A 56,177-nucleotide genomic window follows, 5' to 3' on the forward strand; every position below is an offset into this window, starting at 1 on the left:
CTGCCCTTCTTGGTGCCGATGATATGGCCGGCGAGCTCCAGCATTTCCTTGTCGAACTTGATGTCCGGGATGTCCTTAAAGACGGTCTCGGCGGAGCGAACCTCGTAGTCGAAATTCAGCATGGTGGCGATGACGTGGTCGTCCTGCGCGCGGATCAGCAATGTCCGGTTACGGCGAAACAGCACCGCCTGGGCGAGCGCGGCGACCTTGTTGTCGCGCATGCTGCGCATGATCAGGCCGAGGGCTTCGGCATCGTGATCTTCAATGGGGGCAAGATAGTAGGGCCGGTCGAAATAGAGCTTGTCGATCTCCGCCAGGGGAATGAAGCTCTGGACACCCATCACCTTGTCGCTGTCGGGCATGACGCTGGCGATCTCGTTGCCTTCGATGACGATATAGTCGCCATTGTCCATCCGGTAGCCCTTCACCTGATCCTCGCGATCGACGGGCTTTCCGGTTTCGCTATCGACGAACTGCCGCTCGACGCGGTGGCCGGTCTTGCGGTTGATGATGTTGAAGGACAGGCGGTCGGAGGATGAGATGGCGGTGTAGAGACCGACGCCGCAGACAAGGTCGCCAATCTTCAGATGGCCTTTCCAGCTTGCCCGCGCCGCCATGTCACTCTCCTACGCTACAGTTATCCTATCAGAGTCTGCTACCGCTTCTGTCAGTTTCAAGGGGCTGGAACTGCCAACCGCCATCAGGAGCCGGATAAGCGAGCAAAGCATCGCCATCGCCGATCTTCTGCCGCGATGCGGCGCTCCTGGCGCGATCGGCGGCTTCCTCCGCCGTCGCATAGGTTTCGGATATCGTATCGCCGAGCTTGTAGGCCCAGCCTTCATCATGCGGCACGATCTGATAGGTAATGTCGACCATCTTTTTCTCCTCTCTTCAGTCGTAGTCGCGTGGAGCGCCCTTGCGGCGCTCGTCCAAAGCTATGATCTTTTCGACGGAAGCGATCTCGTCGCTGGTCACCGGCCGGACAGGATCGGAGGCGATCGCCTCAAGCACCGCGTCGGACAGCCCTCCGTTGCGGATGACCCATTCGAGCGTCTCCCTTGTCTCGCGTTCGGCCTTCAATTGCGCATAGAGCGCAATGATCAGCCGGTCACGCGGATCGAACTTCTGGTTCTTTTCCGAGACCTTACGAACATTCGGCATAGGAACGCCCTTTCAGAATTGCTCCCGATCAAGCTTTGAAACGTGATGTAAGAGAAATTGTTCCGTCCAGAAATTGCGGAACGATCGGCGGCTTCAACTGTTCTTCCCCTGCAACCTGCGCTTTGCAGAGCGCCAGCCACGTGCGGCTCGCAGAGCGGAGCAATCGAGGAAGGCCGGCGACAGAACCGGGCCGCCCTTGGTGGACCTCCTGTCACCTGAGAAGCCCGCGTCCACCCGGCGCGGGCTTTTTTCGCCAGCCATGCCTCAGACGCTCATTCCTGCTTCGCGCATCAGGAAATCCAGCAGCCGGTTTTCCTCAGCGCGAAGACCGCGCAGCGGTGCCGCCGCCTCGGCCATATCCTCCGGAATTTCGCGATCGCGATCGGCCAGAGCGATGACGCGCGGATGGATATAGCTGGAGCGCGAGATCGCCGGCGTGTTGTGCAGCACCTCGGCTGAAGCCTCCGCCATCTCCTTCACGGTCGGGCGCCGCCCTTCGAGGATCGCGCTTCGCGCCACGCCGAAACCGGCAAGCGATCCGGCCCATGTCCGGAACGTCTTGGCAGAGATGGCAATGCCGGAGATCTCGGCGAGATAGCCGTTCAAGCGCCCGGACTCGACGGGCTTCAGCGATCCCGTCTCATCTTTCCAGACGAAGAGCTGGCGGCCGGGAAGATCGGCGATCTCTTCCAGTATCTTCTGCAGGCGCGGATGCTTGAGGCTGCGCTGCACCCGCTTGCCGCCCTTGGCGCGGAACTTCAGCTCGATCTTCCCGTCGTTGAGCTTGATATGGCGCTTGAGCAGCGTGGTGGCACCGTAGCTTCCATTTTCCTTGACATAGGCCTGATTGCCGACGCGCAGATGCGCCTCGTCGAGCAGCGTCGTCAGCGCCGCCAGGATGCCCCTGATATCGTCGACGCCGGTGTCGAGATCCCTCAGCGCCTGCCGGCGGATTTTCGGCAATGCCTGGCCGAACTCGATCAGCTGATGGAACTTCTCGACGCTGCGAAAGGCGTTCCAATCCTTGTGATAACGGTACTGCTTCCGCCCGCGGGCATCGTAGCCGGTGGCCTGCAGGTGACCGTTTTCCTGCAGGCAGATCCACACATCGTCATAGGCGGGCGGCAGGCCGAGCGCAGCAATGCGGTCCTTCAGTTCCGGGTCGGCAACCAGCTTGCCGTCAGGCAGCCGGTAGCAGAAGCCCTTGCCCTTCCGGCTGCGGCGAATGCCGGGCTCGGTATCGCTCACATAGATCAGGCCGAGATCGGCAATCGCGTCCGCATTCATCGCGCTATCGGTGGCCCATCATTTCGGCTTGCGGCCGAAGTTGAACCAGCGGCGGCGCTCGGCCGTGTCTGCCTCTTTCGGCGGCTCCGTCGCGCCCTTCGGCGCAAAGACGGCGACGCTTTCGCGGTAGAGCGTGATCGGGCTATCGACATCGATGATCTCGAAGGCATCGTCGGCGCCGGTCTCGACCAGCCGTTGCCAGTGATCAATGCCGTTCACCTCAGGCAGGCTGATCTCGCAATCGCCACCGGCATTGAACAGCATGAAGAGGCCGTCCATCTTCTCGCTGTCGGGCGTATGGACGCTGCGGGAGATATAGACGCCGAGGACGCGAAGCTCGCCGTCGTTCCAGGCGCCGTCGTCCATGAAGGTGCCGTCGTGCTTGTACCAGGCGATCTCGATACGGCCATCCTCGCTGGTCTCGCCGGTGAGGAAACGCTCCTGACGCAGTTCGGGATACGCTTTGCGGAGTGCGATCATCTTCTGGCAGAAGGCCAGGAACGGGTCGTCAAGGCCACTCCAATCGATCCAGCCGATCTCGTTGTCCTGGCAATAGGCATTATTGTTGCCATGCTGGCTGTTGCCGATCTCGTCACCGGCGACGATCATCGGCACGCCCTGTGACAGCATCAGCGTCGCCATCATATTGCGGCGGCGGCGGGCGCGGTTGTCGTTGATGCCCTGATCATCCGTCGCACCTTCGGCACCCATATTGTCCGAATGATTGTCGGAATGGCCGTCGTTATTGTCCTCGCCATTCGCGTCGTTGTGCTTGTCGTTGAAGGACACGGTGTCCATCAGCGTGAAGCCGTCATGGGCGGAGAGCAAGTTGACCGAGGAGGTGGCGCCGCGGTCGGAATGATTGAACTGGACGGCAGAGCCGGTGATGCGCTGCGACAGGCTGGAGACGAGGCCGCCATCGCCCTTCCAGAAGCGACGGACATCGTCACGGAACTTGTCGTTCCATTCGCGGAAGGGATGCGGGAAGCCGCCGACCTGATAGCCGCCCTCGCCGACATCCCACGGCTCGGCTATCAGCTTGACGCCGGCGAGGATCGGATCCTGGCGGATGGCGCTGAAGAAGATGCCCTGGCGGTCGAATTCCAGATCCTGGCGGCCGAGCGTGCTCGCCAGATCGAAGCGGAAGCCGTCGATATGCATGACGCCCACCCAATAACGCAGGCTGTCGAGCACCATGCGCATGACCATCGGATTGGCGATGTTCAGCGTGTTGCCGGTGCCTGTCGTGTCGAAGGTGTGGCGCGCGTCGTCGGGTGAGAGAATGTAGTAGCTCGCATTATCGAGGCCGCGGAAGGAGAGCGTCGGGCCGCGCTCGCTGCCTTCGGCGGTGTGGTTGTAGACGACGTCCATGATCACTTCGATCCCGGCCGCATGGAACTTGCGCACCATCGTCTTGATCTCGGTGATCTTGTCGCTGGAGAGATAGCGCGACTGCGGGGCAAAGAAGCCGAGCGTCTGGTAGCCCCAGTAATTCGTCAGGTTCTTCTCTTCGAGATAGCGATCGTTCGGGAAGAACTGGATCGGCAGCAATTCAATGGCGGAAACGCCGAGCTTCGTCAGATGCTCGATGATCGGCTCGCTCGCCATGCCGAGGAACGTGCCGCGCAGATGATCCGGCACCTTCGGATGGGTCATGGTCATGCCGCGCACATGCGCCTCGTAGACGATCGTCTCCGTCCACGGGCGGCGGATCGCCTGATCGCCGTCCCAATCGAAATCCGGATCCTGCACAACGCCCTTGACCATGAAGGGGGCGCTGTCGCGCTCGTCGAAGGAAAGATCGTCCTTGCCGATCGTGTAGCCGTAGAGCGCATCGTCCCACTTGAGATCGCCGACCACCTGTTTTGCGTAGGGATCGAGCAGCAGCTTGTTGGGATTGAAGCGATGGCCGTTCTTGGGATCATAGGGGCCGTGGGCGCGGTAGCCATAGACGGTGCCCGGCCCGACGCCGGCGATATAGCCCGACCAGATATCGCCTTCGCGTTTCGGCAACGGCAGGCGTGCTTCTTCTTTCTTGCCGTCGGCGGAGAAGAGGCAGAGCTCCATCTGCTCGGCATGGGCGGAATAGACTGCAAAATGCGTCCCGGAGCCTGTATATTCTGCGCCAAGTTCAGGCTTGAGGAAATCGAGTTCCGAGAATGAATAGCTCATCTTTGTGTCGCCCATCCTTTATATCGCTTCACTAAATGGTTTCGCTGCCATGACAGCAGGCGAGCCGGACAGGCGGTTCAATCTGCAGGCACAACAAAACACTGCGTCCGGCAATAACGCCCGGCACAGCGATGAAAGTGGCTTGGCTTGAACATGATCGTCCGTCTCGAAGGTACAGGAACGGCGATCGCCTTCCCCCAATCCTCGAAACGTGAAGGGAACCCGAAGGTTCCCTTGTGCAGTGCAAAATATCGGCGAGAGGAAGCGCCGATTAAGGCATCAGCTGGCCGCCATTGACCTCGATGATCTGGCCGGTGATGTAGCCCGACAGCGTCGGCGAGGCCAGGAAGAGATACGCGCCGACGCAATCTTCCGAGGTGCCGACAAAGCCCATCGGGATCGACTTGCGCTGCAGCTCCATCTGCTCGTCATTGGTATAGCGCTCGTGGAAGGGCGTGGCGATGACGCCGGGTGCGACCGCGTTGACGCGGATGCGATCGGGTACGAATTCCTTGGCGTGGCCGCGGGTGATCGTCGAGACGAAGCCCTTGGATGCCGCGTAAAGGATCGCGCCGTTGCCGCCGCCGTTGCGGGCGGCGATCGAGGTGGTGTTGATGATGAAGCCGCCCTGCTTCTTCAGCCAGGGATGGGCGGCGCGCACTGCTGCCAGCACCGAGCGGGCGTTGAGGTTCATCACCTTGTCGTAATGCTCGTCGGTATATTCCGACGTCGGCTTGCGGCCGAGCATGCCGCCGGCATTGTTGATCAGGCCGTCGAGATGGCCGAAGGTCTTGGCCGTCTCCTCGACAACGCGCTCCGTCTCGCCTTCCCTGGAAACGTCGCCATGTACCAGATGGACCGTAGCACCTGTCGCACGGATTTCTTCGGCGAGCTTTTCGGCCGGCTCGCGGCTGGCATTGTAGTGGATGCCGACTTTCATGCCCTGTGCGGCGAAAGCACGGGCGAGAGCGGCGCCGATGCCGGTCGATGCGCCGGTGATGAGCACGGCCTTGCCGGCCAGATCCGGCAGCTTGATGGACGCGAGTGATTGAGCAAGATCAGCCATGGCTGCAAAGCCTCCCTAAAACAATTGCATGGTAATGATATGAGGGAGTCTTAGCAGGCCGTGTCCGCCAACTGCAATGCCGGACACGGGAATTTGTATCGGATCAGACGCGCTCAAGTGCCACTGAAATCCCCTGCCCGACGCCAATGCACATGGTCGAGAGCGAATAGCGGCCACCGGTTTCGGCAAGTTCGAGTGCCGCCGTGCCGGTGATGCGGGCGCCCGACATGCCGAGCGGATGGCCGAGCGCGATGGCGCCGCCATTGCGGTTCACGCGGCCATCGTCATCGCCAATCCCGAGCTCGCGCAGCACCGCCAGCCCCTGCGAGGCGAAGGCCTCGTTGAGCTCGATGACGTCGAACTGCTCCTGCTTCATGCCAAGACGGTCCATCAGCCTGCGCGATGCCGGAACCGGACCGATACCCATGATACGCGGCGGAACACCGCCAGCCGCACCGCCGAGAATGCGGGCGATCGGCCTGAGACCGTATTTCTTCGCCGCCGCTTCCGAGGCGATGATCAGCGCCGCAGCGCCGTCGTTCACGCCCGATGCGTTGCCGGCGGTGACAGTCCCGCCCTCCTTCTTGAAGGGCGTTCCGAGCTTGGCAAGCGCCTCCATCGAGGTCGCGCGCGGATGCTCGTCCCTGTCGACGACGATGGAATCGCCCTTACGCTGCGGGATGGTGACGGCGGTGATCTCCTTGCCGAGCCGGCCGCTTGCCTGGGAGGCCGCAGCTTTTGCCTGCGAGCGAACGGCAAAGGCGTCCTGATCCTCACGGCTCACCTTGTAATCTTCGGCGACATTCTCGCCGGTCTCCGGCATGGAATCGACGCCGTACTGCTTCTTCATCACCGGATTGACGAAGCGCCAGCCGATCGTCGTGTCGTAGATTTCGGCATTGCGCGAAAAGGCCGTATCGGCCTTCGGCATGACGAAAGGCGCCCGCGACATGCTCTCGACACCGCCCGCGATCATCAGCTCCGCGTCGCCCGCGCGGATCGCCCGCGCCGCCGTGATGACGGCATCCATGCCAGAACCGCAGAGGCGGTTGATCGTGGTACCTGATACGCCGAGCGGCAGACCGGCCAGCAGCAGCGACATGCGCGCAACGTTGCGGTTGTCCTCGCCCGCCTGGTTGGCGCAGCCGAAGATGACGTCGTCGACGGCATCCCAGTCAACGGAAGCATTGCGCTCCATCAGCGCCTTCAGGGGCACGGCGCCGAGATCGTCGGCGCGGACGGAGGAGAGCGAGCCGCCGAAGCGGCCGATCGGCGTGCGGATGTAATCGCAGATGAAAGCTTCAGCCATCGGTGAACTCCTTACAGCTCGGGCACGGCGAGATCGGCAACCGGGCCTTCGATATGCAGTTTTGCGCCGGTCATTGCCTGCAGTTCCTCGACCGACATGGCGGCAAGCTTCTCGCGCAGCACGAAGCGGCCCTTGACGATGTCGATCACGGCATGGCTCGTATAGACGCGGGTGATGCAGCCGACACCGGTCAGCGGAAAGGTGCATTTCTCGACCAGCTTCGGCTCGCCGTTCTTGGTCACATGCTCGGTGATGACGCAGACCTGCTTGGCGCCATGGACGAGATCCATCGCTCCGCCGACTGCCGGGACGCCCTTGGAGCCGACCCGCCAGTTGGCGAGATCGCCGTTTTCCGAAACCTGATAGGCGCCGAGGATGGCGATATCCAGATGGCCGCCGCGCACCATGGCGAAGCTGTCGGCATGGTGGAAGAAGGCTGCACCCGGCTTCAGCGTCACCGCCCGTTTGCCGGCATTGATCAGATCCCAATCCTCTTCACCGGCGGGCGGCGCCTCGCCGAAATTCAGGATGCCGTTTTCCGTATGAAAGATCGCCTCGCGCCCTTCGGGCTGGTAGCGGGCCACCATTTCGGGGAAGCCGATGCCGAGGTTCACATAGGCGCCGTCGGTAATGTCCTGGGCGGCGCGCCAGGCGATCTGGGCGTTGGAAAGCTTGATGTCTTCGCGGGTATCGAGTGTCATACGTAGGCCACTCCGGCTCGAATGAGCTCTTCTTCCTGTTGCGGATTGGCGATCTCGACGACGCCATCGACGAAGATCCCTGGCGTCACTACCTGTTCCGGATCGATGCCGCCCGCGGGCACCAACTTCGAGACCTGGGCGATCGTCTTCGCCGCCGCCATGCACATCAGCGGGTTAAAGTTGCGGCCAGCCTTATTGTAGGTGAGGTTGCCATGGGTATCGCCGAACTGCGCCTTGACGATCGCGAAATCGGCCTTCAACCAGCGCTCCTGCACGTAATGCCTGCCATCGAACTCGGCGATCGGCTTGCCTTCGGCGAGCTCGGTTCCGTAGGTCGTCGGTGTATAGAAGGCCGGAATCCCGGCACCACCGGCGCGGATGCGCTCGGCAAGTGTACCCTGCGGCACCAGCTCAAGCTCGATCTCGCCCGCCAGATACTTGTCGGTGAAAGCCCGCGGATCGGACGAGCGCGGGAAGGAGCAGATCATCTTCCTGACCATCCCGGCATCGATCATCGCCGCAATACCGATCCGGCCGTTGCCGGCATTGTTGTTGATGACGGTAAGGTTCTTCGGCCCCTTGTCGATCAGCGCATGAATAAGCTCGATCGGAGCACCCGATCCGCCGAACCCGCCAATCATCACGACGGCGCCATCACCAATATCGGATACGGCGTCGGCCGCGCTCCGGATCGTCTTGTCCATGCCGGATATCTCCTCGCCTGGTATCGCGGGGATCTCCCGCCTCAGGCGGAATGGATAAGTCCGCAACGGCGGGGCAGGCAAGCAAATTGTGCGTTATTTGACATTTGTTCGCATATCGCACATCGTATTCTTTGAGAACAAACGAGGTATGGCATGCGCGAAACGGACTTCGTCAGCGGGTTTGCGAGGGGGCTGAAGGTCATCGAGGCCTTTGGCGAGATGCATCAGCGTCTCTCGATCACCGATGCCGCCAAGCTGACCGAGCTCGACCGCGCGACGGTGCGGCGGTCGCTTTTGACGCTCTCAGAGCTTGGCTATGCCGATTACGACGGCAAGTTCTTCACGCTGACGCCGAAGGTGTTGCGGCTGGGGCACGCCTATCTCTCGGCGACGCCGCTGCCCGCCATCCTGCAGCCGCATCTCGATCTGCTGTCGGAAAAGGCAGGGCAGAGCGCCTCGGCCTCGGTGCTCGACGGCACTGAGATCCTCTATATCGCCCGGGCCTCGCAGAGGCGGGTGATGTCGATCAACCTGACGCCGGGGAGCCGCCTGCCCGCCTATTGCGCTTCGATGGGCCGGGTTCTGCTGGCTGCACTCCCCGAAGCCGAGGCGCGCGCCATTCTTGCCCGCAGCGATCTCAAGGCGAATACGCCGCGCACGCTCACCGACCCCGAGAAACTGATCGCCGAATTCCAGCGCGTCCGCGCCCAGGGCTATGCGGTCATCGATCAGGAACTCGAACTCGGCCTCTGCTCCATCGCCGTCCCCGTCGAGAACGACCGCGGCCAGCTGATCTGCGCGCTGAATATCGGCGCCCCGGCGGCGCATGCTTCGGCTGACGAAATGGTGACGCGCTATCTGCTGCTGATGAAGGAAACGCAGGCCGCCCTTCGGCTCGTCCTGCGCTGATCACATCCCGAGCTTCGCTCGCTCCGCCAAGCGCCATGCGCGCGGTGTCTGGCCCGTCTGCTTCACGAAGAAGCGGGAGAAATAGGCGGGATCGGCGAAGCCGAGGCGGTAGCTGATTTCCTGGGCGCTGCCGAAGGTGAAGACCAGTTCGCGCTTTGCTTCGTCGGCAAGCCGCTGGGCGATCATCTCGTGCGTACCGAGGCCGGTCGCCGCCTTGACGATGCGGTTGAGATGGGTCGGCGAGATGCCGAGTTCGGTGGCATAGAAGGCGGCGGGCTTGTGGCTGCGCAGATGCTGCTGGATCAGGCCGTTCAACCGCTCCATGCGCCGGCCGTTTTCGTCTGCCCCCTCACCCGCAGCGCGTCCGGAAAGCCGCATCGTCAGCTGCAGTGCGATCGTCACATAGGCTTCGAGCAAATCCGTGCGGCCGCTGTTGCGGGTGGCGAATTCGGCGCCGAGGCGCGACAGCGTCTGTCCGGCATAGGCGGCATCGGGATTATTCCTGTCGAGCACGGTCAGATGCGGATGGGCGAGCCATTCGCCGAGCGGGCTGCGGCCGCCCGGCAGCGCCTTCAGGTGCGAGGCGAGCACGGTGATGACGAAGCCGTCGATGTCCCTCGAGAAGCGGAAGCCGTGTGTGAGGCCGGGCGGCACGGTGATGACGGTGTCGGCCGCGATCTGATGATGCTCGGCGCCGAAGATCGCATCCCCCGATCCGGCACTGATGTACAAAATCTGGAAAAAGCTCTCATGGCGATGCAGCTTGATCTCCCAGTGATGCAGGCTGCTGCGTGAGGGAATTGTTTCGCAATGCAGCCAGAAATCCGGCTTTCGCCCGGAATTTTCACCATAGAGCTCATAGGTCGGGACGAACTTCGTCATCGCTGCCGCCTCCTTCGATGTTCGATTAGTGCAATTTCTGGCCTGAAATGTCCATTGCCCCGGACCGCCCCTCTTCACAGAATTGCAGGAAGAGGACGCCAGGAGGAAACATGCGCACCAAAGTCGCCATCATCGGCTCAGGCCCGTCGGGCCTGCTGCTCGGCCAGTTGCTGACGGAAGCCGGGATCGACAACGTCATCCTCGATCGCGTCGGCAAGGATTACATTCTCGGGCGCGTGCGCGCCGGTGTGCTGGAAGAAGGCACGGTCGGCCTGATGGATCAGGCGAAGTCAGGCGCGCGCATGCATGCCGAGGGGCTGCCGCATGACGGCTTTTCGCTCGCCTTCGACGGCCGCGATCACCGCATCGATCTGCACGGCCTCACCGGCGGCAAGCGGGTCATGGTCTATGGACAGACCGAGCTGACGCGCGATCTGATGGAGCATCGCGAAGCAAGTGGTGCGGCGACGATCTATGACGCGGCCAATGTCACTCCGCATGATTTCGATGGTGAAACGCCCTACCTGACATACCAGACAGACGGCATCACCCATCGCATCGATTGCGATTTCATCGCCGGCTGCGACGGCTTTCATGGCGCCAGCCGCAAGGCGGTGCCCGCATCGGCGATCCGCACCTTCGAGAAGGTCTATCCCTTCGGCTGGCTCGGCATTCTCGCCGACGTCGCGCCTGTCAGCCACGAGCTGATCTATGCCAATCATCCGCGCGGCTTCGCACTCTGTTCGATGCGCTCGGAAAGCCGCAGCCGCTATTACATCCAGTGTCCACTCGACGAGAAGATCGAAGACTGGAGCGACGAGCGCTTCTGGGACGAACTGCGCAGCCGCCTGCCCACACACCACGCCGAGGCGCTGCAGACCGCGCCGTCCTTCGAGAAGTCGATCGCGCCGCTGCGCTCCTTCGTTGCCGAGCCGATGCGGTTCGGGCGCCTGTTCCTGGTCGGTGATGCTGCCCATATCGTGCCGCCGACGGGCGCCAAGGGGCTGAACCTTGCGGCGAGCGATGTGCATTACCTCTTCTCCGGCCTCGCGGAATATTATGGCGAACGCTCCAGCGCCGGGATCGATGCCTATTCCGGCCGGGCTCTATCGCGGGTCTGGAAGGCAGTCCGCTTCTCCTGGTGGATGACGACGATGCTGCACAGCTTCCCGGACACCGGCGATTTCGGCCAGAAGATCCAGGAGGCCGAGCTCGATTATCTCACCCATTCCACAGCTGCCGCTACGGCGCTCGCCGAAAACTACGTGGGTCTCCCCTACTAGCCTGATGCCTTTCGCGATCCACGGAAGGCAGCCTGGAAGCGGCGGCGTCTCATGCGTTCCCGCCGCCGCTTCACCACAACAGGCAACGCGCCGATGAATATGCTCGACAACTGAAATACGATGTCCGATCCTGTGACCGTTGGGTTTTGAACACCGGTCAGCGAGCGGGGCAGATCGTGGAGACGCGGGAACAGGAAATTTCGACGGCGCGCAAGAACGCCTATCTGGTCGGTCTGGTGACGCTGATCATGCTGGCCGGCCTGCCGCTTGCCGCCTGGCTCGATGTCAGCACCCTGTCGCGCGATGCCGTCCATCGCCAGGCGCAGGACATGAGCTCGCTGATCACCAGCATCCGGTCCTACTATGCCACCAATGTCGTCGGCCGGATTCTGGCGGCCCACACAGCCGGACAGGAAGAGCGAACCGCCGTATCGCACAACTATGCGAATATTCCGGGCGCCGTGCCGATCCCGGCGACGCTATCGCTGGAGCTCGGCGATGTCATCAAGGAACAGCAGGCGAATATCACCTATCGCTTTGTCTCCGACCTTCCCTTCAAGAACCGGGCGTCGCACGATCTCGACAAGTTCGAGAGCGATGCGCTGACCGCCCTCAGGAGCAATCCGAAACAGACGCTGACGGAAAACAAGCGCTCCGGCTTCACCAATGTCTTCCGGCTGGTGACCCCGGTTCTGATGGGGCCGCCTTGCGTGGCCTGCCACAACACGCACCCTGAAAGCCCGAAGACCGACTGGAAGGTCGGCGATGTCCGTGGCATTCAGGAGGTGATCATCCGCCAGCCCTTTGCGGCCAACATCTTCGCCTTCAAGTATCTGCTTGCCTATTTCATCTGCGTCGCGGTGCTCGGCGCCTCCTTCATCGTCATGCAGCGCCGTCAGGCTTCGCTTCTCCATGCCTTCAACCACGACCTCGAATCCACCAACGAATTCCTGGCCAGCATCTCGTTGAAGATCTCGCGTTATCTCTCGCCGCAGATCTACAAGAGCATTTTCAGCGGCCAGCGCGACGTCGTCATCCAGACCGAGCGCAAGCGGCTGACGATCTTCTTCTCCGATATCAAGGACTTTACCGCCACGACCGAGCGGCTGCAGCCGGAAGCGCTGACGGAGATGCTGAACGAGTATCTGACGGAAATGTCGAAGATCGCGCTGAAGCATGGCGGCACCGTCGACAAGTTCATCGGCGACGCGATCCTCGTCTTCTTCGGCGATCCCGAGACCAAGGGCGCGGTGGAGGATGCCAAGGCCTGCCTGCGCATGGCCGTCGACATGCAGCAGCGCCTCGGCGAGTTGAAGGCGAAATGGCGCCGTGATGGCACGGCCGAGCCCTTCATCGTGCGCATGGGCATCAATAGCGGCTACTGCAATGTCGGCAATTTCGGCAGCACCGACCGCATGGACTATACGATCATCGGCGCCGAGGCCAATCTAGCGGCGCGGCTGCAGTCGATCGCCGAAGGCGGCAAGATCGTCATGAGCTACGAGACCTACGCGCTGGTCGAGGACATCGTAGAGGCCGTGCCGCTGACACCGATCACCATGAAGGGCATTCAGCGCGATATCGTGCCCTACGAGGTGCAGGGCCTGCTTGTCGGCGGCGACGGCCATACGCGGGTGATGAGCGAGCATTTCGCCGGTCTCGACCTGCATCTCAACATGTCGCAGCTGGAACCGGCCGAAAGGAACAAGGTGAAGGCGGCGCTGATGGAGGCATTGGCCGCGGTGGAAACGCCTGCCGAGAAACCAGCCTAGGATTTCGGTGCACGGGCAGCGATCGCCTTGATAACGGCGGCCATATCGAGGGCGCCGAGGCCCATCTCCACGGCTTCCGCATAGAGATCGCCGCAGATATCGAGCAACGGCACCGGCGTGCCGATCGCGCGGGCGGCATCGACGACCAGCCGGTTGTTCTTCAAGACGTCGGCGATCGCCGCCTGCGGCGCGAAATCCTCATCGGCGAGCTTGCCGGTCTTGATCCTCGATATGCCGCTCGCCATCTGGCCGCCATCGGCGATCCGCTTGAAGAGCTGCATGTCGAGCCCCTGGCTGGCGGCGAAATTGGCGGCTTCCGCCAGTCCCGTCACCGTCGAGATCAGGAAGATGTTGACGGCGAGCTTCATCAGCAGCGCATTCGGCACCGGACCGCAGGCGATCGCATCGCGGCACATCGGCGAGAGCAGCGGCCGGATGCGCTCGACGACATCACTCTCCCCGGCAAGCATCGCAACGAGTTCGCCGGCCTCGGCCGGCAGGCGCGAGCCGGAAACCGGCGCCTCGACGTAGAACCCGCCCGCGGCGCGGATATCGCTTTCCAGAGCCTTGGAAAATTCCGGCGCGGTCGTGCCCATATGGATCAGCGTGCGGCCACGGACACGTTCGGCAAAGAGAGCGGAGCCGCGGCCGAGCACGTCGTCGATCGCCGCCTGCGTCGCCAGCATCAGGATGATCGCATCGGCCTGGGTGAAGACCTCGCCTGCGCTCGCGGCAACCTCGGCCCCGGCCTGCCGCAGCGGCTCGGCCTTGTCCGCCGAGCGGTTCCAGACGGTGAGCGGCTGGCCCGAGCGCACCAGATTGAGTGCCATCGGCGTGCCCATGATCCCGAGCCCGATGAACCCTATCCGCATGGCTTGTCCTCCCATTCGAGAGGACTATGCGCGGGCGTGGACCGGGCTGTCTTGAACGTTAGTGCCGGGTCGATGAAGGCTGGCGAAAATAAAGACGTGTAGCGTCATTGAAATCACAACTTTAGACCACAATTCAGCGGTAAAAAATACAGCAACCAGTTGTTTAGGACCGGTGCGCATAATACTCATCATCATTACATAGCCCTTGCGGTGCTTCGTTAGACAGTGGCCATGACAGTCGTTTTCAAGCGGATCAATAAAGATCAGGCGCTTCTCGGCGCCGCCATCATCGTCGAAGCCTATAGCGCCGAACCCTGGCACGAACATTGGTCGATCGAGCGGGCGACTGCCCGCATGGTCGAGCTGTCGACGACGCCAGGCTGGATGGGCGTCGGCGCGCTGGATGGCGACGATCTGCACGGCTTCGCCATCGGCTATCCGCACACGGCGGCCACCGGCTGCATGCTCTACATTCCCGAAATCGCCGTCATGCCCGCTCACCAGGGCAAGGGCATCGGCACCACACTGTTGAAGCTTCTCGAACAGGAAGCCTTGGCCAGCGGCTTCTCCAGCACCTGGCTCTTGTCGCAGAACGAGGGCGTCGCCGCGGACTATTACCGGTCCGCGAGCTACAAGCAGTCTCCCAATCACCGCATCTACTCGAAGCCGCTGAAGTAGACACGCCTTCGCGCAGCAGACCGGATCTGGCCTCGATGGCTACCGTCCGGACGCGCGAAAGCGGCGGGCAACACGATCGCCGCCCGCACCTCAAAATCCCAGAACTCAATCAGTCGATATCAGCCGTCGTAATGGCCGGCGGCAACGGAATCGGCGGATTTCACGGCGACAGCCAGATTGACGCCCTTGGTGATGACGCTGCCCCGCGCCGCAAGCGCCGCCGCCTCCGCCAGCGCGCCCGCCTTCGGTACGCTGAGCGGCGTCACCGTCCCGCGGCCGAGATCCGCCACCCAAAGCCCTTTTTCACCTTCAACACTGATCACAACAACCTTAGTCATGCTGCAATTCCCTCTTCCAGAGTTGATGTTAAAAGCCTGCCTTCTTCAGTCCTTCGCGATAAAGGTCTTTATGCCACTGTTCCTTGCTCGGAACGGCGGACAACCATTTATCGACATCGAAGTTCGGATTGGCCTCGCGGACACGGCGAACGAGGACACGCGCCTTGTCCTTGTTGCCGAGCATCGCCCAGCTGGCGGCCGCAAGCCTGTCTGCCAGGCTCGGATCGCTCATCTGGCTGATATAGTCCAGTGAAGCCGAGAATTCGCCCAGCGCATAGTTGGCGCCGGCCGCAGTCCAGAGATAGGGATCCGGGCTCAGCGGATTGAGCTCGATCGCCCGCTCGATCTTCTGCAGCGCCATGCCGGGGCGCGAGCAGTGAACCAGCGTATCAGCATGGTCGGCGATGACGTCGGCATAATGCGGCGAGAGCGTTTCGGCCACTTCCATCGCCTCGGCGCTTTCGTCGAAAGCGCCCTGCAGCAGCTTGGCGACGCCGAATTCGCGGTAGCCGTCGGCCAGATCGTTGCGGGCCTCGATCGATTTCGTCGCGAATTCCTCGGCCGATTTCAGCAGTTCCATGTCGCCGCGGGCGGTCAGCAGCCATTCCTTCGAATAGGTGCGCGCCGTCGAGCTCAGCGCCGGAGCAAAATCCGGCGTCGCCTTCAGCGCAGCGCGCATCTCCTTGCGGGCACGGCGCAGGTTCGGCAGCGTCAGCCGGCCGAGATATTGCTTGCCGACCAGATATTGGTGATAGGCGGCGGGATTGAGCTCCAGGTAGGAGCGCGTCGCCTCGTGGCGCTCGATCTCGCTGGAGACCGACAGCGCCACCCGGCGCGAGATCACCCGGCGGTCGCGCAGCAGGTCGGCTTGGCTGAGGCTGAACCGCTCGGCCCAGACGATCTGGTTATCGTCGAAGAAGATCAGCTGGGCAAACAGCTTGACCTCGTCGAAGCCAGTGATCTGCGTATCCAGCACGTAATTGACCGAGTGGCGTTCGAAGAAGGCCGACTGGTCCTCGTTCTGATGGCCGATCTGCACGGCCGAATGCGGGGCGATCACCTGCAGGCTGTTGAAGGCGCAGAAGCCGATGGTGATGTCCTCGATCAGCGAGGCGGCGATCAGGATCGATTGCGGATTGCTGGAGAGATTGCGCGGCGGCAGCAATACGAGCCGCGGAATTGCCGGGCGGCCGATCTTGTTGAGCGGCAACGCGTCGATGCCGTCATTGGCCGTAGCCGGGCGCGCTTCGACCTTGTGCTGGCCGTTCGCACCGTTCGGTGCCACGGCTTCGAGGCCGCGCGAGATCGAGCTTTTGCGCCGCTCGATATAATCCCGGATATAATCAACCTCCTCCTGCGCATCGAAGATTTCGAGCAGCAGGCGAAGAATGTCGGAATCCTTCGGCTCGTCGCGGAAGACGAGGAGACCGGCCTTGCGCAGGATTTCCCAATCCTCGGTGGACTCGACCGGTAGCGAAACCGCTTTCAGCGCATCCTGAAGCAGGCCGGAATGGCGGTAGATCTGATCCTTCTGCCAGGTCTCGAACACGCCGCTCTGGCAATTCACCTGACCGAGAAAGGGATGGCTCATCGCCTTGGTCAGTTTCGCAAGCCGTGGCATCGCATCGCCGGGAAGCGGCAGATCGGTGAAGTCGGCGGTCAGCGAAGCCGGGTCGAGCGAGACGGCGGTATCGGTGAAGATCAGGAACTGGGCGCCGAGCTGGTCCTGGCGCGCCTTGATGCGCGAGATCGTCTTGCGCAGGTTGGAAAGCGAGACGGCCTTGTCCTCGTTGCCCCACAGGAAATCGGCGGCCATGGTGCGGTGTGCGGCGTTCTTATCGAGCGTCAGCAGGTAGGCGATCAGGAGCAGGCCTTTTTCCGGGAAAGCGATATCGTTGCCTTCCGCGTCGGCAAGCCGCAAGCGTCCGAACGTTTCGACGATAAAAGCCATTTTAACCTATGAGTTGCGCGCCGCCCCGAGTCGCATCTCTCATGCGAGACAATTATGCAACCAAAATACGAATAACGCTCAGCAAAGCAAGCGCTTGCCAAGCGGTCAGGAGATATGAGTTTGGCTTAATATGCGCGCGAATTCAACTGTTGTGCAGCGCACACATGACGATTACTCAGCCGCGAGTTGGTGAAATGGCCGGGCACGACCCGCATGAGGCGCATGCCCGGCCCAAACGGGCTACTTCTTAACCGGGTAACCGGCGGCTGCGAGGATCAGGTTGGCAACCTCGCGCGGGTGCGAAATCAGCGACACATGGCTCGAATTCAGCTCCACCGTGGTGGCGTTCATGCGCTTAGCAAGGAAGCGCTCAAGGTCCGGATTGGTGGTGCGGTCGTTCTTGGAAACGGCATACCAGCTCGGCTTGGTCTTCCAGGCAGCCTGCGTCGTCTTCGCGGCAAAGAGCGTATCGGAGATCGGGCCCTGTACGGCATAGAGCGCCAGCGCGTCCTTGTGGCTCAGGTCACCGGCGAAGTCATGCACGAAGGCATCTTCGCTGAGCTGGGCGAAACCGCCGTTATGAACCAGCCCCTTGCTTGCCGGGGGAGCCGGGAACTTGGCGGCGAGTGTCGGATAGTCCTCGCCGGCATCCGGCGCGCGGGCGGCCAGATAGACCAGTGCCGAAACCTTCGGGTCGACGCCCGTCTCGCTGACCACCATGCCGGCATAGGAATGGCCGACAAGCACGGTCGGGCCGTCCTGCAGGGCGAGAGCCCGCTTGGTCGCGGCGACGTCGTCGGCAAAGGAGGTGAGTGGGTTCTGGACCGAGGTGACATGCAGCCCGGCCTTTTGCAGCAGCGGGATGACCTTCGACCAGCTGGAGCCGTCGGCATAGGCTCCGTGGACGAGGACGACGTTGCGCGCCTTGACCGGCGCCTGATTGGCAGCAGAGGAGGCACCAGCAAAAGAGACTGCGGCGATGAATGTTGCCGCGGCAAAGGCGGCCTTCTGGAAGATGTTCATGATCTGACGTCCGTATCGTTTTCGTGATGAAGCACGTCGCTTCAAAACCCTATTCGACCGGCAGCCGCGGGGCGCAACATGATCACGCTTTTGTGACGGCCTCAATTTTTTCATCAGCCCGTGTAACGAAACGCTGGCAACAGCGAAAAGACGATCATGACCCCTCGCGAAGACACCTGGGCGGACGCCATGCGCGCCGCCCGCGGCGGCAATACCGGAGCCTACGAAGCGCTGCTCGAAGATATCGGGCGGACGCTGCGCGTGCTCGTCGGGCGCAGGCTGTCGCGGCTCGGCATGGGCACCGATCAGACGGAGGATATCGTCCAGGAAGCGTTGCTCGGCCTGCACATGATGCGCGACCGCTGGGACGACAGCCGGCCGTTCCTGCCCTGGCTGCACGCGATCGTCCGCTACAAGATCGGCGACGCGATGCGCAAGCGTAGCCGCGAGGCCCGCCACCGCTGCGATTTGACGCTGGACGAGCTCTCCGATGTCATCGCCGCGCCCGATCAGGGCGACCGCCATATGCCAGACATGGACAGGGCGCTTGCCAGCCTCTCCTCCGGGCAGCGCGACGTCGTCTCGTCCCTGGCGATCGAGGGGCAGTCCGTTCGCGAGACGGCGGAACGGTTGAAGACCAGCGAGGGTGCGGTCCGCGTCACCCTGCATCGCGCCCTGCAGCGCCTGACGGCCTTTGCCGATCCGGCGTCCGGCTATGCAAGAAAAGGCAAATCATGAAATCCGCCCAAGACACATCCGCGCTCATCCGCAGCCTGGCGCGCGAAGCGACCGAGAAGGAGCCGCCGCAGGGCCTGCGCTTCCATCGCCTACTGCTGCTTGCCGCCGGTTTCTCGCTGATGCTGTCGATCGCGCTGGCGCTCGGCGTCTTCGGCATCCGCCCCAATCTGCCTGCCGTGCTCGCCGGCACGCCGTTCCTGTTCAAATTCGCAACGATGTTGCTGCTTGCCGCAGGCGGCCTGGCGCTGGTTCGCCGCGCCGCCGAGCCGGGCACCGGCAGTTCTGCCTGGATGATGCTCATTCCGGGCTTCCTGGTGCTCGCCATGGGCCTTGCGCTCGACAGTTCCGGTTTCCCGCTTCTCGGCCGTCATGGCGGCGCGGTGCCGAGCTGCGTCGGCGCGATCGTTCTCCTGTCCTTGCCGGCGCTCGCCGCCGGACTGGGCGTTCTGAAACGCGGCGTGCCGGTGCAGCCGCTGCGGGCCGGGCTTGCGGCAGGCTTCCTTGCCGGGACGATCGGCGGGGCCGCCTATGCCTTCGTCTGCAAGAATGATGGCGCGCTGTTCGTCGCCATCTGGTACGGGCTGGCGATCGTCATCGTCGCGACGCTCGGCGCCCTGATCGGCCGCAAGGCGCTTGCCTGGTAGGATCAGGCCTTGGCCGACACCTCGTCGGCCGCTTCGCGGATCGTCTGCATCAGGATCGACAGCGGTAGCGACGGTATCGCGTCGGTCCGCATCGTCAGGCCGACTGGTCCCTTGGTCTCGCTGGTATCGATCGGCAACACGGCGAGAACGCCATCCTCGACATCCTTGGCAACGACGCCGGTCGAGATGATCCAGACCGCATCGCTTGAGCGCACGAAGGCGCGGCCGAAGCTGTCGGAGACCGTCTCGATCTGGTTCGGCAGGCTGGGCACGCCATTGGCGATCAGGAAGCTCTCGACGAAGGGGCGGATGATCGAGGCGCGCGTCGGCATCAGGATCGTGTAATCGCCGAGCGCATTGAAATGCGACTGCCTCGTCTTCAGCAGCGGATGACCGGCGCGAACGGCAAACACCACCTGCTCCGAGTAGAGATGCTCGAAGGAGAACCCGGCCATCTTTTCAGCGCCGGCGAGACGCCCGACCACGAGGTCGAGATCCCCGACCCTCAACTGCTCAAGTAGAACAGCATTTTCGCCCGTGACGATCTTCAGGCGGCTCCAGGTATTCTCCTTGAGAAACAGCTCCATCGCCCGCGGCATGATCCGCGTCGACACCGTTGGCAGCGCGCCGACGCGGATCGGCGGCGCATCGCCGACACGCTCCTGCGTCACCGAATCCAGCCCCTGGCGCAGCGCCGTCAGCGCCGCTCCGGCATGTTTCAGAAACACTTCGCCGTAGCGGGTGATCTTGATGCCGCGGCCGTCGCGCTCGAAGACTTCGACGCCCAGAACCTCCTCCAGTTCGCGGATCGTCTTGGTCACGGCGGGCTGGCTGACATGCAGCAGCTCAGCCGCCTTCATCACGCTTTTCTGGCGCGCGACCTCGACAAAGGTCTGCAGATGGCGGAACTTTATGCGGCTGTCGATCATCGATCACATAACTCCGGAGTTATCGGAAAGCCACGAAATATCATTTTACCTAACCAGATTAAACATTCAATTTCCTGTCCGGAGGAGTTTCCAGTGCAGTTTGCCCGCGTCAACGACATCGCCATTCACTATCAGGTTATCGGCGGCCCCGCCGACAAGCCCGTGCTTGTCTTCGCCAATTCGCTCGGCACCGATTTCCGCATCTGGCGCGATGTCATTGTCCGGCTGGCAGGCGATTTCGCCATCCTGCTCTATGACAAGCGCGGCCACGGCCTCTCCGATGTCGGCCAGACGCCCTATTCGATAGAGGATCATGCCTCCGATCTGATCGGCCTGTTGGAGACACTTGAGATCAAGAAGGCGATCATCTGCGGCCTCTCGGTCGGCGGCCTGATCGCGCAGTCGCTCTACCAGCAGCGCCCCGATCTCGTCAGCGCCCTGATCCTCTGCGACACCGCCCACAAGATCGGCACCGCCGAGACTTGGAACAGCCGCATCTCCGCCATCGAGAAGGATGGCATCGCCAGCATGTGTGACCCCATCATGGAGCGCTGGTTCACACCGGCTTTCCGACGTCCTGAAAACACTGCCTATAACGGCTATTGCAACATGCTGGTGCGCCAGCCGGTCGCCGGTTACGTCGCGACCTGCGCGGCCGTGCGTGAGGCCGATTTCACCGAGGTGGCAAAGACTATCGCCGTACCGGCGATCTGCATCGTCGGCGATCAGGACGGCTCGACGCCGCCCGATCTCGTCAAGTCGCTGGCACAGCTGATTCCCAACGCCCGCTACGAGATCATCCGCGATGCCGGGCACATGCCCTGCGTCGAGCAGCCAGAGGCGCTGACCGCGCTGATCCGCGCATTCATCGATTTCGCATTGCATGGAGAAAAGAGCCCATGAGTGACAGTTCGCGCCCGTCCGAGCGCCACAAGCAGGGCATGGCGACGCGCCGCGCCGTTCTCGGCGACAGCCATGTCGACCGCGCCGAGGCCGGATCGACGGATTTCGACAAGCCGTTCCAGGACCTGATCACCGAAGCCGCCTGGGGACATGTCTGGTCACGGCCGGGGCTGACGAAGCGCGAGCGCTCGATCGTGACGATCGCGCTGCTCGCCGCACTCGGGCAGGACGATGAAGTCGCCATGCACGTGCGCGCCACCGTCAATACCGGCGCCAGCCGCGACGATGTCTGCGAGGCGCTGCTGCATGTGGCGATCTATGCCGGCGTGCCGGCCGCCAATCATGCGATCAAGATCGCCAAGCAGGTCTTCGAACAGATGGACGCCGGGAAGGCGGCATAAGAGGAAGCCATGTCCGACATACCGAACCGCAAGCCCGAAACCGGCGCCTTTTTCGCCCGCGACCACGCCTGGCATCCGCCGGCATTCGCGCCGGGATACAAGACCTCGATCCTGCGCTCGCCGCAGCGCGCGCTGCTGTCGCTCGACGGCACGATTTCAGAGATCACCGGCCCGGTCTTCGGCCACGGCATGATCGGCGAACTCGATAACGACCTGATCCATAACTACGCCAAATCAGGCGAGAGCGCGATAGGCGAACGCATCATCGTCCACGGGCAGGTGCTCGACGAGCGCGGACGCCCACAGGCCGGCGTTCTCGTCGAATTCTGGCAGGCCAATGCTGGCGGGCGCTACCGCCACAAGAAGGAAAGCTATCTGGCGGCGATCGATCCGAATTTCGGCGGCTGCGGCCGCGCGATCACCGACGAGGAAGGCCGCTACTACTTCCGCACCGTGCGGCCCGGCGCCTATCCCTGGCCGAATGGCGTCAACGACTGGCGCCCGGCCCATATCCACTTCTCGGTCTTCGGCCAGGGCTTTTCCCAGCGGCTGATCACCCAGATGTATTTCGAGGGCGATCCGATGATCTGGAAGTGTCCGATCGTCGGTACCATTGCCGACAAGGCAGCGATCGAGCAGCTGATCGCGCCGATGGACTGGGGCAATACCATCCCCATGGACAGCCGCGCCTACAAGTTCGACATCGTGCTGCGCGGCCGCCGCTCGACGATGTTCGAAAACAAGCTGGAGGGCAACTGATGGCCCAGGATCTGCGCTATCTCAAGGAAACCCCTTCGCAGACGGCAGGACCTTACGTCCATATCGGCCTGACGCCGAACTTCTGCGACATCACGGGTGTCTACGAAGGCGATCTCGGCACCGCGATGGTCAATGACAAGACGACAGGCGAGCGGATCACGGTGACCGGCCGTATCTTCGACGGTGCCGGTGCTCTAGTGCGCGACGCCGTCATCGAGATCTGGCAGGCCGATGGCGCCGGGCTCTATAACAGCCCTTCGGAAATGCGCGGCACCGCCGATCCGAATTTCACCGGCTGGGGCCGCTGCCCGACGCGCGCCGAAGACGGCGTCTACAGCTTCGAGACCATCAAGCCCGGCAAGGTGCCGTTCAAGGACGGGCGCAAGCAAGCGCCGCACATCACCTTCTGGATCGTAGCGCGCGGCATCAATCTCGGCCTGCACACGCGCATGTATTTCCCCGAAGAATCAGAGGCCAACAATGCCGATCCGCTGCTGATGCGCATCGAGCATCGCGACCGCGTGGCGACACTTATTGCCGCACGCGACGGCTCAACCTATACGTTCGATATCCGGCTGCAGGGAGAAAACGAGACAGTCTTCCTGGATATTTGACAGGCATTACTGCTGGCGGATTTTGGACGGATGACGGAAATCCGCTGGCAAACGTTTTTCGTTAAGCACGCGCAGCTCTAAACACAACCTCTAATATATTTCGCATGCTGCACCTGCGTAAAGCGGGTTGGCATTCATGTTGCGCCGCGATATGAAAAGGACGGGCTGAACGTTGATGGTGGAAACATGCAGAAGACTTTCGGACACGTCCTGGCGGCGCATAAGGGCCTCGGTCCAGGCTTCGACTTTTTGAGAATCGCTCTCGCCTTTACGATCGTTTTTTCACACAGCTTCCTTCTGACCGGAAACGATGAATTCTTCCGCTCCAGCCCGCTCTGGTTTGCGGAATATGCACTCGTTCCGATGTTCTTTGCGCTGAGCGGCTTCCTGATCGCGGGCAGTGCCCAGCGCCTCAGTCTCAAGAACTTCCTGCTCAATCGTGGTCTGCGCATCGTGCCGGCCCTTGCCGTCGATATCGTCGTCTGCGCGCTGATCATCGGTCCGCTGGTGACGCCGGTGGCCCTGACCTACTATTTCGGCAGCGCCGATTTCTTCAAATATTTCCTGAACATCGTCGGCTGGATCCACTACAGCCTGCCGGGTGTCTTCGAGAACAATCCGACGCACCGGGTGAACGGCGCGCTTTGGACAGTTCCCTGGGAAATCTTCTGCTACATCATCATGTCCGGCCTGATGATCACCTCGATCGTCAAATCCTGGCAGAAGACCGCAGCGCTGACAGCCGCCTTCATCGTCATGGGCATTGTCGTGCAGCTCTACGGGCATCACCTGCCCTACCGCGTCAATCTCGTGCTCAGCACCTTCTTCGTCAGCCGCGGCGCCCAGCTGGTCTTCGCCTTCCTGCTCGGCATCCTGGCCTATCAACTGCGTGAAGTGATCCCGCACAGCCGCGTCCTTCTCGTCATCAGCGCGGTGATCGCCATCGCCGCGATATTCGTCCTGAGCAGCCCGTCGGTCGAGACCGTTCCCAACCGGATCATCGTCATCCCGGCGCTCGTCTACATCACCGTCTTCATCGGCCTGACGCCGGTACCGCTGCCTTCGGTGTTTCACAAGGGCGACTATTCCTACGGCGTCTATCTCTATCACGACCCCTTCCTGCAGATCCTGATCGGCCTGGCGCCCGGCATCTTCCTGGCGCCGAAGGTCGGCGCGCTGGCGCTCTATGCGATCGGCATCTGCGCGGCGATGACGGTTGCGGTGATTTCCTGGCACATGATCGAGAAACCCATTCTCGGCATGCGCAAGAAGTTCTCCTTCGTCGCCAAGGCGCGCGGCGTCGACGAGAACGCCGATACGACAATCTTGCCGGTCGAGAAGCCAGCCAAGGCATAGGCATCCCGCCTTCCGGCACTTGACGTCTCGACGGGCACAAGGCTTTCTGCCGCTTCAAGGCGGCAGGAAGCCGGCAAGCCAAGAAGAGACGAACAGTGAGCGCAATTGCCTTCGACCACCCCTTCCTCTCCGGTCTCCTCGGCGATGAGGAGACCGCAGCCTATTTCAGCGGCGAAGCGGATATCCGCGCCATGCTGCAATTCGAGGCTGCGCTCGCGCGGGCGCAGGCCGCGCATGACATCATTCCGCTTGCGGCGGCCGAAACCATCTCGTCCGCCTGCGCAAGTTTCGCGCCCGATATCGGCAGCCTGCGTACGGCCACGGCGCGCGACGGTGTCGTCATCCCGGAACTCGTGCGCCAGCTGCGCGCAGCCGCGGGAGAGGCTGGCACGCAGGTTCATATCGGCGCCACCAGCCAGGACGTGATCGACACCAGCCTGATGCTTCGCCTGAAGCCGGTCGCCTTCGTTTTCGCGGCCCATCTGACCGCAATCGAGGTCCGTCTCGCTGAGCTGCACCAGACCTTTGGCAGCCGGCCGCTGATGGGCCGCACGCGGATGCAGGCGGCAATCCCGATCACCGTCGCCGACCGGCTGCGCGCCTGGCGTAATCCCTTCGATGGCTATCGCGAGAAGCTGACGGAGCTGCGCTTCCCGCTGCAGTTCGGCGGTGCGGCTGGAATTCTCGAGAAATTCGGTGGCAAGGCGGCTGCGGTGCGCAGCTCGCTGGCGCAGGAGCTCGGCCTTGCCGACCTGCCGCAGTGGCAGAGCCAGCGGGGCATCATTGCCGAATTTGCCAATCTTCTCGCATTGATCTCCGGCAGTCTCGGCAAATTCGGCCAGGACATCGCGCTGATGGCGCAGGCGGGCGACGAGATCGCGCTCAGCGGCGGCGGAGGCTCGTCCGCCATGGCGCACAAGCAGAACCCGGTCGCGGCCGAAACGCTGGTGGCGCTGGCACGCTTCAACGCTACGCAGATTTCGGCGATCCACCAGTCGATGATCCACGAGCAGGAACGCTCGGGTGCCGCCTGGACGCTTGAATGGCTGGTGCTGCCACAGATGGCGATCGCCACGGGAGCCGCACTACGCCTTGCGCGCGAACTGGCGAACAACATAAATCGGCTTGGCGCCGTCAATCCATAACCATTACAACATGCATTCTGGCATTTATTTCATTTTACATTACCGTTTCGCATGACACACTAGCGTGAAAAGTTCTAGCTGCGAGCTAATACGGCGCTGGAGTACGCCGACAAAGGGAGAGAGAAGAATGAAGAAGCTGCTTTTGGCCGCCGCTGCGGCCATCGTCATGGGCACGAGTGCCTATGCCGACACGATCAAGGTCGGTGTCGTCGGACCGTTTTCCGGTCCGTTCGCCCTGCAGGGCAAGAATTTCAAGGCCGGGATCGACGCCTATATGGCGACCAACGGCGCCAAGGTCGGCGACCACACGGTCGAGGTCATCTATCGTGACCTCCCGGCGGCCGACCCTGCTCAGTCCAAGGCCCTCGCGCAGGAGCTCGTCGTCAAGGAAAAGGTCCAGTATCTGGCCGGCTTCTACTTCACCCCTGATGCGATGGCCGTCACCCCGATTCTGAAGCAGGCGAATACGCCGCTGGTGATCATGAACGCCGCGACATCGGCGATCGTCACCAAGAGCCCGCTCGTGGTGCGCACCTCCTTCACCACATGGCAGACCTCGACGCCGATGGCGCAGGTCGCCTTCGACAAGGGCGTCAAGAAGGTCATCTCCGTCGTCAGCGACTACGGCCCCGGTGTCGATGCCGAGAACGCCTTCAAGGCAGGCTTCGAGAAGGCAGGCGGCGAAGTCGTGGAAGCGATCCGCATGCCGCTCGCCACCAACGACTTCAGCCCGATCATGCAGCGCATCAAGGATTCGGGCGCAACCGGCGTCTTCGCCTTCCTGCCGTCAGGCCCGACCACGCTCGGCTTCGTCAAGGCTTATAACGAAAACGGCCTGAAGGGCGCCAACATCCAGCTCTTCGCCCCCGGCGACCTGACGCAGGAATCCGACCTTCCGGCGCTTGGCGATGCCGCGCTCGGCATGCTGACCACCTTCCACTACGCCGTCTCGCACGACTCGCCCGAGAACAAGGCTTTCGTGGCAGCCGCCGACAAGGCGATCGGCAACCCGGCCGAACTGACTTTCCCGGCTGTCGGCGCCTATGACGGCATGCATGTCATCTACAAGATGATCGAGGCAACCGGTGGCAAGCAGGACGCAGCCAAGGCTGTCGAAGCCGTCAAGGGTCTCGCCTGGACGAGCCCGCGCGGCCCTGTCTCCATCGACCCGGAAGCCGCCACATCACGCAGAACATCTACCTGCGCGAAGTCGCCAAGGATGCCGACGGCAAGTTCATCAACAAGGAAATCCAGACCTTCGAAAAGCAGGGCGATCCGGGCCTTGCTGCTGTGAAGTAAGGAACGCGGCTAGCAGGCCATTGCGCCAGTAGCCCCCTCACCCTACCCTCTCCCCGCTGGGGAGAGGGGGACCGGGCGGCCAGCTCGGAAATCCCTTCTCCCCTCGGGGAGAAGGTGCCGGCAGGCGGATGAGGGGGCCACGAGCACCCCGCCGATTTGATCGCCGCCAGCCAACAAAAGGACCACACCAAGCCCATGCAAACTGTCTTCAGCATAGCCGTCGATGCGCTCGCCTATGGCATGGTGCTGTTCGTCATCTCGATCGGCCTTTCGGTGACCATGGGCCTGATGCGGGTCGTCAACCTCGCGCACGGCGCATTCGCCATGATCGGCGGCTATATCGCTTCCTACGCGGTGCGTGATCTCGGCCTCGGTTACGGTATCGGCGTCATCGCCGCCGTCGTCGGCACGATCATCATCGCCATCCCGATGGAGCGCTTCCTCTACCGCCGCATCTATGGTGCACCGGAACTGACTCAGGTGCTGATGACCATCGGCATCACCTTCTGCATCATCGGCATCGCCAACTATGTGATGGGTCCAACGCTGAAGACCATTCCGCTGGCCGAGGGATTGCAGGGTTCCGCCAATCTCGGCTTCCGCACCATTCCCGTTCACCGCCTTTTCGCGATTGCCTGCGGACTCGCGGTCGCCGTCGCCCTCTGGTTCACCATCGAGCGGACGAGCTTCGGCGTGAAGCTGCGCGCCTCTGTCGATAATGCCGCCATGGCCGCAGCACTCGGCGTGCGTACCGAGATCATCTATGCGCTCAGCTTCGCGGTTGCCGTCGGCCTCGCCGCCTTTGGTGGCGTCGTCGGCGCCGAGCTGCTGCCTGTTGAGCCCTATTATGCGCTGCGCTACATGGTGACCTTTCTGGTCGTCGTCTCCGTCGGCGGCGCAGGGTCCATTCCCGGTGCGCTGATTGCCTGTCTGGTGCTCGGCGGCATCGATACGACCGGCCGCTACCTGATGCCCGAGTTCGGTGAGTTCTTCTTCTATCTCGCGGTTATCGCCATCATCTGCATCTTCCCGCGCGGCTTTGCCGGAAGGGCGAAATAGGATGACGCTCGCCATGAACACCGACACGACAACAACAGCCGTAGCCTCCGCGCGCCGCCACCGCTCCGCCGGGCGCGACCTCGCAGGCATCGGCGCGATCATCATCCTCGCGGCGATCGGCTACGTGCTCTTCCCCGATAACCTGGCGCTGCTGACCCGCATCATCGCCATCGCACTCCTGGTGCTCTCGCTCGATCTCGTCACCGGCTACGGCGGCATCGCCACACTCGGCCATGCGGCGCTGTTCGGCTCCGGCGCCTATGCGGCCGGCATCGTCTCGGCGCATTACGGCATCACCGATCCGCTGCTGATGACGCTTGCCGGCATCATCGGCGGCGCGTTGGCCGGTCTCATCTGCGGCGCGATCATCCTGCGCGCTCACGGGCTGCCGCAGTTGGTGCTGTCGATCGCGCTGATCAACCTGTTCCACGAATTCGCCAACAAGGCATCGTCCTGGACCGGCGGCAGCGACGGCCTTTCCGGCATCTCGGCCGACCCGATCTTCGGCTATTTCGAATTCGACCTATACGGCCACACCGCCTATTTCTTCGGCGTCATCCTGCTTCTCGCCGTCTTCGTGCTGCTGCGCCTGCTGGTGCGCTCGCCCTTCGGCATGCTCTGCCGCGGCATCAAGGAAGACCCGCTGCGCATCAAGGCGATGGGCGCATCCCCGAAGGCAGCGCTGATGAAGCTCTACGTCATCTCGGGTGCCGTCGCCGGCATCGGCGGCGCACTGACGGCGATCTCGACGCAGGTCGTCGGCCTCGACAGCCTCTCCTTCACGCTCTCGGCTGAGAGCCTCGTGATGCTGGTTCTCGGCGGCACCGGCTCGCTGTTCGGCGCGCTCTCGGGCACCGTCATCTTTATGCTGTTCGAAGACTATGTCTCGGCCGCCAATCCGTTCCACTGGCTGACGATGGTCGGCGCGCTGTTGATCGCCGTCGTGCTCTTCGCACCGAAGGGTCTCTATGGCACGGCCGCAGCCTTCTTCGCGCGCCGCAAGGAGGCAGGCGAATGAGCGCCGTATTCGAAGTCGTCAATCTCAAGAAGTCCTTCGGCGGCCTCGCCGTTACCAGCAATGTGTCGATCTCGATGGCGCCGGGCGACCGCGTCGCGCTGATCGGCCCGAACGGTGCGGGCAAGACCACCTTCGTCAATCTCGTCACCGGCAATCTGGCCCCCGATTCCGGCGAAGTCCGCCTCGGCGGCGAGACGGTAACCAAGATCGAAGCCGCGGGCCGCGTGAAGCGCGGGCTGGTGCGCTCCTTCCAGGTCACACGCCTCTTCCAGGACATGACGCCGGCGGAGCACGTCGCGCTCGCCGTCCTGCAGCGCAACGGCCGCTCGGGGCGCATGTTCGGCAACTTCCTGTCGATGCCCGATGTCATGGCCGAGGCCACCAGTCTCCTCGATACGCTCGGCCTCAGTGCTCTCATGCATCGCAAGGTGAGCGAGATCGCCTACGGCCAGCAGCGCCTCCTCGAGATCGCCGTCGCCATGGCGCTGAAGCCGAAAGTGCTGCTGCTCGACGAACCCGCCGCCGGCGTGCCGCAGAGCGATACCGGCCGCATCGAGCAGGCGCTCGCCGATCTGCCCGCCGATCTCGCCGTGCTGATGATCGAGCACGACATGGATCTCGTCTTCCGCTTCGCCAAGCGCGTCATCGTGCTCGCCGCCGGCGCCATCATCTTCGACGGTTCGCCCGCCGACGTCACCAAGGATGCCTGCGTGCGCGAGGCCTATCTCGGGAGCTATGCCAATGCCAGCCACGCCGCTTGAGGTAGAAAACCTGTCGGCCGGTTACGGGCCGACGCGCGTTCTCGAAGGCGTCTCCTTCTCCGTTCCGGCCGGAGCCCGCCTCGCCGTGCTCGGCCGCAACGGTATGGGCAAAACGACACTGCTCGCAACGCTTGCCGGACAGACGAAGCGTTACGACGGCCAGATCCGGCTCGGCTCCGCCGACGTCACCACGATGCCGAGTGCCGCCCGCGCCCATCAGGGCCTCGGCTACGTACCGCAGGCGCGCTGCATCTTCCCGACGCTGACGGTCGAGGAAAACCTCTTCGTCGGCCTGAAGGGCCGCCCGAAGACCGCGATCGAGGAAGCCTACCAGATGTTCCCGCGCCTGAAGGAGCGCCGCCGCAATCTCGGCAACCAGCTTTCCGGCGGCGAACAGCAGATGCTGTCGACCGCCCGCAGCATTCTTGGCCGCCCCTCCGTGCTCCTGCTCGACGAGCCGCTTGAGGGCCTAGCCCCTGTCATCTGCGAAGAGCTGATGGCGGCCTTCGCCGAACTCGCAAAGACCGGCGACATGACGATCCTGCTCGTCGAACAGCGCATCCAGAGCGCCCTCGATTTCGCCGACCAGGTGATCATCCTCGAACGCGGCCGTCTCGCCTGGAGCGGCACGCCGGAAGCGCTCTCGGCGGATCACGACGCTGTCGAACGGCTGCTCGGCGTCGGCGGCTTGCATTGAGCTCCCTTCTCCTCTTTGATCGCGCCATCAAAGAGGAGTGCTTCGCTTGTCCTTCCCGCTATTCGACCTTACCGGAAAACGCGCGCTGATCACCGGCTCCAGCCAGGGGATCGGCTATGCGCTGGCGCTTGGCCTTGCCGAACATGGCGCCTCCGTCGTCATCAATGGGCGCAATGCCGCCAAGGCTTCGGAAGCGGCGGAGACGATCCGGGCCAAGGGCCATCATGCGCTGAGCGCGGCCTTTGACGTAACCGATGCGAAGGCTGCGTTGAGCGGCATCGCCTATATCGAAGCCGAGATCGGTCCGATCGATATCCTCGTCAACAATGCCGGGATGCAGTTCCGCACGCCGCTCGAGGACTTCCCGGTCGAGAAGTGGGACGAGCTGTTCAAGACCAATGTCTCCAGCATCTTCTATGTCAGCCAGCCGGTCGCCAAGGCGATGATCGGCCGCGGGCGCGGGAAGATCATCAATATCGCCTCGGTCCAGGCCGAGCTCGCCCGCCCGAGCATCGCGCCCTATACGGCGACCAAGGGCGCAGTGAAGAACCTGACGCGCGGCATGGCGACGGATTGGGCGAAGCACGGACTGCAGGTTAACGCGATTGCGCCCGGCTATTTCAAGACGCCGCTGAACCAGGCGCTGGTCGATGACCCCAAGTTTTCCGCCTGGCTGGAAGGCCGCACGCCGGCTGGGCGCTGGGGCAATGTCGAAGAACTGGTCGGCGCGGCCGTGTTCCTGGCCTCCGAGGCCTCGTCCTTCGTCAACGGCCACATGCTGATGGTCGACGGCGGGATTACCACCAGCCTTTAATCGGCGACGATATTTCCGCGCCGCATCAGCCGCATAAGGATCAGCGGCAAGAGCGTCGTGATGCAGATGGCGATGAAGGCCATGGCCATGCCGAGACCGATCGAACCCTGCTCGAACTGACGCCAGATGAAGGTAGCGATCGTCTGCATGCCGACAGGGGCGACGACGACGGAGGCCACGAGCTCACGCGAAGCGAGCGCGAAGACCAGCAGCATAGAAGACGCAAGGCTCGGGAAGACCAGCGGCAGGAGGATGCGGCGGAAAGCCGTGACGCCGCTGGCGCCGCAGACGCGCGCGGCCGCTTCCAGATTATCGCCGATCTGCTGGAAGGCCGCCGTCGTGTAGCGCACCGGCTGCGGCAGCAGGATGCAGCAATAGGCGAGCAGCAGGATGAAGGCGGTGTTGTAGGGTGTGAACGGCAGGCCCGGCATGTTCCAGGCGAGGATGAGGCCGACCGCGACGACGATGCCCGGAAGCGCATTCGGCAGGATAGTCATGATGTCGATTGCCATGCGCCCATGCATCTTCGTCTTCACGACCGTATAGGCGGCGGTGACGCCGACGAGGCCGGTGATGACCGCGGTGCCGATGCCGAGCGAGAAGCTGTTGATCAGCGCCGTTACCGCGCCTGCGCTATTGCTGAAGACTGCGATGAAATTGTCGAGGCTGACATTGTCGAGGGCCAGACCGCCGGAAATCGTCCGTGCCAGCGCCGTCGCCAGGATCGCCAGCAGCGGGACGCCTGTTGCCAGGAAGGCGACGACGGTAAAGCCGATCATGACGGGGACTTTCATCGCGCCGAGCGGGCGCTTGTCCTTCGCCATCGGCTTGCCGCTGACGGTCTGATAGGAGCGGCGCGCCAGGATCCAGCGCTGCAGCAGGAAGGTGGCGAGCGACATGCCGACCAGCACCAGCGACAGGATCGCCGCCCCCGGAAGATCGATCGGCCAGTCGGTGACGCGAAGGTCGATACCGGTCACCAGCACCTGGAAGCCGGCGCGGCGGCCGAGCGCTGCCGGCGTGCCATATTCCTCGATCGCGGCGGCGAAAACCAGCATGAGGCTTGCGGTGAGGCCGGGCGCCGAAAGCGGCAGCGTTATGCGCCAGAAGGCACGCGCCGGGCTCGCGCCAAAGACACGGCCGACATCGGCATAGCGGGCGCCGACGGCCTCGACGGTGCGCGACACGGCAAAATAGACGACAGGAAAGGTGTTGAAGGCCATGACGACGGTCATGCCGAACAGCGAGAAGAGGTACGGCGCCAGGTTGAAGCCGGCGAGCTGCTCGAGATAGCCGCGCGGCTGCAGCGTCATGATCCAGCCGAGCGTCGCGATATAGGGCGGGATCATGAAGGGCACGAGCAGCACCACATCCCAGAAAGTCGCGAAGGGGATGCGGTAGAGCGCGCGGAAGACGCCGAGCGGCACGGCGACGAGCGCGGAGGCGAGAACGACGCAGGCCCCGAGCAAGATAGTATTGCCGCCCATGCGGATCAGCGAGCTGTCGGCAAGCGTCGCATAAAGCGAGGAGAAAGGGCTCGCAAACGAGCCCTGTCCGAGTTCGGGGAAGATGCCCTGCAGCACCACGGCGGCGAAGGGAACGGCAACGACGAGGATGAGACCCGCTGTTGCCAGCCAGGCGGCCGGAGCCGTGCCGCCGATGCCGTTCGCTTTCATCTGCCTGCCCTGCTTACTTGGCGCCGTAGAGATCGGCGAAGGTCTTCAGCGTTTCCTTGCGCTTGCCGTAGACGGCAGCCGAATCGTACTTCAGCAGCTTCAGGTCGCTGATCAGCGGACGGCTGGCGGCAACGTCGGTGCGCGACGGCATCAGCATTTCGCCGGCAACGAGAGCCTGGCCTTCATCGGACAGCATGTAGTCGATGAACTTCTTGGCGTCGTCCTGGTTCTTGGACCAGTTCATGATCATGGCCGGGCGCGGCGCGATGACGGTGCCGGATGCCGGGAACACGACTTCGATGTTCTCGCCCTTCTTCTGGGCGGCGAGAGCGATGTAGTCGACAGCGCCGAAGACGACGGCCTTCGCACCCTGCAGAACCGGGTTCAGGGCGTCGGCATTGGCACCGGCGATGATCGCGCCGTTGGCCTTCAGATCCTTGAAGAGCTTCCAGCTGTCCTGGCCGGCGAGAGCCGCCGTCAGCTCGAAGGAGGAGCCGGACTGGGCCGGATCCGGAATGTTGACGAGGTCCTTGTATTCCGGCTTCGTCAGGTCAGCCCATTCGGAAGGCTTCGGCGTGCCGCTCTTGGAGTTCCAGACGATGCCGAGAGCCGAGATGCCCTGCGCGACGGCGCCTTCGGACTTCAGGAAGTCGGGAACCTTGGCAGCGTTCGGGCTGGAATAATTGACGAGCCAGCCGCGCTTGGCGAAATCGTTTGCCGTATCCCAGGAAGCCGAGATGACGACGTCGACAACCGGATTGGCGGCTTCGGCTTCGATACGGGCCATGACCTTGCCGGTCGTTGCCTGGAAAACATTGACCTTGACGCCGGTCTGCTTGGTGAAGCCAGCCGACAGCTTGTCGATCAGGCTCTGCGGACCAGCGGTGTAAACGGTAACGTCAGCGTGGGCGACGCCGGCCATCAGGGCGGCGGCAACAACGCCAAAAGTGATGCTCTTCAAAGACTTAAACATTTTCCAGTCTCTCCTGTTTTGAATTATCGGCAGTCTCTTGAAACCAGCGGATCTGTGCTGCATCGACGACAAGGCCGATGCGCTCGCCGGGGCGCAGCTTCAGGCGGCTCAGCACCTGCAGCTCGACGGAGGGCAGACCGGCAAGCGCAACCGTCGCCAGATGACCGTCGCCGCGGAACTGCGAGCGCAGCACTTCGGCGCTCAGCCGCTCCGGCGTATCCTCGCCCGCCGAAATGCCGGCGGTCGGGATCAGGATGCGGGCAGACCGCGCCGAGCCGTCTCCCGCCGGCATCAGCGCCACGTCGCTGCCTTTGAAGAACCAGATCGCGCCGCGGCGCTCGATCCCAGCGAGACAGCCAAGCCGCAAAAAGTCGGCAACCTCGGGCGTCGCCGGGCGCTCGATCAGCATGTCGGGCGATGCAAGCTGCTCGATCAGGCCGCCGCGCATCACCGCAACGTGATCGGCAAGCGTCAGCGCTTCGCTGTGATCGTGGGTCACGTAGATCGCCGTCAGGCCTAATGTCGCAATCAGATCAGCGAGCTCGCCGACCATGTTTTCGCGCAGCTCGCGATCGAGGTTCGAAAGCGGCTCGTCGAAGAGGATCAGCTGCGGCTCGGCAACAATGGCGCGGGCGATTGCGACGCGCTGCTGCTGGCCGCCGGAGAGATCGCTAGGGCGCCGGTCGGCAAAGGCGGCAAGCCCGACCTTGTCGAGCGCCCGCATCGTGCGTTCCTGGCGCTCGGCCTTGCCGACGCCGCGCATTTCAAGCGGGAAGGAAACGTTGCCGCCAACCGTCAGATGCGGCCAGAGCGCATAGTCCTGGAAAACCATGCCGAGGCCGCGGCGCTCCGGCGGAACGAACACATTCTGAGCCGCAACCGTCTGCCCAGCAATGGCGACAAAGCCCTTGGTCGGCACCAGCAGACCGGCAACAAGCCGCAGCAACGTGGTCTTGCCGCAGCCGGAAGGGCCGAGAAGCGCCAGCGTCTGCCCGCGGTCGAGAATGAAGTCGATGCCCTTGAGGATGCGGGTATCCCCATAGCTCAATTCGAGCCCGGCCGCGGAAACGGCGGAAATCGGTGAATTTTCGGGGGCACTCATGGGATGGACCGATGTCGCTGCAAAAAGTAAGGCGACATTTAGGCAGGCCACATGACAGCTTTGCGACAATTGGATTTCAGTTTTGTGACATTGCCTTTACATCCCGGCTGACAACCGAGTTTGCAATTTGCGACATTAGAACCCATCTAATGTCGAGAGAAACGGATGCATTCTCCGCCGTTTGATGGCCCAGCCGCTTCCGTTTACGGAAAACAAACCATATGCAGTTGCAATCCAAGGCGAAAACCGCTTGCTTAGGAAAATCTACTTGTTCTGCCTGTAGCGGTAGGCGGATTGGTAAGGAAACGGCTTGTCCGTAGAACTGCGCACTTCGCAACCCGATCAGATTGTGGTTACGATTGCAGCCTCGGCACGGTCCGCTTGACGAAAGAATGAGCAAAGAACTGTTTCAGGTAAAGTTTTGGGGCGTACGGGGCAGCATCCCGGTTTCGGGACCCGAATTCGATCACTACGGGGGCAACACCTCCTGTATCGAAGTCCGCTGCGGCGCCCACCGTATGATTTTCGACGCGGGCTCCGGCCTGCGCGAAGCCGGTCTCGCGATGCTCAATGAGAGCGTCAGCGACGTCGATCTGTTTTTCAGCCACTGCCATTACGACCACATCATCGGCCTGCCCTTCTTCAAGGCCATCTACTATCCGTCGATCCACCTGAATATCTGGTCGGGTCATCTGGACGGAAAGATGAGCACCAAGGAGATGGTCAACCAGTTCATCAGCCCGCCGTGGTTCCCCGTGAAGACGGATATCTGCCAGGCGACGATGAATTTCCGCGACTTCCATGCCGGCGAAATCCTGAAGCCGCGCGAAGGCGTCAGGATCAAGACCTACATGCTGAACCATCCGGGCGGCGCGATCGGCTACCGCATCGAGTATGGCGGGCGGTCGCTGGCGCTTGTCTTCGACGTCGAACACATCCCTGGCTCCTACGATCCCGTATCGCTGGAGATGATGAAGGGCGCCGATCTGGCGGTCTATGACTGCACCTATAACGAAGACGAGATGCAGCGCTTCAAGGGCTTCGGCCATTCCACCTGGCAGCACGGCACCGAGCTGGCGAAGATGGCGGGCACCAAGCGTTTCGCGCTCTTCCACCATGCGCCCTCGCGCACCGACACGCAGCTCGCCCAGATGGAGCTCGACGCGCAGGCCGTATTCCCCGGCTCCTTTGCCGCCCGCGACAATCAGGTCGTCGAAATCTAAGCTTTCATAAGCGCCGCCGCCGGCTTCCAGGCGACGGCCTTATTGCCTGCCGTTGCCTTGAACAGGCGTTCGCAGAAGCCCCAGGCCTGAACATCATGGTCGAGGTGATGGGTCAGCAGCCCGATCGGCTCGTCGCTGCTCTCGAAGCGGCTCTGCAGCTCCGCCACCAATTCCGCGATCAGCTCCTCATCCGGCCGGCCGCCACGGGTGCCGTGCCAGTCGATGATGTCGACATGGGTATTGAGAATACCGATCGGCTCCTCCTCGGCGGCTGGGCCATAGGTCGAGAGGTTTTCGAAGCCGAGCGCAGAGAGCTTGGGGATCAACAGCGGGTCGATGCGGTTCCATGGCGGCACCAGCATCGGCACGAAGGACGCCTCGTGCAGCTGCTTCAGGTGCAGGAAGCCGTGGTAGAGCTCGCCGAGCACGGCCTCGGCCAGCCGGTGGTGCCCAAGTTCCTGCTTCTTTTCGCTCTCGCTGGCATGATTGTGATGCGCCCAGCCATGGACGGCAACGGCGGCATGGCGTTCGCCCGCAAGACGGCGAGCAAGAGGCTGACCGGCCTTCGCCGGAACGACGGCGAGCGTCACCGGCACCTCGTAGCGATTGGCGAGATCGAGCAGCGTATCGAGCGCGACGGTCGGCTCGAAGGCGTCGTCATCGCGCCACCAGAAAACCGCGGTGCGTCCGGCCTCCTGCCAGCGCGCCAACTCGTTGTGAAGAGGTTCCCAGGCTTCGTTGCCGCTCATCACTTCACTCCTGCATGTTGTTTCAATATGCCGTCGAGCGCCTTGGCCGCTATCGCGATCGAGCGCTCTTCCAGCACGAAGCGGCGCGCCGCCTTTCCCATCGTCCGCCGTCTCTCCGGCTGCTCCAGGAGATCGCGGATGGCCTGACCATAAGCGGCGATATCGCCCTCAGCTGTCAATACGCCGCTGCGGCCGTTTTCGATCACTGCCGGAACACCGGCCGTGTTTTCCGCGACGGCGGGGAGGCCTGCGGCCTGCGCCTCGAGATAGGCAAGACCATAGGCCTCACCGCATCCCGGCCAGACATAGATGCCGGATTGGCCGAGCAACGCCGCCACCTCTTCGGCACTGCGCTCACCTTGCCATTCGATCCGTCCAGGCTCGAAGCGGGCAAACAGAGCTTCGACAGCCGCCCTCTCCGGTCCGTCGCCGACGATCGACAGCGTCCAGTCCGCGGACTCTATCTCGCCGAGTGCGGCGGCAAGCCGCTCATAGCTCTGCATCTTGTCGCCGGGGCGCATCATCGCGACCGCGATCAGCCGCTTCGGATTCTCTCCGGCAGGCGGGGCCGCAAAAAATTTCGGATCGATGAACGGCGCAAGCGAAGCGGTGCGTGCTTCGGGGATTGCGCTCACAACACCCAGCCGGTCGCGCTCCGTCATTGCGATATTGACCGCGGCCGTCTGGATGCTCTCGGCGACGAGCGCCTGATATGGCTGCCAGGGGCCATGATCGCGCTTCGGCGAATAGGAGGTTTCGGCCGTGACATAGGCGAAGCCGAACTCGGCGGCGAGTGCCGGGCCGAACGGATCGGGCGACTTGTAATAGGGGTGATAGCAGAACCAGAGATCGGGCCTGCTGCCCGCCGCGAATTTCTGTCTCAGCCGCAAGAGTTCGGCCTGACGTCCCCCTTCGAGCGCTGCAGCCGCCTCCGGCGAAGCCGCGAAATTTCTGAACGAGGAGACGAGCTCGACCTCGTGACCGGCAAGCTCGAGCGCCTGCATCAGGAGCCGCGCCATCAGCCGATCCCCCGATGGTACCGGATGATCCGGGGACTTCAGCGGAGCGTAGAATGCAATGCGCATCAGTGGATGCCTCCGGAGACGCACCGTTTCCAATTCCCGGTCCGGCCGGCGGCGAAATTCTGCGCTATGGTCTGCTTCCTTAAGAGTTACCGGTGAACATATAGAATGTGATCGCAGTTGAAGAAGGCGGCATTCCGCTTCTCTTCGAACATCTCTATTTCATAAGAGATTCGATCTTCAAGAACGGGAATGAATGGCGGTCGCAGACACAGGCTTTTTTACGGAACGGAACATCCGGCGCGCGCGCCTCGGCGCCGGTCTCGTGATGTTTGTTTTCGTGACGCTGCACCTCTCCAATCACGCGGTCGGGCTGATTTCGGTCAACGCCGCTGACGACGCCCGCCGCCTGTTCATGATTCCCTGGCGCAATCCCGTCGGCACGGTGGTGCTCTATACCGCGATCTTCATCCACATGGCTCTGGCGCTGCGCTCGCTCTATATCCGGCGCAGCCTTGTGATGCCGAAGGGTGAGCTGGCGCAGATCGCGCTTGGTCTCGCCATCCCGCTGATCATCATGGATCACGTGATCGGCACGCGCGTCGTCCACGAACTCTATAATTACGTCGACAATTACGAGACGATCGTCCGGCTGCTGTGGATCACCTCGCCGGGTAACGGCGTCCGTCAGGCTTTCGCGGTGGTGATCGTCTGGACGCACGGCTGTATCGGCCTGCATTACTGGCTGCGCTACCGCCCCTGGTATCAGGCCTTCTCGCCGCTGCTGCTGGCGCTGGCGATCCTGTTGCCGGTGCTGGCATTGCTCGGCTTCGTCGAGATGGGCCGGACGATCGCCGAGCCCGACTATGAAGGCCTCGTCGATACCGGCCGCTACCAGGAAAATCTGAACAGCCGTTACTATTCGGATCCGGACGCGCAGCGCCAGATCGCCATGATCCGCGCCGGTCTCTACGGCGGATTTTCGCTGGCTCTCCTGACTGTCGTGCTTGCCCGCAGCCGCCGCCGGTGGAAGGAAGCCACCGATCAGATCGCGGTCCACTATCCCGCCGGTGAAACGATCAAGGTGCCGCGCGGCTTCACCGTGCTGGAGGCAAGCCGCCTCGGCGGTGTGCCGCATTATTCGGTCTGCGGCGGCAAGGGGCAATGTTCCACCTGCCGCGTGCAGATCCTCAGCGACTACGAAAGCCTGCCGCCGCCCGACAAGATGGAACAGACGACGCTGAAGCGGATCAATGCCGCACCCGACGTACGCCTCGCCTGCCAGCTGCGCCCCAACCACGATCTCACCGTCGTGCCGCTCCTGATCCCGGCGACGGAAGCCGCCCTGCCCGCCAATACGCAGGAAACGAGCCCGGGGCGGGAACGCGACATCGCCGTGCTCTTCTGCGATATGCGCAACTTCACGACGCTGACCGAACCGCGCCTACCCTTCGACATCGTCTTCCTGCTGAACCGCTATTTCGCGCTGGTCGGCAAGGCCGTCGAACAGGCGGGGGGACGCGTCGACAAGTTCATCGGTGACGGCGCAATGGCGCTGTTCGGCATCAACACCTCGCCGGAAGAAGGCTGCCGCCAGGCCTTGCGCGCGGCCGCGACGATCGCCGAAGAGATCGAGAAGCTCGGCGAGGAACTGGCGCACGAGCTTTCGATACCGCTGCATATCGCGATCGGCATCCACACCGGCCCCGCCGTCGTCGGTACGATGGGCTACGGGCGCGTGCGCAGCCTGACGGCCGTCGGCGACACCGTGAATGTCGCAAGCCGCCTTGAACATGCGGCCAAGGAATTCGATGCGGCGATCGTCATTTCGGAACCGGTTGCGGAGCTCGCCGGTGCCGACATGGAAGGCATCGAGAGCCATGAGATCAGCGTTCGCGGCCGGGCGCTGCCGCTCAAGGTCTACGTGATCTCCAAGGACAAGGCGGCGCAGCCGCTTCAAGGAAAAGCCTGATGGCCGCAAATCCGCTGCTGACGAAGAAATACTGGATGAAGCGGATCTGGAAGCTGCGTAATGCGGCCGCGACGCGCTTTTTCGATACCCGCTTCGGCCGCCGCCTGTTGATCGAGAACATCGGGCCGCGCGTTCTGACGATGACCGTCGATGCCGGTGACCACCGGATGACCTTCTCGCCATCGGACTATATCGGCCGCAAGGTGTTCCGAAAGGGCCATTTCGAGCGTGAGAATGTCGACCGGCTGCTTGCCGTGCTGCGCGAACGCGGCCTGTTGCGCAAGGACAGCGTGCTCCTGGAGCTCGGCGGCAATATCGGCACGCAGACCGTCTATTTCGCGCTGAGCGGCGCCTATTCGCGCATCGTCAGCGTCGAACCCGATCCGCGCAATTTCCCGCTATTGAAGACCAATATCGAACAAAACCGGCTGGAGACGACGGTCACTGCGGTCAATTGCGCCGCAGGCGAGGCGTCTGGCGAGATCGATTTCTTCATGAATGCAGCCAATCACGGCAAGAGCAGCGCCATCCGGCAAAGCCCGACGGACATCAGGATCAGCGTACCCGTCAGGCCCGTTGCCGCCATTCTCGGCGATCTCGGGTTCGACCAGAGCGCCGTCGGTCTCGTCTGGATGGACATCGAGGGCTATGAGCCCGTCGCATGCCGGTCGATGACCGAGCTGATGGGCCGCCGCGTGCCTCTCTACATGGAGTTCACGCCGCTCTTCTACGGCCCGGAGCAGACCCGCGACTTCATCATGACGCTCGCCTCCCATTACGAGGATTGCCTCGTCTTTTTCGAGGAAGGCGAGCAGCAGATGAAGGTCCGCGATCTGCCCGGCTCTATCGATCAGTACGACGTGCTCTTCCTGCCCTAGTGCAGGACCGGCAGCGCCAGCGACTGGTGGCAATGCACCCCAGCAAGAACACCGGAGGCCGACGCGAGCGTCGCGTTATGCATCGGGTTCGTGGCGTCACCCGCGGCATAGACGCCCTTCACCGTCGTCTCCTTGCGGTCATCGAGGCGGATGACCGGGCCGAGCGGGGCGTCGTCGAAAGCGCAGCCCAGTTGCTCGGCGAGCGGGCTTGCCATCGAGACCTTCGGTGCGACGAAGATTGCCGAAAGCGGCAGCACGCGCCCATCCTGAAGACGCACGGCCTCTAGCTCCGGGGCTGTCCCAAGAAATTCGGCGATCGGCGTATTTTCGATGGTGACAGCGCGGGAGGCGAGCTGCGCGCGCTGGTCGGCATCAGGCTCGAAGAGCCCTTGCGAGAAATACGTTGCCGGTCCCCAATCGGGCAGAAGCAGCGCCGCATGCACCGAGAACGGATGACTGCCGAGAATGCCGAGCGCGCGGTCGCGCACTTCGTAGCCGTGGCAGTACGGGCAATGCAGCGCGGTGCGGCCCCATCGTTCGGACAGGCCGGGGATCTCGGGCAGCGTGTCCTTCACGCCGGTCGCGAGGATCAGGCGGCTCGCGGTGAATTCGCGGCCATCTTTCAGGGCAACCGAGAACTTGTCGCCGGTCTTTGATGCCGAGATCGCTTCGCCATCGGCAAAGGCAACCGTCGGATAGGCGGCGAGCTGGCGCTTTCCCTCCGCCATGATCGCGGCCGGCGCTACGCCGTCCTGCCCCAGGAAACCGTGGGAAGCTTGCGAGAACCGGTTTCGCGGCTTCTGCGCGTCGATCAGCAGAATTTTGCGGCGGGCGCGGGCGAGCTGCATGGCAGCCGAGAGACCGGCAAAATTGCCGCCGATGACGATCGCTTCATAGTGCATGACCTTACTCCATATCGATGATCATGCACCTACATAAGTTACATGAAATGGCACAGTCAAGCCTCATGTCACTTGTGTTGTTACGATAGACATGGGATAGATCGGCGACAGGAATATGAGGAACCACGATGAGAAGCGACAGCCGCCTCTCCCGCATGCTGCATGTGCTGATCCACATGGAGCGGCATCAGAAATCCGCGACATCGGAGATGATCGCCAGGATGCTGAACACCAACCCGGTGGTCGTTCGCCGCACGATGGCGGGGCTGAGAGATCAGGGCTATGTGCGCTCGGAAAAGGGCCATCACGGCGGGTGGACGCTGGTCAAGCCGCTGGCCGAGATCGCCTTGCTCGACGTTTATCAGGCGATCGGCGAGCCTGAGCTTTTTGCGATCGGCCCCGCCTCCGACCATCCGGAATGTCTTGTGGAGCAAGCGGTCAACGATGCCGTCGGCGATGCGCTGCGCGAGGCCGAGGCGCTGATCCTCGCCCGGCTGAAATCCGTAACGCTCGGCGATCTCGCAGCCGATTTCGAACGCCGCTATGCGCGGCTTTCCACAAGCGGCCCTGTGCCGGCGATCTGTAACGACTGATTACTTGCGGCGGTAGAGGAAATAACGGCCGGACTTGATGCCTTCTGGAAGCGGCAGTTGCTCGAGCTCCGGCCGGTCGAGCGGCAGACCGGAGACGGCGATGCCGCCCTGGCGGAGCACGCCGACCATCAGCTGCGGCAGCCATGTCAGGGTGATCGCATCGATCTCGTCGTGACCCGTGCCGATATCGGCATGGGCGAGCGCCGCATCGATGCCGATGAAAGCCTGGCCGGTCTCTTTGATGTCGCCGGTGACCATATCTTCGGCGGGCGGCGTCGACGACGAATAGGAACGGACCTCGCGGTCGAAGGCGATGATGCGGCGTCCTGCGAAGATTTCGCGCAGATGATCGTAGGTGCGGCCATTGCCGAGACCGAATTCGATCACCGGTCCCTCAAGCGGGCCAACCAGGTCGACGATGGAATTGAGGATATCGCGCTGAGCCGTCAGGCGGCGGATGAAGCTGTCGAGGCGGCTCATCTATGTCCTTGTCCGTCATTCATTTTTATCTTCCGGTGCTATCACACGAAACTGTCAGAAGTCGATTGCCGTAACTGAGGAAATGGCGTTGCCGCCGCAACAACTGTCTGTGATAAGGTCGGGGTCATGAGCGCCGTTTCGAATGATCAGTTCTTTGCCTCGGTTCCCGTCTTCGCGGAATTCGAAGGCGTGGCCAATACCGGCAATTACCGCCCCCTCCCCGAGGACTGGATTCTCGCCCTTGCCGATATCGTGGGATCGACGCAGGCGATCGAAGACGGCCGCTACAAGGACGTCAACATGGCCGGCGCCTCGGTCATCTCGGCCGTTCTGAACGCGGTCGGAAAGGGCGACTACCCCTTCGTCTTCGGTGGCGACGGCGCACTGATTGCGCTTCCCGCCTCGCAGGAAGACGCCGCCCGGCAAGCGCTTGCGGCCGTTCAGGCCTGGGTGAAGGAAGATCTCGATCTGACGCTGCGCGCTGCCATCGTTCCGGTTGCCGATATCCGCCAGGAAGGCCTCGATGTCCGCGTGGCGCGCTACTCGGCGAGCCCCTACGTGACCTATGCGATGTTTGCCGGTGGCGGCAACAGCTGGGCCGAGCGGCAGATGAAGGACGGCAAGTATACCATCGACCCTGCACCGCCTGGCACGCGCCCGGATCTTGAAGGCCTCTCCTGCCGCTGGAATCCAATTGCCGCCGAGAATGGCGAGATCGTCTCGATCATCGCCGTTCCGGGCGCTGCAGGCTCCGGCCCGGAATTCCAGTCGCTGGTCACCAAGATCGTGGCGATCTCCTCCGAACAGGGCCGTGGCGGCCATCCGGTACCGTTCGACGGACCGAAGCTTTCCTTCTCGATGAAAGGTATCGACCGCGAGGCGAAGGCGACCGCGCCCGGCCACAGGCTGCGCCAGAAGCTCATGATCATCATGCAGCTTGCCCTGACAACGCTATTCTACAGGCTCGGCATTCCCTTCGGCCCCTTCGACGCCCGGCGCTACAAGCGGGATGTCGCTGGCAATTCCGATTTCCGCAAATTCGACGACGGCTTGAAGATGACGATCGATGTCGACCGGGCGCGGCTCGAGCGCATCGAGGCACTACTCGAAGACGCACAGCGGAGCGGGATCGCCCGCTACGGCCTGCACCGGCAGGAATCGGCGTTGATGACCTGCTTCGTGCCGACGCCGCTGTCACGCGACCACATGCATTTCATCGATGGCGCCAGCGGCGGCTATGCCGTCGCCGCCAGCAAGCTCACCGGCAAGAAGCTCGGCGCGGTCAGCGTCACGCCTTGATGATGTGATCGCCGGTGAGGCCGATACGCGTGAAGACGTTGCGGGTATCGACGATCAGCGGTGCATGCTTTGAAAGCGCTGCGTAATCGACCGCATCGTGATCGGTGGCGATCAGGACGGCATCGTAATTTGCCAGCGTAGCGGCGCTGATTTCGACCGACTTGCGGCCCTTGAGCGCCTGATATTCACGGGTCGGCGGAATTTCTGAAACGAAGGGATCGCTGTAATCGGCCTTGCCGCCGCGCTCCTCGATGATCTCGATCAGCCGCAGCGATGGGCTCTCGCGGATATCGGCGACGTTCTTCTTGTAGGCGAGGCCGAGCACCAGCACCTTGCTGCGGCTCAGCGCCTTGCCGGCGCGGATATCGAGCGCTTCGGCAAGCTTGCCGACGACATAGCGCGGCATCGCCGAATTGATCTCACCGGCAAGCTCGATGAAGCGCGTCGGCAGTTCGTATTCGCGGGATTTCCAGGTGAGATAAAAGGGATCGATCGGAATGCAGTGTCCCCCGAGACCGGGGCCGGGATAGAAGGGCATGTAGCCGAAGGGCTTGGTCTTGGCGGCATCGATCACTTCCCAGACGTCGATGCCCATCGCGGCGTAGACGGTCTTCAACTCGTTGACGAGGGCGATATTGACCGAACGGAAGATGTTCTCGGTGAGCTTCACGGCTTCAGCCGTGGCGTTCGACGACACAGGCACAACCGTCTTGACGGCCGCGCCGTAGAAATCCGTCATCAGCTCCAGCGCATCGGGACCATCACCAGCGACGACCTTCGGGATGGTCGCCGTGTTGTAATGCTGGTTGCCCGGATCCTCGCGCTCCGGCGAGAAGCCGATGAAGAAATCGGTGCCGGATTTCAGACCGGTCTTCTCCAGGATAACCTTGACGACATCGTCGGTCGTGCCGGGATAGGTGGTCGATTCCAGCACGACGAGCTGGCCGGGGCGCAGATGCTCGGCGATCGCCCGCGAAGTCGCTTCGACATAGGAGAGGTCGGGATCGCGATGCTTGGTCAACGGCGTCGGCACGCAGATGACGATGACGTCGCACTGCTTCAGCCCGGCAAAGTCGGTCGTCGCGCCAAAGCGGCCGGCGGTAATCTCCGCACTCAGCGCCTCGTCGGTGACCGCGTCGATATAGGATTTGCGTGCATCGAGGGCGACGATCTTCTTCGGATCGATGTCGAAACCGGTGACCGGGAAGCCGCTGCGGGCAATCGCCATGGCAAGCGGCAGGCCGACATAGCCGAGGCCGATGATGCCGGCGCGGGCGGTGTGGTCTTTGATCTTTGCGGAAAGGGCGATTGAAGTCTGCGAGCTGGCCAAGACGGGTCTCTTCGAAAGAGGAAAGTCCTCGTGAGATAATGCAAGATCGCGAGGATTTAAACCCGCCTTGGCGCTGACGCATCGGTGAAGCGATCGTGATCGATTTTGCCCGATAGCCGCCTCAATCGCCCGGCTACTGGCGCTGACTGTGGCCGAAATGACTCGCTTGGCGCAGACATCGAAACCGAAGGCAGAAAATTATCCGGATAGCATTGTTTCGGATCGATCATATGCCTATTTGAATAGGATAATGAACCACCAGAAAGGACATCCGTCCTCGCTCTTTTCGGGCTCTGAAAGGTAGGTTTGCCGGGTCTTCGGCAGATCGTTGACACAATAATACCGCTCGTCCATCTTGACCCCCGCCCTGCGCGCGACCGTGCTGCAGGCAGGTTTTTCGTCGCTTCGGGAATGGACGTGCTTGATGAGGATAATACCAAAGATGAGCACGATCGAATCCAGCGTGTCCTCGATTCTTCTGGACCGCGTCGCTGAATGGCTGACGAATTCTTCGCTGGCCGGGGACGATCTGGAAAATATCGTTCGCGGTTTCTGCGAGCGCATTGCCGCTGCCGGTCTGCCGATCGCCCGCGTCCACTTGACCTTTTCGATGCTGCATCCGCTCTATGACGCGCTGAGCTTCACCTGGCGGCGCGCCAGCGGCGTGACGATCGAGGGCTACCGGCATTCTGCCGGCGCCAAGCCGGACCGTTTTCTGCAGAGCCCCTACTATTACCTGCTGGACAACAACCTGCAGCACATCCGCCGCCGGATGAGCCAGGAAGGACCGGCGGAATTCCCGATCTTCGACGACCTGCGCAAGGAGAAGATCACCGACTACCTCGCCTTCGTGCAGCCTTTCGGCGACGGTTCGGTCCAGGGCATGATGGGCTCGTGGTCGACGGACTCGCATTCCGGCTTTTCCGACGACATGATCGAGGCGCTGCTGCGCATGCAGAACCATCTGGCGGTCGCTGCCAAGATGGCCGTGCTCGGCAAGCTCGCCAACAATATGCTGACGACCTATCTCGGCGGCGATGCCGGCAAGCGCGTGCTGAACGGCCAGATCCGCCGCGGCGACGGCGAGACGATCCGCGCCGCCCTCGTCATGGGCGACATGCGCCAGTCGACGATGTTTGCAGAGAAGGAAGGCCGTCAGGCCTATATCGATACGCTGAACGAATTTTTCGACGCGATCGCGGCACCGTTCAACCGCAATGGCGGCGAGATCCTGAGCTTCCTCGGCGATGGCTTCCTCGCCGTCTATCCGTGCGGCCGCCACAAGGACCCGTCGAAGATCGCCACGCAGGCCGCTCTCTCGGCCGTCCACCAGGCGCAGACCCGCGTCGCCGAACTGAACGGCGAGCGCGCGGAAAAGGGCCTGAACCCCATCCGCTACGGCATCGGCCTGCATATCGGCAATGTCATGTTCGGAAATGTCGGCCTCAAGGACCGGCTGACCTTCTCGGCCTTCGGCTCCGCGGTCAACGAAGTGCAGCGCCTGCAGTCGCTGACCAAGAAATACAATCGTGAAGTTGTCGCGAGCCAGGCCTTCGCCGGCTACTGCGGCGGCGAGTGGACGACGCTCGGCGAGGAGAAGCTGCGTGGCATCCGCCAGAAGGTCACGGTGCTGCAGCCACGCATCACGCCGCCGGCGCTGCCCGATGGCGCAAGCTTCCCGGAGGTCGCCCAGAACGGGCTGTCCGAGGCCGAACAGGTCATCCTGCTTCACCGCGACGCGAAGAAGCAGGAGAAGCGTCCGATGGTTGAGAGGTTCGTTCAGTAAGGCGAACCTGAAACATCGGATTATCCTTGAAAATCAGCAGGAACGCGCCAGTTTTCCCCAGCCTGTCATAAACTGGACACCCCGCCTGCGGTACGATAGTGTGCCTTAACGGGAACAGACTAAAAGACTGGGGAATATCATTGGTATGGCGTCCGCGTCCGACTTGTTGCGTATCGAGAATCTCGACGTGTCATTCTCGGTTTTCGGGGACAAGCTGCGTGTCGTAAGAAACGCCGGGCTTCGTATCCTTCCGGGTAAAGTCACCGCGCTTGTCGGTGAATCCGGCTCAGGAAAATCCGTTATCAGCCAATCGATCATGGGCATCTTGCCGACGCCGGCCAAGGCGACGGGCAAGATCCTGTTCACCGATCCGCTCGACGGCAAGACCACCGACATCCTGCAATATGGCCGCGACAGCGAAGAGATGCGCGACCTGCGTGGCAAGCGCATGGCGACGATCTTCCAGGAGCCGATGACCTCGCTCTCGCCGCTCCATACGGTCGGCAACCAGATCAGCGAGTCCTTGCTGATCCATACTGACGCCGACAAGAAGCTGGCGCGCGAGAAAACCGAGGAAATGCTCGGTCTCGTCGGCTTTGCCAATCCTAAGCGCACCTACGACATGTATCCGTTCGAGCTGTCGGGCGGCATGCGGCAGCGCGCGATGATCGCCATGGCACTGATCTGCCGGCCGGCGCTGCTGATCGCCGACGAGCCGACGACGGCGCTCGACGTTACCATCCAGGCGCAGATTCTCGAATTGCTGCGCGACCTGCAGCACAAGCTCGGCATGGCCATGCTGCTGATCACTCACGATCTCGGCGTCGTCGCCAACATGGCCGACGAAGTCGTCGTCATCTACCACGGCGAGATCATGGAAGCGGGTCCGGTCAAGGAGATCTTCCGCAACCCGCAGCATCCCTATCTGAAGGGGCTGATGGCGGCGGTTCCGCATTTCGACATGAAACCCGGCGAGCGGCTGAAGGCGCTGCGCGATGTTCCGGTCAATCTGGAATCGCTGATCGGCAAGAAGAAGACCGTCGAAGCGGATGCCCCGCAGGTGCTGCTTTCGGTCAACAATCTCTCCAAGACCTATATGACGCGCAAGCGCAGCCTTTTCGGCCAGGGTGAAAGGTCGGTGTTGCGCGCCGTCGATGACGTGAGCTTCGATATCAAGCGCGGCGAGTGCCTCGGCCTCGTCGGCGAATCCGGCTGCGGCAAGACGACGGTCAGCAAGATCCTGATGCGGGCGATCACGCCTGACACCGGTTCGGTTGTTTTCAACGACGGCAAGGAAGTCATCGACGTCCTCTCGGTCAAGGGCGACGCGCTGCAGGAGCTGCGCACCAAGATCCAGATGGTCTTCCAGGACCCGGTCTCATCGCTCTCGCCGCGCATGACGGTGCGCAACATCCTGAGCGAACCGCTGGAAATCCACGACCGCGGCGACAGCGAGGAGCGCAAGCGCAAGGTCGAGGCGCTGATGGGCGCCATCGGTCTCGATCGCCGCTATCTCAGCCGCTATCCGCACAGTTTCTCCGGCGGCCAGCGCCAGCGCATCGGCATCGCCCGCGCGCTCGCGCTCGGCCCCAAGCTCGTCATTCTCGACGAGCCGGTCTCGGCGCTCGACGTCTCGGTTCAGGCACAGATCCTCAACCTGCTGAAGGATCTGCAGAAAGAGCTCGGGCTGACCTACCTGTTCATTTCGCACAATCTGGCCGTCGTCGATTACATGGCCGATCGCATCGCCGTCATGTGCAAAGGGCGCATCGTCGAAATCGCGCCGCGCGAAATCATCCTGCGCGATCCCGTGCATCCCTATACGAAGTCACTGCTTGCGGCCGTCCCCTTCCCCGATCTAGACCGGCCGCTCGATTTCGAGGCGCTGCGCAAGAATGGCGCGGCCGACAAGCAGAACTGGGGGCTGACCTTCACCGCCGAGCATGACGACGCTTCCGAGCTTGCCTATGCCGATCTCGGCGACGGGCATTTCGTGCGCGCCCGCAAGGGCGCCGATGTCAAGGAGTTGCGGGCATGGTAACGCGGCGCACTTTCCTCGGCGGCATGATCGGCGCGACGGTTGCGCCGGGCCTCGTTCGCGCCGCCTCCGATGATCGCGACATCGAGCCGGAATTCCTGCGCGACCTGCTGCGCGCCGACGCCATTCCGCCGATGCCGCAGCGCCTGCCGAAGCATCCGCGCATCGTCAACATGAAGGAAGCAGGGCTGACGCCCGGCACCTATGGCGGCAATGTACGCACGATCATCGGCGGCCCGCGCGACGTCCGCTACATGACCGTCTATGGCTATTCGCGGCTGATCGGCTACGACAAGCATCTGCAGTTCCAGCCAGATATCCTGGGCGGCTACACGAGCGAAGAAGACCGCATCTTCACCTTCCACCTGCGCGAGGGCCACAAGTGGTCGGATGGCAAGCCGTTTACGGTCGATGACTTCCGCTACTGGTGGGAAGACATCATCCTCAACAAGGAAGCGACGCCGGGCGGCGGCGCGCTTGAGCTGCGCCCGCATGGCGACCTGCCGAAGTTCGAGGTGCTCGACGAGCTCATCGTCCGCTACACCTGGGAAAAGCCGAACCCGACCTTCCTGCCGGCACTCGCCGGACCGCTGCCGCTCGTCATTTTCGGACCGGCGCACTACCTGAAGCAGTTCCACAAGAAGTATCAGGACGACTTCCGCCTCTCGGCGCTGATGAAGGAAAACCGGGTCAAGAAGTGGGCCGACCTGCACATCAAGATGTCGCGCGCCTCGCGCCCTGAAAATCCGGATCTGCCGACGCTTGATCCCTGGAAGGTGATGACCAAGCCGCCGGCAGACCAGTTCATCTTCGACCGCAACGCCTTCTTCCACCGCGTCGACGAAAACGGCGTGCAGCTGCCCTATATCGACCGCTTCATCCTGAACGTCAGCTCGTCGTCGATCATCGCCGCCAAGGCGGGTGCCGGCGAATCCGACCTGCAGGCGACCGGTATCGACTTCAACGACTATACCTTCCTGAAGGAAGCCGAGCAGCGTTTCCCGGTGAAGGTCAATCTCTGGAAGCAGGCGCGCGGCTCCCGCCTTGCGCTGCTGCCCAATCTCAACTGTGCCGACGATGTCTGGCGCAATCTCTTCCGCGATGTCCGTTTCCGCCGTGCGCTGTCGATGGCAATCGATCGCCACGAGATCAATATGGTCGCCTTCTACGGGCTTGGCACACCGAGCGCAGATACCGTTTTGCCGGACAGCCCGCTCTTCAAGCAGGAATATGCCGACGCCTATATCCAGCACGACGTGGATCAGGCCAACAAGCTGCTCGACGAGCTGGGTCTTGCCAATCGCGACGACGAGGATATCCGCCTGCTGCCGGACGGCCGGCGCGCCGAGATCACCGTGGAAACACCCGGCGAAAGCACGCTTGATACCGACGTGCTGGAGCTGGTGCGCGATCACTTCCGCACCATCGGCATTGCGCTCTATACCCGCACCTCGCAGCGCGACATCTTCCGCAACCGCGCCATGAGCGGCTCGATCATGATGGCGATCTGGTTCGGTATCGAAAACGGCGTGCCAACCGCCGACATGGCCCCGACCCAGCTGGCGCCGACCGCCGACGACCAGCTGCAATGGCCGATCTGGGGCATGTACTATCTCTCCGCCGGACAGGAAGGCAAAGCGCCCGACATTCCTGAAGTCGCCGATCTCGTCGATCTCCTCAACCAATGGGGCGCGACTGCCGACTTCAAGGAACGCGAAGCGATCTGGCACAAGATGCTGGCACTCTATACCCAGCAGGTCTATTCGATCGGCCTGATCAACGGCGCGCTGCAGCCGATCCTGATCTCCAAGAAGATGCAGAACGTGCCGGAGCGCGCGCTCTACGGCTTCGACCCAACCTCCTTCCTCGGCATCTACATGCCCGATGCATTCTGGCTGAAGGAGACGTGAGATGCTGAGATATATCCTCTGGCGCATCGCCGCCATGGTGCCGACGCTCTTCGTGATCTCGGCGCTGGTCTTCACCATCATCGAACTACCGCCGGGCGACTTCTTCGAAAGCCAGATCGCCGAACTGCGCGCCCAGGGCGAGACCGCCAACCTGCAGGAAATCGAGGAACTCCGGAAGCAATACGGCTTCGACAAGCCGGAGATCGTCCGTTACTTCTACTGGGTCGGCGGCATGCTGCATGGCGATTTTGGATACTCGTTCGAATACCAGCTTCCGGTCTCGGATGTCGTTGGCGACCGGTTGTGGCTGACGATCCTCGTCTCCTTCACGACGATCCTCGTCACCTGGCTGATCGCCTTCCCGATCGGCATCTACTCGGCCACCCATCAGTATAGCTGGGGCGACTACGGCCTGACCTTTTTCGGTCTGCTCGGTATCGCCATTCCGAATTTCATGCTGGCGCTGATCCTGATGTATTTCGCCAATGTCTGGTTCGGGCTGTCGATCGGCCACCTGATGGACCAGCAATATCTGAACGAGCCGATGAGCTGGGAGAAGGCGAAATCGATCCTTGCGCATCTCTGGATTCCCGTGATCATCGTCGGCACTGCGGGAACAGCGGGCATGATCCGCCGCCTGCGCGCCAATCTGCTCGACGAGATGCAGAAGCAATATGTGACGACGGCGCGCGCCAAGGGCCTGCACCCGACCCGGGCGCTGATCAAATATCCGCTGCGCATGGCGCTGAACTTCTTCGTCGCCGATATCGGCTCGATCCTGCCGTCGATCATCTCGGGCGCCGAAATTGTCGCTATTGTTCTCTCGCTTGAGACGACGGGACCGATGCTGGTCAAGGCGCTGCAAAGCCAGGACATGTATCTCGCCGGGTCGTTCCTGATGTTCCTCGCGTTCCTGAACGTCATCGGCGTGCTGATCTCGGATATCGCGCTCGGCTTCCTCGATCCCCGCATCCGCTTGCAAGGCAGGAGCACCAAATAATGTCGCCCTTGCCGCCGCCCGGTGCGCCCCTGGAGCATTTTGTCTCGACCACGCCGTTCGATCCGCATGCGCAGGAGACGATGACCTCTGCGCAGTCGCGCATCCACCTTGCTTCACAGAAGCAGCTGATGTGGTGGAAGTTCAAGCAGCACCGCCTGGCGCTGATCTCCGGCATCTTCCTCGCCTTCGTCTATTTCGCGATCCTGATCGTTGAATTCCTGGCGCCTTATGGCCTTCACAGCCGCAATGTCGATTACATCCATTCGCCGCCGCAGCGGGTACATTTCTTCGACAAGGGCGAGTTCGTCGGCCCGTTCGTCTATGGCCGCTCGATGCAGCTCGATATCGATACGCTGCGCCGCATCTATACCGAGAAGCCCAACGATATTCAGCCGATCCGCTTCTTTTGCCGCGGCGACGCCTATCGTTTCTGGGGTCTGGTGGATTCCAACCTGCACCTCGTCTGCCCGGCCGAAGGCGGCCAGATGTATCTGCTCGGCACCGACCGTCTCGGCCGCGACGTGCTCTCGCGCATCCTCTACGGCGCCCGTATCTCGCTGACCATCGGCCTGATCGGCATCACCATCAGCTTCGTGCTCGGTATCGTCATCGGCGGTCTGGCCGGCTATCGCGGCGGTGTCTTCGACCTCATCGTCCAGCGCATGATCGAGGTGCTGCAATCGCTGCCGAGCCTGCCGCTCTGGATGGCGCTCGCCGCCATCATGCCGGTGACCTGGAGCCCGATCGTCATCTATTTCGGCATCACGGTCATTCTCGGCATCATCGACTGGACGGGACTGGCGCGCGCCGTCCGGTCCAAGCTTTTGGCGCTCCGCGAGGAAGATTATGTGCAGGCGGCGCAGCTGATGGGCGCCAGCACCCCGCGCATCATCGGCCGCCATCTGGTGCCCGGTTTCATGTCGCATCTCATTGCGTCGGCTACCATTTCCATTCCCGGCATGATCCTCGGCGAGACGGCCCTGTCCTTCCTCGGCCTTGGTCTGCGCCCGCCGATCACCAGCTGGGGCATCTTGCTCACGGAAGCAAAAAGCGTAAGTGTGATTGCCTTCTACCCTTGGCTGCTTTTTCCGATTATTCCGGTGGTTCTCGTCATTTTAGCCTTCAACTTTCTGGGAGACGGCTTGCGCGATGCAGCAGACCCCTACAAATAACAGGGCGCCCGGCGGCTGTCTGATCCGCTGTCGCGCGGCCTCCGGAAAGCGGGGGCGATAATGTCGTTCGCCCCAGAGGTATTGCCCATGGCCAGACGTGTCGAAGACGCGCGCATCCTGATGTACAGCCACGATACGTTCGGTCTCGGCCACCTGCGCCGCTGCCGGACCATCGCCCATGCGCTGGTCGAGGATTATCGCGGCCTGAACATCCTGATCATCTCCGGCGCCACGATCGCCGGCGCCTTCGATTACCGCGCCCGCGTCGATTTCGTGAAGATCCCGAGCGTCATCAAGCTTCGCAACGGCGAATATACGTCGATGGCGAGCCATATCGATCTTCAGGATACGCTGAAGATGCGCGAATCGAGCATCCGCCACACGGCGGAAACCTTCCAGCCGGATATCTTCATCGTCGACAAGGAGCCCATGGGCCTGAAGGGCGAAGTCGAGGATACGCTTGCCTATCTCAAGGCCCGCGGCACGACGCTGGTGCTTGGCCTGCGCGAAATCATGGACGCCCCGCATCTGCTCGACGCCGAGTGGAAGCGCAACGGCATCATGCAGAAGATCGATCAGTATTACGATAGCGTCTGGGTCTATGGCCCGCCGGATTTCTACGATCCGCTCGTTGGTCTCGACGTTCCCGCCAATGTCCGCCGCAAGATGGATTTCGTCGGCTTCCTGCAGCGCAGCGTCTCCAAGAGCAAGAAGTCGCTGAACACGCCGAAGGACAACTATATCCTGGTGACCACCGGCGGTGGCGGCGATGGCTCAGATCTCGTCCATGACGTGATGAACGCCTACGAACAGGACCAGACGCTGCAGCAGAAGGCGCTCGTCGTCCTCGGCCCCTATATGCCCGCGGCGGAACGCACCAAGCTCGTCAAGAAGGGCGAGAAGATCGCGGCGATCGAGGTCATCGAATTCGACAATCACATGGAAGAACTGATCGCAGGGGCAACCGCTGTCGTCGCCATGGGCGGCTACAACACCTATTGCGAGATCCTGTCCTTCGACAAGCCGGCGCTGATCGTGCCGCGCGTCAAGCCGCGCGAAGAGCAGCTGCTGCGCGCCCAGCGCGCTAGCGAACTCGGCCTTGTCGATATGCTGCTGCCGGATCAATCGGCCAATCCGGCTGTGATGGCCGAGGCGCTGAAGCGCCTTCCGAGCCGCCTGCCGCCGTCGAAAAGCGGCTGCAACATGCGCCTCGAAGGCCTTGATCACATCTCGGAGACAGTCGGCCACTGGCTCGACAACCGCGGCGGCCACCTTTCCCTCGTCGGCGCAGAGTGAAGACAACAGCCTTGCCAGAACGCCGGAAGATCCTTGTCGTGCTGAAGGGCTATCCACGCCTTTCGGAAACCTTCATCGCGCAGGAACTGCTCGGCCTCGAGAAGGCCGGCTTCGACCTGACGCTGATTTCCATGCGCCGGCCGACCGACAAGAAGCGGCATCCTGTCCACGACGAGATCAACGCGCGCGTGGTCTACCTGCCGGAATATCTGCATGAAGAGCCGCTCCGCGTTATGAAGGGTCTGTTTGCCGGGTTCGGCAAGGCGGGTTTCGGCGCGTTGATGAAGCGCTTCATGGCCGACCTCCCGCGCGATATCTCCCGCAACCGCTTCCGCCGTCTCGGCCAGGCGCTAGTGCTCGCCCGCGAATGGCCCGACAACGGCCGCTGGCTGCATGCCCATTTCATCCACACTCCGGCATCCGTCACGGAATATGCAAGCATCCTGACCGGCACACCCTGGACGGTTTCGGCGCACGCCAAGGATATCTGGACGTCGCCGGATTGGGAGTTGAACGAGAAGCTCTCGAGCGCCCGCTGGGCGGTGACGTGCACGCGCACCGGCTACGAGCATATGCGCACGCTGACCAGCCGCCCGGATGCGGTGCATCTCAGCTATCACGGGCTCGACCTCGCCCGCTTCGGCCATTTTGCCGGCGAGCGTTCGGTGTGGGACGGCTCGTCGGCCAATGATCCGGTTTTCCTGCTCAGCGTCGGCCGCGCTGTCGAGAAGAAGGGTTACGACATCCTGCTACGGGCACTTGCGCTTCTGCCAAAGGAGCTCAACTGGCGGCTGGACCACATCGGCGGCGGCGAGGAGCTGTCGAAGCTGAAGTCCCTCGCCAATGAGCTCGGTCTCGGCAAGCGTATCGCCTGGAAAGGCGCGCTCGCGCAGGAAGACGTGCTGGACCACTACCGCCGCGCCGATCTCTTCGTGCTCGCCTGCCGCATCGCCGCCAATGGCGACCGCGATGGCCTGCCGAATGTCCTCGTCGAGGCATCAAGCCAGCGGCTCGCCTGCCTCTCCACCAATATTTCCGGCGTACCCGAGCTGCTGACGGATGGCGAGAACGGCCTCGTCGTTCCGCCGGAAGATCCGAAGGCCCTGGCGGCAGCCCTTGAAAGGGCGATCCGCGATCCGGCGCTGCGCAAGCGGCTGGGCGATGCCGCCGAGCAGCGGGTGCGGGCGCAATTCGACTATCACTCCAGCATCGCGCAGCTGACACAGCTTTTCGAAGACGAATGGCGGAAGGACCCATGAGCGCCAAACGCGTTTTCTTCTACGTCCAGCATCTGCTCGGCATCGGCCATATCGCTCGTGCCAGCCGCATCGCCAATGCGATGGCGAAGGATGGCTTCGACGTCACCGTCGTGACCGGCGGCCTGCCAGTGCCTGGCTTCCCGGCCGAAGGCTTGAAGACCATCGCCTTGCCGGCGGTCGTTGCCAGCAATGCCGGTTTCTCCGGCCTCGCGGATGCCAACGGCAATCCGGCAACGGAAGATTTCCTCAACGCGCGTCGCGACCAGCTGCTC

At 62.5% G+C, this 56,177-nt stretch carries 53 protein-coding genes and 1 pseudogene (1 of these 54 running past the window's edge); 31 read left to right on the forward strand and 23 right to left on the reverse strand.

The window, feature by feature from the left end:
* The 9 genes from ku to ABIE40_RS19560 all read right to left on the reverse strand — a co-directional run.
* Positions 1 to 617, reverse strand: a 617-nt coding sequence (ku, locus tag ABIE40_RS19520) for a non-homologous end joining protein Ku (RefSeq protein WP_354541086.1), incomplete at its 3' end; no start/stop codon positions are given.
* Between the two features lie 28 nt (positions 618 to 645).
* Positions 646 to 876 carry a DUF2188 domain-containing protein gene (locus tag ABIE40_RS19525; RefSeq protein ID WP_112712249.1) on the reverse strand — a complete coding sequence of 77 codons (231 nt, stop codon included), beginning with the start codon at positions 874 to 876 and terminating at the stop codon, positions 646 to 648.
* Positions 877 to 891: 15 nt separating this feature from the next.
* Entirely contained in the window at positions 892 to 1,161 is a 270-nt protein-coding gene (locus tag ABIE40_RS19530; RefSeq protein WP_112712251.1) for a hypothetical protein, read from the reverse strand.
* 264 nt (positions 1,162 to 1,425) lie between these two features.
* Positions 1,426 to 2,448, reverse strand: a complete 1,023-nt coding sequence (locus tag ABIE40_RS19535) for a DNA topoisomerase IB (RefSeq protein ID WP_199625390.1) — start codon at positions 2,446 to 2,448, stop codon at positions 1,426 to 1,428.
* 18 nt (positions 2,449 to 2,466) lie between these two features.
* Positions 2,467 to 4,620: a glycogen debranching protein GlgX gene (gene glgX / locus ABIE40_RS19540; protein WP_199625391.1), complete on the reverse strand. Its 2,154-nt coding sequence runs from the start codon at positions 4,618 to 4,620 to the stop codon at positions 2,467 to 2,469.
* Positions 4,621 to 4,891: 271 nt separating this feature from the next.
* On the reverse strand, positions 4,892 to 5,686 hold the full coding sequence (locus tag ABIE40_RS19545) for an SDR family NAD(P)-dependent oxidoreductase (protein ID WP_130283593.1): 795 nt from the start codon (positions 5,684 to 5,686) through the stop codon (positions 4,892 to 4,894).
* 103 nt (positions 5,687 to 5,789) lie between these two features.
* On the reverse strand, positions 5,790 to 6,995 hold the full coding sequence (pcaF, locus tag ABIE40_RS19550; RefSeq protein ID WP_199625392.1) for a 3-oxoadipyl-CoA thiolase: 1,206 nt from the start codon (positions 6,993 to 6,995) through the stop codon (positions 5,790 to 5,792).
* Positions 6,996 to 7,006: 11 nt separating this feature from the next.
* Positions 7,007 to 7,696, reverse strand: coding sequence for a CoA transferase subunit B (locus tag ABIE40_RS19555; RefSeq protein ID WP_199625393.1), 690 nt, complete (start codon positions 7,694 to 7,696; stop codon positions 7,007 to 7,009).
* A complete protein-coding gene (locus tag ABIE40_RS19560) occupies positions 7,693 to 8,400 on the reverse strand; it encodes a 3-oxoacid CoA-transferase subunit A (RefSeq protein WP_199625394.1) in 708 nt (235 codons plus the stop codon). Before ABIE40_RS19560 ends, ABIE40_RS19555 begins: the two co-directional genes overlap by 4 nt.
* Positions 8,401 to 8,553: 153 nt before the next feature.
* On the opposite strand from ABIE40_RS19560, the gene ABIE40_RS19565 reads away from it, so the two are divergent.
* Positions 8,554 to 9,309: an IclR family transcriptional regulator gene (locus ABIE40_RS19565; RefSeq protein ID WP_199625395.1), complete on the forward strand. Its 756-nt coding sequence runs from the start codon at positions 8,554 to 8,556 to the stop codon at positions 9,307 to 9,309.
* On the opposite strand, the gene ABIE40_RS19570 is transcribed toward ABIE40_RS19565, so the two are convergent.
* Complete coding sequence (locus tag ABIE40_RS19570; protein ID WP_199625396.1) at positions 9,310 to 10,191, reverse strand: helix-turn-helix domain-containing protein; 882 nt, start codon at positions 10,189 to 10,191, stop codon at positions 9,310 to 9,312. It abuts the gene before it with no gap.
* 110 nt (positions 10,192 to 10,301) lie between these two features.
* Between ABIE40_RS19570 and pobA the strand changes: the two genes are divergently transcribed.
* Positions 10,302 to 11,474, forward strand: coding sequence for a 4-hydroxybenzoate 3-monooxygenase (gene pobA, locus ABIE40_RS19575; protein ID WP_199625397.1), 1,173 nt, complete (start codon positions 10,302 to 10,304; stop codon positions 11,472 to 11,474).
* A 248-nt stretch (positions 11,475 to 11,722) separates the two neighbouring features.
* The gene (locus ABIE40_RS19580) at positions 11,723 to 13,246 is read left to right on the forward strand and encodes an adenylate/guanylate cyclase domain-containing protein (protein WP_112712649.1); all 1,524 of its coding nucleotides are present in this window, start codon (positions 11,723 to 11,725) and stop codon (positions 13,244 to 13,246) included.
* Here the strand turns inward: ABIE40_RS19580 and ABIE40_RS19585 are convergent.
* Positions 13,243 to 14,118: an NAD(P)-dependent oxidoreductase gene (locus ABIE40_RS19585; RefSeq protein ID WP_199625398.1), complete on the reverse strand. Its 876-nt coding sequence runs from the start codon at positions 14,116 to 14,118 to the stop codon at positions 13,243 to 13,245. The genes ABIE40_RS19580 and ABIE40_RS19585 overlap by 4 nt on opposite strands.
* 231 nt (positions 14,119 to 14,349) lie before the next feature.
* Here ABIE40_RS19585 and ABIE40_RS19590 point away from each other — a divergent pair, with 231 nt between their 5' ends.
* A complete protein-coding gene (locus ABIE40_RS19590; RefSeq protein WP_130283577.1) occupies positions 14,350 to 14,796 on the forward strand; it encodes a GNAT family N-acetyltransferase in 447 nt (148 codons plus the stop codon).
* A gap of 119 nt (positions 14,797 to 14,915) precedes the next feature.
* Here ABIE40_RS19590 and ABIE40_RS19595 read toward each other — a convergent pair whose 3' ends face one another.
* The 3 genes from ABIE40_RS19595 to ABIE40_RS19605 all read right to left on the reverse strand — a co-directional run bounded on the left by ABIE40_RS19595 (position 14,916) and on the right by ABIE40_RS19605 (position 18,108).
* Entirely contained in the window at positions 14,916 to 15,134 is a 219-nt protein-coding gene (locus tag ABIE40_RS19595) for a hypothetical protein (protein WP_112712271.1), read from the reverse strand.
* 28 nt (positions 15,135 to 15,162) lie between these two features.
* Positions 15,163 to 17,085 (reverse strand): hypothetical protein, encoded by a 1,923-nt coding sequence (locus ABIE40_RS19600; protein ID WP_199625399.1) that lies wholly within the window; start codon positions 17,083 to 17,085, stop codon positions 15,163 to 15,165.
* Positions 17,086 to 17,325: 240 nt separating this feature from the next.
* Positions 17,326 to 18,108, reverse strand: a complete 783-nt coding sequence (locus tag ABIE40_RS19605) for an alpha/beta fold hydrolase (protein ID WP_199625400.1) — start codon at positions 18,106 to 18,108, stop codon at positions 17,326 to 17,328.
* A 156-nt stretch (positions 18,109 to 18,264) separates the two neighbouring features.
* Between ABIE40_RS19605 and ABIE40_RS19610 the strand changes: the two genes are divergently transcribed.
* Both ABIE40_RS19610 and ABIE40_RS19615 read left to right on the forward strand, forming a co-directional pair.
* On the forward strand, positions 18,265 to 18,846 hold the full coding sequence (locus ABIE40_RS19610) for a sigma-70 family RNA polymerase sigma factor (protein ID WP_199625401.1): 582 nt from the start codon (positions 18,265 to 18,267) through the stop codon (positions 18,844 to 18,846).
* Positions 18,843 to 19,490, forward strand: a complete 648-nt coding sequence (locus tag ABIE40_RS19615; protein ID WP_199625402.1) for an NrsF family protein — start codon at positions 18,843 to 18,845, stop codon at positions 19,488 to 19,490. Before ABIE40_RS19610 ends, ABIE40_RS19615 begins: the two co-directional genes overlap by 4 nt.
* A gap of 2 nt (positions 19,491 to 19,492) precedes the next feature.
* Here ABIE40_RS19615 and pcaQ read toward each other — a convergent pair whose 3' ends face one another.
* Positions 19,493 to 20,419: a pca operon transcription factor PcaQ gene (gene pcaQ, locus ABIE40_RS19620; RefSeq protein WP_130283567.1), complete on the reverse strand. Its 927-nt coding sequence runs from the start codon at positions 20,417 to 20,419 to the stop codon at positions 19,493 to 19,495.
* Positions 20,420 to 20,512: 93 nt separating this feature from the next.
* On the opposite strand from pcaQ, the gene pcaD reads away from it, so the two are divergent.
* The 12 genes and pseudogenes from pcaD to ABIE40_RS19680 all read left to right on the forward strand — a co-directional run bounded on the left by pcaD (position 20,513) and on the right by ABIE40_RS19680 (position 31,245).
* Positions 20,513 to 21,322, forward strand: a complete 810-nt coding sequence (pcaD, locus tag ABIE40_RS19625; RefSeq protein ID WP_199625403.1) for a 3-oxoadipate enol-lactonase — start codon at positions 20,513 to 20,515, stop codon at positions 21,320 to 21,322.
* A complete protein-coding gene (gene pcaC, locus ABIE40_RS19630) occupies positions 21,319 to 21,723 on the forward strand; it encodes a 4-carboxymuconolactone decarboxylase (protein ID WP_112712285.1) in 405 nt (134 codons plus the stop codon). Before pcaD ends, pcaC begins: the two co-directional genes overlap by 4 nt.
* 9 nt (positions 21,724 to 21,732) lie before the next feature.
* Positions 21,733 to 22,482 carry a protocatechuate 3,4-dioxygenase subunit beta gene (pcaH, locus tag ABIE40_RS19635; RefSeq protein ID WP_199625404.1) on the forward strand — a complete coding sequence of 250 codons (750 nt, stop codon included), beginning with the start codon at positions 21,733 to 21,735 and terminating at the stop codon, positions 22,480 to 22,482.
* Positions 22,482 to 23,096 carry a protocatechuate 3,4-dioxygenase subunit alpha gene (pcaG, locus tag ABIE40_RS19640; protein WP_199625405.1) on the forward strand — a complete coding sequence of 205 codons (615 nt, stop codon included), beginning with the start codon at positions 22,482 to 22,484 and terminating at the stop codon, positions 23,094 to 23,096. The genes pcaH and pcaG overlap by 1 nt, the downstream gene beginning before the upstream one ends.
* Positions 23,097 to 23,282: 186 nt before the next feature.
* A complete protein-coding gene (locus ABIE40_RS19645) occupies positions 23,283 to 24,452 on the forward strand; it encodes an acyltransferase family protein (protein ID WP_199625406.1) in 1,170 nt (389 codons plus the stop codon).
* Positions 24,453 to 24,547: 95 nt separating this feature from the next.
* The gene (locus ABIE40_RS19650) at positions 24,548 to 25,597 is read left to right on the forward strand and encodes a 3-carboxy-cis,cis-muconate cycloisomerase (RefSeq protein ID WP_199625407.1); all 1,050 of its coding nucleotides are present in this window, start codon (positions 24,548 to 24,550) and stop codon (positions 25,595 to 25,597) included.
* 127 nt (positions 25,598 to 25,724) lie between these two features.
* Positions 25,725 to 26,896: pseudogene (locus ABIE40_RS19655) on the forward strand (ABC transporter substrate-binding protein).
* Positions 26,897 to 27,091: 195 nt separating this feature from the next.
* On the forward strand, positions 27,092 to 27,955 hold the full coding sequence (locus ABIE40_RS19660; protein ID WP_112712651.1) for a branched-chain amino acid ABC transporter permease: 864 nt from the start codon (positions 27,092 to 27,094) through the stop codon (positions 27,953 to 27,955).
* 1 nt (position 27,956) lies between these two features.
* Positions 27,957 to 28,973, forward strand: a complete 1,017-nt coding sequence (locus ABIE40_RS19665) for a branched-chain amino acid ABC transporter permease (protein ID WP_502944811.1) — start codon at positions 27,957 to 27,959, stop codon at positions 28,971 to 28,973.
* On the forward strand, positions 28,970 to 29,734 hold the full coding sequence (locus ABIE40_RS19670; RefSeq protein WP_199625408.1) for an ABC transporter ATP-binding protein: 765 nt from the start codon (positions 28,970 to 28,972) through the stop codon (positions 29,732 to 29,734). The genes ABIE40_RS19665 and ABIE40_RS19670 overlap by 4 nt, the downstream gene beginning before the upstream one ends.
* A complete protein-coding gene (locus tag ABIE40_RS19675; RefSeq protein WP_199625409.1) occupies positions 29,715 to 30,431 on the forward strand; it encodes an ABC transporter ATP-binding protein in 717 nt (238 codons plus the stop codon). The genes ABIE40_RS19670 and ABIE40_RS19675 overlap by 20 nt, the downstream gene beginning before the upstream one ends.
* Before the next feature lie 46 nt (positions 30,432 to 30,477).
* Positions 30,478 to 31,245: an SDR family oxidoreductase gene (locus ABIE40_RS19680; RefSeq protein ID WP_199625410.1), complete on the forward strand. Its 768-nt coding sequence runs from the start codon at positions 30,478 to 30,480 to the stop codon at positions 31,243 to 31,245.
* Here the strand turns inward: ABIE40_RS19680 and ABIE40_RS19685 are convergent.
* Genes ABIE40_RS19685 through ABIE40_RS19695 form a run of 3 tightly spaced genes read right to left on the reverse strand, consistent with a single transcriptional unit; the run spans position 31,242 to position 34,996 of the window.
* Positions 31,242 to 32,921, reverse strand: coding sequence for an ABC transporter permease (locus ABIE40_RS19685; RefSeq protein ID WP_199625411.1), 1,680 nt, complete (start codon positions 32,919 to 32,921; stop codon positions 31,242 to 31,244). The two genes, ABIE40_RS19680 and ABIE40_RS19685, sit on opposite strands and share 4 nt — an antisense overlap.
* A gap of 13 nt (positions 32,922 to 32,934) precedes the next feature.
* Positions 32,935 to 33,894, reverse strand: coding sequence for an ABC transporter substrate-binding protein (locus ABIE40_RS19690; RefSeq protein WP_112712305.1), 960 nt, complete (start codon positions 33,892 to 33,894; stop codon positions 32,935 to 32,937).
* Positions 33,887 to 34,996 carry an ABC transporter ATP-binding protein gene (locus ABIE40_RS19695; protein ID WP_199625412.1) on the reverse strand — a complete coding sequence of 370 codons (1,110 nt, stop codon included), beginning with the start codon at positions 34,994 to 34,996 and terminating at the stop codon, positions 33,887 to 33,889. Before ABIE40_RS19695 ends, ABIE40_RS19690 begins: the two co-directional genes overlap by 8 nt.
* 392 nt (positions 34,997 to 35,388) lie before the next feature.
* Here ABIE40_RS19695 and ABIE40_RS19700 point away from each other — a divergent pair, with 392 nt between their 5' ends.
* Entirely contained in the window at positions 35,389 to 36,219 is an 831-nt protein-coding gene (locus ABIE40_RS19700) for an MBL fold metallo-hydrolase (protein ID WP_112712309.1), read from the forward strand.
* On the opposite strand, the gene ABIE40_RS19705 is transcribed toward ABIE40_RS19700, so the two are convergent.
* Complete coding sequence (locus tag ABIE40_RS19705) at positions 36,216 to 36,968, reverse strand: polysaccharide deacetylase family protein (RefSeq protein WP_199625413.1); 753 nt, start codon at positions 36,966 to 36,968, stop codon at positions 36,216 to 36,218. The genes ABIE40_RS19700 and ABIE40_RS19705 overlap by 4 nt on opposite strands.
* Positions 36,968 to 38,053, reverse strand: coding sequence for a glycosyltransferase family 4 protein (locus tag ABIE40_RS19710; protein ID WP_199625414.1), 1,086 nt, complete (start codon positions 38,051 to 38,053; stop codon positions 36,968 to 36,970). Before ABIE40_RS19710 ends, ABIE40_RS19705 begins: the two co-directional genes overlap by 1 nt.
* A gap of 193 nt (positions 38,054 to 38,246) precedes the next feature.
* Between ABIE40_RS19710 and ABIE40_RS19715 the strand changes: the two genes are divergently transcribed.
* Entirely contained in the window at positions 38,247 to 39,962 is a 1,716-nt protein-coding gene (locus ABIE40_RS19715; RefSeq protein WP_199625415.1) for an adenylate/guanylate cyclase domain-containing protein, read from the forward strand.
* Complete coding sequence (locus ABIE40_RS19720; RefSeq protein WP_199625416.1) at positions 39,962 to 40,840, forward strand: FkbM family methyltransferase; 879 nt, start codon at positions 39,962 to 39,964, stop codon at positions 40,838 to 40,840. Before ABIE40_RS19715 ends, ABIE40_RS19720 begins: the two co-directional genes overlap by 1 nt.
* On the opposite strand, the gene ABIE40_RS19725 is transcribed toward ABIE40_RS19720, so the two are convergent.
* Positions 40,837 to 41,742, reverse strand: a complete 906-nt coding sequence (locus tag ABIE40_RS19725; RefSeq protein ID WP_199625417.1) for an NAD(P)/FAD-dependent oxidoreductase — start codon at positions 41,740 to 41,742, stop codon at positions 40,837 to 40,839. The two genes, ABIE40_RS19720 and ABIE40_RS19725, sit on opposite strands and share 4 nt — an antisense overlap.
* 128 nt (positions 41,743 to 41,870) lie before the next feature.
* Between ABIE40_RS19725 and ABIE40_RS19730 the strand changes: the two genes are divergently transcribed.
* Complete coding sequence (locus ABIE40_RS19730; protein ID WP_199625418.1) at positions 41,871 to 42,335, forward strand: Rrf2 family transcriptional regulator; 465 nt, start codon at positions 41,871 to 41,873, stop codon at positions 42,333 to 42,335.
* On the opposite strand, the gene ABIE40_RS19735 is transcribed toward ABIE40_RS19730, so the two are convergent.
* Positions 42,336 to 42,815, reverse strand: coding sequence for a class I SAM-dependent methyltransferase (locus ABIE40_RS19735; RefSeq protein WP_199625419.1), 480 nt, complete (start codon positions 42,813 to 42,815; stop codon positions 42,336 to 42,338). It lies immediately after the preceding gene.
* A gap of 126 nt (positions 42,816 to 42,941) precedes the next feature.
* Here ABIE40_RS19735 and ABIE40_RS19740 point away from each other — a divergent pair, with 126 nt between their 5' ends.
* Positions 42,942 to 44,114, forward strand: coding sequence for a DUF3095 domain-containing protein (locus tag ABIE40_RS19740; RefSeq protein ID WP_199625420.1), 1,173 nt, complete (start codon positions 42,942 to 42,944; stop codon positions 44,112 to 44,114).
* Here the strand turns inward: ABIE40_RS19740 and ABIE40_RS19745 are convergent.
* Positions 44,104 to 45,444, reverse strand: a complete 1,341-nt coding sequence (locus ABIE40_RS19745; protein WP_199625421.1) for a nucleotide sugar dehydrogenase — start codon at positions 45,442 to 45,444, stop codon at positions 44,104 to 44,106. The genes ABIE40_RS19740 and ABIE40_RS19745 overlap by 11 nt on opposite strands.
* A 442-nt stretch (positions 45,445 to 45,886) precedes the next feature.
* On the opposite strand from ABIE40_RS19745, the gene ABIE40_RS19750 reads away from it, so the two are divergent.
* From ABIE40_RS19750 to ABIE40_RS19785, 8 genes are all read left to right on the forward strand, one after another.
* On the forward strand, positions 45,887 to 47,230 hold the full coding sequence (locus tag ABIE40_RS19750; RefSeq protein WP_199625422.1) for an adenylate/guanylate cyclase domain-containing protein: 1,344 nt from the start codon (positions 45,887 to 45,889) through the stop codon (positions 47,228 to 47,230).
* Positions 47,231 to 47,375: 145 nt separating this feature from the next.
* Positions 47,376 to 49,271 carry an ABC transporter ATP-binding protein gene (locus tag ABIE40_RS19755; RefSeq protein ID WP_199625423.1) on the forward strand — a complete coding sequence of 632 codons (1,896 nt, stop codon included), beginning with the start codon at positions 47,376 to 47,378 and terminating at the stop codon, positions 49,269 to 49,271.
* Complete coding sequence (locus tag ABIE40_RS19760) at positions 49,265 to 51,178, forward strand: ABC transporter substrate-binding protein (RefSeq protein ID WP_199625424.1); 1,914 nt, start codon at positions 49,265 to 49,267, stop codon at positions 51,176 to 51,178. The genes ABIE40_RS19755 and ABIE40_RS19760 overlap by 7 nt, the downstream gene beginning before the upstream one ends.
* 1 nt (position 51,179) lies before the next feature.
* Entirely contained in the window at positions 51,180 to 52,178 is a 999-nt protein-coding gene (locus ABIE40_RS19765; protein WP_199625425.1) for an ABC transporter permease, read from the forward strand.
* On the forward strand, positions 52,178 to 53,350 hold the full coding sequence (locus ABIE40_RS19770; protein WP_199625426.1) for an ABC transporter permease: 1,173 nt from the start codon (positions 52,178 to 52,180) through the stop codon (positions 53,348 to 53,350). The genes ABIE40_RS19765 and ABIE40_RS19770 overlap by 1 nt, the downstream gene beginning before the upstream one ends.
* An 87-nt stretch (positions 53,351 to 53,437) precedes the next feature.
* Complete coding sequence (locus ABIE40_RS19775; protein WP_112712338.1) at positions 53,438 to 54,646, forward strand: glycosyltransferase family protein; 1,209 nt, start codon at positions 53,438 to 53,440, stop codon at positions 54,644 to 54,646.
* An 11-nt stretch (positions 54,647 to 54,657) separates the two neighbouring features.
* A complete protein-coding gene (locus ABIE40_RS19780; protein ID WP_199625427.1) occupies positions 54,658 to 55,905 on the forward strand; it encodes a glycosyltransferase family 4 protein in 1,248 nt (415 codons plus the stop codon).
* Positions 55,902 to 56,177, forward strand: partial view of a glycosyltransferase family protein gene (locus tag ABIE40_RS19785; protein ID WP_199625428.1) — the beginning only. 858 nt of this gene lie beyond the right edge of the window; 276 of the gene's 1,134 nt are visible here — the first part of the coding sequence; it begins with the start codon at positions 55,902 to 55,904; its stop codon lies beyond the right edge, outside the window. Before ABIE40_RS19780 ends, ABIE40_RS19785 begins: the two co-directional genes overlap by 4 nt.

This window comes from Rhizobium sp. OAE497, assembly GCF_040546565.1.
GTDB lineage: Bacteria > Pseudomonadota > Alphaproteobacteria > Rhizobiales > Rhizobiaceae > Rhizobium.

What these genes read in the sequence shown, in the direction of transcription:
- ABIE40_RS19525 (WP_112712249.1), bottom strand. Translation starts at nt 876, where the DNA reads ATGGTCGACATTACCTATCAGATCGTGCCGCATGATGAAGGCTGGGCC.
- ABIE40_RS19530 (WP_112712251.1), bottom strand. Translation starts at nt 1,161, where the DNA reads ATGCCGAATGTTCGTAAGGTCTCGGAAAAGAACCAGAAGTTCGATCCG.
- ABIE40_RS19535 (WP_199625390.1), bottom strand. Translation starts at nt 2,448, where the DNA reads ATGAATGCGGACGCGATTGCCGATCTCGGCCTGATCTATGTGAGCGAT.
- glgX (WP_199625391.1), bottom strand. Translation starts at nt 4,620, where the DNA reads ATGAGCTATTCATTCTCGGAACTCGATTTCCTCAAGCCTGAACTTGGC.
- ABIE40_RS19545 (WP_130283593.1), bottom strand. Translation starts at nt 5,686, where the DNA reads ATGGCTGATCTTGCTCAATCACTCGCGTCCATCAAGCTGCCGGATCTG.
- pcaF (WP_199625392.1), bottom strand. Translation starts at nt 6,995, where the DNA reads ATGGCTGAAGCTTTCATCTGCGATTACATCCGCACGCCGATCGGCCGC.
- ABIE40_RS19555 (WP_199625393.1), bottom strand. Translation starts at nt 7,696, where the DNA reads ATGACACTCGATACCCGCGAAGACATCAAGCTTTCCAACGCCCAGATC.
- ABIE40_RS19560 (WP_199625394.1), bottom strand. Translation starts at nt 8,400, where the DNA reads ATGGACAAGACGATCCGGAGCGCGGCCGACGCCGTATCCGATATTGGT.
- ABIE40_RS19565 (WP_199625395.1), top strand. Translation starts at nt 8,554, where the DNA reads ATGCGCGAAACGGACTTCGTCAGCGGGTTTGCGAGGGGGCTGAAGGTC.
- ABIE40_RS19570 (WP_199625396.1), bottom strand. Translation starts at nt 10,191, where the DNA reads ATGACGAAGTTCGTCCCGACCTATGAGCTCTATGGTGAAAATTCCGGG.
- pobA (WP_199625397.1), top strand. Translation starts at nt 10,302, where the DNA reads ATGCGCACCAAAGTCGCCATCATCGGCTCAGGCCCGTCGGGCCTGCTG.
- ABIE40_RS19580 (WP_112712649.1), top strand. Translation starts at nt 11,723, where the DNA reads ATGCTGGCCGGCCTGCCGCTTGCCGCCTGGCTCGATGTCAGCACCCTG.
- ABIE40_RS19585 (WP_199625398.1), bottom strand. Translation starts at nt 14,118, where the DNA reads ATGCGGATAGGGTTCATCGGGCTCGGGATCATGGGCACGCCGATGGCA.
- ABIE40_RS19590 (WP_130283577.1), top strand. Translation starts at nt 14,350, where the DNA reads ATGACAGTCGTTTTCAAGCGGATCAATAAAGATCAGGCGCTTCTCGGC.
- ABIE40_RS19595 (WP_112712271.1), bottom strand. Translation starts at nt 15,134, where the DNA reads ATGACTAAGGTTGTTGTGATCAGTGTTGAAGGTGAAAAAGGGCTTTGG.
- ABIE40_RS19600 (WP_199625399.1), bottom strand. Translation starts at nt 17,085, where the DNA reads ATGGCTTTTATCGTCGAAACGTTCGGACGCTTGCGGCTTGCCGACGCG.
- ABIE40_RS19605 (WP_199625400.1), bottom strand. Translation starts at nt 18,108, where the DNA reads ATGAACATCTTCCAGAAGGCCGCCTTTGCCGCGGCAACATTCATCGCC.
- ABIE40_RS19610 (WP_199625401.1), top strand. Translation starts at nt 18,265, where the DNA reads ATGACCCCTCGCGAAGACACCTGGGCGGACGCCATGCGCGCCGCCCGC.
- ABIE40_RS19615 (WP_199625402.1), top strand. Translation starts at nt 18,843, where the DNA reads ATGAAATCCGCCCAAGACACATCCGCGCTCATCCGCAGCCTGGCGCGC.
- pcaQ (WP_130283567.1), bottom strand. Translation starts at nt 20,419, where the DNA reads ATGATCGACAGCCGCATAAAGTTCCGCCATCTGCAGACCTTTGTCGAG.
- pcaC (WP_112712285.1), top strand. Translation starts at nt 21,319, where the DNA reads ATGAGTGACAGTTCGCGCCCGTCCGAGCGCCACAAGCAGGGCATGGCG.
- pcaH (WP_199625404.1), top strand. Translation starts at nt 21,733, where the DNA reads ATGTCCGACATACCGAACCGCAAGCCCGAAACCGGCGCCTTTTTCGCC.
- pcaG (WP_199625405.1), top strand. Translation starts at nt 22,482, where the DNA reads ATGGCCCAGGATCTGCGCTATCTCAAGGAAACCCCTTCGCAGACGGCA.
- ABIE40_RS19645 (WP_199625406.1), top strand. Translation starts at nt 23,283, where the DNA reads ATGCAGAAGACTTTCGGACACGTCCTGGCGGCGCATAAGGGCCTCGGT.
- ABIE40_RS19660 (WP_112712651.1), top strand. Translation starts at nt 27,092, where the DNA reads ATGCAAACTGTCTTCAGCATAGCCGTCGATGCGCTCGCCTATGGCATG.
- ABIE40_RS19665 (WP_502944811.1), top strand. Translation starts at nt 27,957, where the DNA reads ATGACGCTCGCCATGAACACCGACACGACAACAACAGCCGTAGCCTCC.
- ABIE40_RS19670 (WP_199625408.1), top strand. Translation starts at nt 28,970, where the DNA reads ATGAGCGCCGTATTCGAAGTCGTCAATCTCAAGAAGTCCTTCGGCGGC.
- ABIE40_RS19675 (WP_199625409.1), top strand. Translation starts at nt 29,715, where the DNA reads ATGCCAGCCACGCCGCTTGAGGTAGAAAACCTGTCGGCCGGTTACGGG.
- ABIE40_RS19685 (WP_199625411.1), bottom strand. Translation starts at nt 32,921, where the DNA reads ATGAAAGCGAACGGCATCGGCGGCACGGCTCCGGCCGCCTGGCTGGCA.
- ABIE40_RS19690 (WP_112712305.1), bottom strand. Translation starts at nt 33,894, where the DNA reads ATGTTTAAGTCTTTGAAGAGCATCACTTTTGGCGTTGTTGCCGCCGCC.
- ABIE40_RS19695 (WP_199625412.1), bottom strand. Translation starts at nt 34,996, where the DNA reads ATGAGTGCCCCCGAAAATTCACCGATTTCCGCCGTTTCCGCGGCCGGG.
- ABIE40_RS19700 (WP_112712309.1), top strand. Translation starts at nt 35,389, where the DNA reads ATGAGCAAAGAACTGTTTCAGGTAAAGTTTTGGGGCGTACGGGGCAGC.
- ABIE40_RS19705 (WP_199625413.1), bottom strand. Translation starts at nt 36,968, where the DNA reads ATGAGCGGCAACGAAGCCTGGGAACCTCTTCACAACGAGTTGGCGCGC.
- ABIE40_RS19710 (WP_199625414.1), bottom strand. Translation starts at nt 38,053, where the DNA reads ATGCGCATTGCATTCTACGCTCCGCTGAAGTCCCCGGATCATCCGGTA.
- ABIE40_RS19715 (WP_199625415.1), top strand. Translation starts at nt 38,247, where the DNA reads ATGGCGGTCGCAGACACAGGCTTTTTTACGGAACGGAACATCCGGCGC.
- ABIE40_RS19720 (WP_199625416.1), top strand. Translation starts at nt 39,962, where the DNA reads ATGGCCGCAAATCCGCTGCTGACGAAGAAATACTGGATGAAGCGGATC.
- ABIE40_RS19725 (WP_199625417.1), bottom strand. Translation starts at nt 41,742, where the DNA reads ATGCACTATGAAGCGATCGTCATCGGCGGCAATTTTGCCGGTCTCTCG.
- ABIE40_RS19730 (WP_199625418.1), top strand. Translation starts at nt 41,871, where the DNA reads ATGAGAAGCGACAGCCGCCTCTCCCGCATGCTGCATGTGCTGATCCAC.
- ABIE40_RS19735 (WP_199625419.1), bottom strand. Translation starts at nt 42,815, where the DNA reads ATGAGCCGCCTCGACAGCTTCATCCGCCGCCTGACGGCTCAGCGCGAT.
- ABIE40_RS19740 (WP_199625420.1), top strand. Translation starts at nt 42,942, where the DNA reads ATGAGCGCCGTTTCGAATGATCAGTTCTTTGCCTCGGTTCCCGTCTTC.
- ABIE40_RS19750 (WP_199625422.1), top strand. Translation starts at nt 45,887, where the DNA reads ATGAGCACGATCGAATCCAGCGTGTCCTCGATTCTTCTGGACCGCGTC.
- ABIE40_RS19755 (WP_199625423.1), top strand. Translation starts at nt 47,376, where the DNA reads ATGGCGTCCGCGTCCGACTTGTTGCGTATCGAGAATCTCGACGTGTCA.
- ABIE40_RS19760 (WP_199625424.1), top strand. Translation starts at nt 49,265, where the DNA reads ATGGTAACGCGGCGCACTTTCCTCGGCGGCATGATCGGCGCGACGGTT.
- ABIE40_RS19765 (WP_199625425.1), top strand. Translation starts at nt 51,180, where the DNA reads ATGCTGAGATATATCCTCTGGCGCATCGCCGCCATGGTGCCGACGCTC.
- ABIE40_RS19770 (WP_199625426.1), top strand. Translation starts at nt 52,178, where the DNA reads ATGTCGCCCTTGCCGCCGCCCGGTGCGCCCCTGGAGCATTTTGTCTCG.
- ABIE40_RS19775 (WP_112712338.1), top strand. Translation starts at nt 53,438, where the DNA reads ATGGCCAGACGTGTCGAAGACGCGCGCATCCTGATGTACAGCCACGAT.